Source organism: Saprospiraceae bacterium, from assembly GCA_016717265.1.
Classification (GTDB): Bacteria; Bacteroidota; Bacteroidia; order Chitinophagales; family Saprospiraceae; genus Vicinibacter.
Map to the genome: position 1 here is coordinate 3,942,501 of JADKFX010000001.1, position 57,671 is coordinate 4,000,171.

General features: G+C 34.2%; 39 protein-coding genes and 1 tRNA gene (2 of these 40 cut by a window edge). 17 read left to right on the forward strand and 23 right to left on the reverse strand.

The genetic code is table 11. The features are described from left to right. From IPO86_15435 to IPO86_15445, 3 genes are all read right to left on the reverse strand, one after another. Window positions 1–4 (reverse strand) — tRNA-Gln (locus IPO86_15435) (it extends 68 nt beyond the left edge of the window). 52 nt (window positions 5–56) lie between these two features. After that, on the reverse strand, window positions 57–602 hold the full coding sequence (locus IPO86_15440) for a hypoxanthine phosphoribosyltransferase (protein ID MBK9729499.1): 546 nt from the start codon (window positions 600–602) through the stop codon (window positions 57–59). Beyond that, complete coding sequence (locus IPO86_15445) at window positions 586–1,968, reverse strand: M28 family peptidase (protein ID MBK9729500.1); 1,383 nt, start codon at window positions 1,966–1,968, stop codon at window positions 586–588. The genes IPO86_15440 and IPO86_15445 overlap by 17 nt, the downstream gene beginning before the upstream one ends. Window positions 1,969–2,207: 239 nt before the next feature. Between IPO86_15445 and IPO86_15450 the strand changes: the two genes are divergently transcribed. The 3 genes from IPO86_15450 to IPO86_15460 all read left to right on the forward strand — a co-directional run bounded on the left by IPO86_15450 (window position 2,208) and on the right by IPO86_15460 (window position 7,130). Then, window positions 2,208–3,275, forward strand: coding sequence for a DUF3078 domain-containing protein (locus IPO86_15450; protein MBK9729501.1), 1,068 nt, complete (start codon window positions 2,208–2,210; stop codon window positions 3,273–3,275). A 139-nt stretch (window positions 3,276–3,414) separates the two neighbouring features. Then, a complete protein-coding gene (gene polA, locus IPO86_15455) occupies window positions 3,415–6,183 on the forward strand; it encodes a DNA polymerase I (GenBank protein ID MBK9729502.1) in 2,769 nt (922 codons plus the stop codon). A gap of 20 nt (window positions 6,184–6,203) precedes the next feature. After that, window positions 6,204–7,130: a UDP-3-O-(3-hydroxymyristoyl)glucosamine N-acyltransferase gene (locus tag IPO86_15460; protein ID MBK9729503.1), complete on the forward strand. Its 927-nt coding sequence runs from the start codon at window positions 6,204–6,206 to the stop codon at window positions 7,128–7,130. Between the two features lie 270 nt (window positions 7,131–7,400). Here the strand turns inward: IPO86_15460 and IPO86_15465 are convergent, their stop codons facing one another. Continuing rightward, window positions 7,401–8,378 (reverse strand): acyltransferase, encoded by a 978-nt coding sequence (locus IPO86_15465; GenBank protein MBK9729504.1) that lies wholly within the window; start codon window positions 8,376–8,378, stop codon window positions 7,401–7,403. A 74-nt stretch (window positions 8,379–8,452) separates the two neighbouring features. Between IPO86_15465 and IPO86_15470 the strand changes: the two genes are divergently transcribed. The 4 genes from IPO86_15470 to IPO86_15485 all read left to right on the forward strand — a co-directional run bounded on the left by IPO86_15470 (window position 8,453) and on the right by IPO86_15485 (window position 13,490). Next, complete coding sequence (locus tag IPO86_15470) at window positions 8,453–9,298, forward strand: esterase family protein (protein MBK9729505.1); 846 nt, start codon at window positions 8,453–8,455, stop codon at window positions 9,296–9,298. Window positions 9,299–9,441: 143 nt separating this feature from the next. Continuing rightward, entirely contained in the window at window positions 9,442–10,281 is an 840-nt protein-coding gene (locus IPO86_15475; GenBank protein ID MBK9729506.1) for a transketolase, read from the forward strand. A 250-nt stretch (window positions 10,282–10,531) separates the two neighbouring features. Next, window positions 10,532–11,482 carry a transketolase family protein gene (locus IPO86_15480; GenBank protein MBK9729507.1) on the forward strand — a complete coding sequence of 317 codons (951 nt, stop codon included), beginning with the start codon at window positions 10,532–10,534 and terminating at the stop codon, window positions 11,480–11,482. 214 nt (window positions 11,483–11,696) lie between these two features. Continuing rightward, entirely contained in the window at window positions 11,697–13,490 is a 1,794-nt protein-coding gene (locus tag IPO86_15485) for a CHRD domain-containing protein (protein ID MBK9729508.1), read from the forward strand. A 267-nt stretch (window positions 13,491–13,757) separates the two neighbouring features. Here IPO86_15485 and uvrA read toward each other — a convergent pair whose 3' ends face one another. The 3 genes from uvrA to mqnC form a co-directional block, all read right to left on the reverse strand. Further along, window positions 13,758–16,622 carry an excinuclease ABC subunit UvrA gene (gene uvrA, locus IPO86_15490; protein MBK9729509.1) on the reverse strand — a complete coding sequence of 955 codons (2,865 nt, stop codon included), beginning with the start codon at window positions 16,620–16,622 and terminating at the stop codon, window positions 13,758–13,760. Window positions 16,623–16,860: 238 nt separating this feature from the next. After that, window positions 16,861–17,676 carry a purine-nucleoside phosphorylase gene (locus tag IPO86_15495; GenBank protein MBK9729510.1) on the reverse strand — a complete coding sequence of 272 codons (816 nt, stop codon included), beginning with the start codon at window positions 17,674–17,676 and terminating at the stop codon, window positions 16,861–16,863. Between the two features lie 13 nt (window positions 17,677–17,689). Beyond that, a complete protein-coding gene (gene mqnC, locus IPO86_15500; GenBank protein MBK9729511.1) occupies window positions 17,690–18,832 on the reverse strand; it encodes a dehypoxanthine futalosine cyclase in 1,143 nt (380 codons plus the stop codon). 517 nt (window positions 18,833–19,349) lie between these two features. Between mqnC and IPO86_15505 the strand changes: the two genes are divergently transcribed. Continuing rightward, window positions 19,350–19,517, forward strand: coding sequence for a hypothetical protein (locus IPO86_15505; protein ID MBK9729512.1), 168 nt, complete (start codon window positions 19,350–19,352; stop codon window positions 19,515–19,517). 171 nt (window positions 19,518–19,688) lie between these two features. Here the strand turns inward: IPO86_15505 and IPO86_15510 are convergent, their stop codons facing one another. Beyond that, the gene (locus IPO86_15510; protein ID MBK9729513.1) at window positions 19,689–21,062 is read right to left on the reverse strand and encodes a T9SS type A sorting domain-containing protein; all 1,374 of its coding nucleotides are present in this window, start codon (window positions 21,060–21,062) and stop codon (window positions 19,689–19,691) included. Between the two features lie 922 nt (window positions 21,063–21,984). On the opposite strand from IPO86_15510, the gene IPO86_15515 reads away from it, so the two are divergent. From IPO86_15515 to IPO86_15530, 4 genes are all read left to right on the forward strand, one after another. Then, window positions 21,985–22,455, forward strand: coding sequence for a ribosome maturation factor RimP (locus IPO86_15515; protein MBK9729514.1), 471 nt, complete (start codon window positions 21,985–21,987; stop codon window positions 22,453–22,455). A 5-nt stretch (window positions 22,456–22,460) separates the two neighbouring features. Next, window positions 22,461–23,696 (forward strand): transcription termination/antitermination protein NusA, encoded by a 1,236-nt coding sequence (gene nusA, locus IPO86_15520; GenBank protein ID MBK9729515.1) that lies wholly within the window; start codon window positions 22,461–22,463, stop codon window positions 23,694–23,696. Window positions 23,697–23,732: 36 nt separating this feature from the next. After that, entirely contained in the window at window positions 23,733–26,474 is a 2,742-nt protein-coding gene (gene infB / locus IPO86_15525) for a translation initiation factor IF-2 (protein ID MBK9729516.1), read from the forward strand. 186 nt (window positions 26,475–26,660) lie between these two features. Then, on the forward strand, window positions 26,661–27,023 hold the full coding sequence (locus IPO86_15530; GenBank protein MBK9729517.1) for a hypothetical protein: 363 nt from the start codon (window positions 26,661–26,663) through the stop codon (window positions 27,021–27,023). A 357-nt stretch (window positions 27,024–27,380) separates the two neighbouring features. Here the strand turns inward: IPO86_15530 and IPO86_15535 are convergent, their stop codons facing one another. From IPO86_15535 to IPO86_15570, 8 genes are all read right to left on the reverse strand, one after another. Next, window positions 27,381–27,773 (reverse strand): hypothetical protein, encoded by a 393-nt coding sequence (locus IPO86_15535; protein MBK9729518.1) that lies wholly within the window; start codon window positions 27,771–27,773, stop codon window positions 27,381–27,383. 103 nt (window positions 27,774–27,876) lie between these two features. Next, window positions 27,877–29,520 carry a ribonuclease Y gene (gene rny / locus IPO86_15540; GenBank protein ID MBK9729519.1) on the reverse strand — a complete coding sequence of 548 codons (1,644 nt, stop codon included), beginning with the start codon at window positions 29,518–29,520 and terminating at the stop codon, window positions 27,877–27,879. 509 nt (window positions 29,521–30,029) lie between these two features. Then, window positions 30,030–31,385: a hypothetical protein gene (locus tag IPO86_15545; protein MBK9729520.1), complete on the reverse strand. Its 1,356-nt coding sequence runs from the start codon at window positions 31,383–31,385 to the stop codon at window positions 30,030–30,032. 275 nt (window positions 31,386–31,660) lie between these two features. Next, on the reverse strand, window positions 31,661–33,043 hold the full coding sequence (locus IPO86_15550) for a hypothetical protein (GenBank protein MBK9729521.1): 1,383 nt from the start codon (window positions 33,041–33,043) through the stop codon (window positions 31,661–31,663). A 29-nt stretch (window positions 33,044–33,072) separates the two neighbouring features. Then, on the reverse strand, window positions 33,073–33,570 hold the full coding sequence (locus IPO86_15555) for a hypothetical protein (GenBank protein MBK9729522.1): 498 nt from the start codon (window positions 33,568–33,570) through the stop codon (window positions 33,073–33,075). 116 nt (window positions 33,571–33,686) lie between these two features. Beyond that, the gene (locus tag IPO86_15560) at window positions 33,687–35,288 is read right to left on the reverse strand and encodes a thiol-activated cytolysin family protein (GenBank protein MBK9729523.1); all 1,602 of its coding nucleotides are present in this window, start codon (window positions 35,286–35,288) and stop codon (window positions 33,687–33,689) included. 170 nt (window positions 35,289–35,458) lie between these two features. Beyond that, complete coding sequence (locus IPO86_15565; GenBank protein MBK9729524.1) at window positions 35,459–37,024, reverse strand: lipase family protein; 1,566 nt, start codon at window positions 37,022–37,024, stop codon at window positions 35,459–35,461. Window positions 37,025–37,444: 420 nt separating this feature from the next. Continuing rightward, entirely contained in the window at window positions 37,445–38,467 is a 1,023-nt protein-coding gene (locus IPO86_15570; GenBank protein ID MBK9729525.1) for a hypothetical protein, read from the reverse strand. 304 nt (window positions 38,468–38,771) lie between these two features. Between IPO86_15570 and IPO86_15575 the strand changes: the two genes are divergently transcribed. Further along, entirely contained in the window at window positions 38,772–41,885 is a 3,114-nt protein-coding gene (locus IPO86_15575; GenBank protein ID MBK9729526.1) for a hypothetical protein, read from the forward strand. Window positions 41,886–41,906: 21 nt separating this feature from the next. Here the strand turns inward: IPO86_15575 and IPO86_15580 are convergent, their stop codons facing one another. The 6 genes from IPO86_15580 to IPO86_15605 form a co-directional block, all read right to left on the reverse strand. Beyond that, a complete protein-coding gene (locus IPO86_15580; GenBank protein MBK9729527.1) occupies window positions 41,907–42,539 on the reverse strand; it encodes a response regulator transcription factor in 633 nt (210 codons plus the stop codon). Between the two features lie 346 nt (window positions 42,540–42,885). Next, the gene (locus tag IPO86_15585) at window positions 42,886–43,758 is read right to left on the reverse strand and encodes a cation transporter (protein MBK9729528.1); all 873 of its coding nucleotides are present in this window, start codon (window positions 43,756–43,758) and stop codon (window positions 42,886–42,888) included. An 86-nt stretch (window positions 43,759–43,844) separates the two neighbouring features. Further along, window positions 43,845–46,286 carry a phenylalanine--tRNA ligase subunit beta gene (locus tag IPO86_15590; protein MBK9729529.1) on the reverse strand — a complete coding sequence of 814 codons (2,442 nt, stop codon included), beginning with the start codon at window positions 46,284–46,286 and terminating at the stop codon, window positions 43,845–43,847. 292 nt (window positions 46,287–46,578) lie between these two features. After that, on the reverse strand, window positions 46,579–46,962 hold the full coding sequence (locus tag IPO86_15595) for a GxxExxY protein (protein ID MBK9729530.1): 384 nt from the start codon (window positions 46,960–46,962) through the stop codon (window positions 46,579–46,581). Window positions 46,963–47,413: 451 nt separating this feature from the next. After that, on the reverse strand, window positions 47,414–48,253 hold the full coding sequence (locus IPO86_15600; protein MBK9729531.1) for an Omp28-related outer membrane protein: 840 nt from the start codon (window positions 48,251–48,253) through the stop codon (window positions 47,414–47,416). An 11-nt stretch (window positions 48,254–48,264) separates the two neighbouring features. Next, window positions 48,265–49,902 (reverse strand): hypothetical protein, encoded by a 1,638-nt coding sequence (locus tag IPO86_15605; protein ID MBK9729532.1) that lies wholly within the window; start codon window positions 49,900–49,902, stop codon window positions 48,265–48,267. Window positions 49,903–49,982: 80 nt separating this feature from the next. On the opposite strand from IPO86_15605, the gene IPO86_15610 reads away from it, so the two are divergent. The 4 genes from IPO86_15610 to IPO86_15625 all read left to right on the forward strand — a co-directional run bounded on the left by IPO86_15610 (window position 49,983) and on the right by IPO86_15625 (window position 55,668). Further along, window positions 49,983–50,474 carry a TlpA family protein disulfide reductase gene (locus tag IPO86_15610; GenBank protein MBK9729533.1) on the forward strand — a complete coding sequence of 164 codons (492 nt, stop codon included), beginning with the start codon at window positions 49,983–49,985 and terminating at the stop codon, window positions 50,472–50,474. Between the two features lie 304 nt (window positions 50,475–50,778). Beyond that, window positions 50,779–52,746: a DNA topoisomerase (ATP-hydrolyzing) subunit B gene (gyrB, locus tag IPO86_15615; GenBank protein MBK9729534.1), complete on the forward strand. Its 1,968-nt coding sequence runs from the start codon at window positions 50,779–50,781 to the stop codon at window positions 52,744–52,746. 299 nt (window positions 52,747–53,045) lie between these two features. Next, a complete protein-coding gene (locus IPO86_15620; protein MBK9729535.1) occupies window positions 53,046–54,605 on the forward strand; it encodes a glycine--tRNA ligase in 1,560 nt (519 codons plus the stop codon). A gap of 136 nt (window positions 54,606–54,741) precedes the next feature. After that, window positions 54,742–55,668, forward strand: coding sequence for a 5'-nucleotidase (locus IPO86_15625; protein MBK9729536.1), 927 nt, complete (start codon window positions 54,742–54,744; stop codon window positions 55,666–55,668). A gap of 70 nt (window positions 55,669–55,738) precedes the next feature. Here the strand turns inward: IPO86_15625 and IPO86_15630 are convergent, their stop codons facing one another. Further along, on the reverse strand, window positions 55,739–57,671 hold the 3' portion of the coding sequence (locus IPO86_15630) for a sodium-translocating pyrophosphatase (GenBank protein MBK9729537.1). It continues 311 nt past the right edge of the window; 1,933 of the gene's 2,244 nt are visible here — the last part of the coding sequence; the start codon falls outside the window, past its right edge; it ends in the stop codon at window positions 55,739–55,741.

A 57,671-nucleotide genomic window follows, 5' to 3' on the forward strand; every position in this document is an offset into this window, starting at 1 on the left:
GTCAGTTGGAAACGGACGCAAAAATAACGCGTTTTATGAAATTACTAAGAGTTTCTTTAGCTTTTTAATCGGTATATTCCAGAAAGTTGCCTCCCCTCTTCATTATAATCCATCCCAAAGCCAATAATAAACTCTGGACCAATTTCAAATCCAGTAAAATCAGGCTTTAGCTCATATTTTAATTGCGCGGGTTTTAATAATAAACTGGCTACATAAACCTTTTTAATATCGTTTTCTTCTAAAAATTTAATAAAAAGATTCAGGGTTAAACCAGTATCTATGATATCTTCTAATATTAAAAGCTCCTTTTGTTTTAATAAACTTATCCATTCCGATTCAAAATCCAATACACCCTTGGATTGCATCCCAATATAAGATTTAATACGCTGATAATGAATATTATAACTAAAATTAAATAAAGGAATAATGGCATTTGCAAACGCCTCAGCCCCTTCCATAATGATAATAATTTCTAGTTCTTTGCCTATGAATTGTCGATTGATAGCCTCTGCTAAGGCTGCGATTTTTTCATGAATCGTACCATTTGATAAAAATAACTCAAATTGCTTGTCAAGAACCTGAATATCAGTTTCCAAGTCCATATTTGTCAATTAAATATACTAAACTTGCCATCGCCGCAGATCCAAGTGCCAATTCCCTGGGGTGGACAGCTTGAATGCGGTCCTGTTCCGTATGATGGTAATCAAAATACCTTTGAGAATCCGGACTTAATCCTAATAATAGTCCTTTTTGACTCTTTAATTGGCCTACATCCGCACCAGAACCACCTTTGTCAAATTTAATATTATAAGGCCCAAGAACCTCCTCCCATTTAGATAAATTTTGAGTATATTTTAGGAGTACACTGCTGTCTGCATCAAAACCAAAACCTAAAGGCGTAAATCCACCAGCATCTGATTCAATTGCAGCCAAATGAAACTCCTTTTTCTCATTTGAAATCCTCGAATAGGTAGTTGCTCCAGCCAAACCATTTTCTTCATTTTGAAATAATACACACCGAATTGTCCGTTTTGGTTTATAATTCATTGCCTTTAATAAATGCAAAACTTCCATAGAATGGACACATCCTGCTCCATCATCATGAGCACCCCCTCCAACATCCCAGGAATCTAAATGACCTCCAACAAGAATGATCTCCTCTGGTCTTTCTGAACCTCTAATCTCCCCGATTACACTATAACTTTGCTTTTGTCCTCTCCATTCACAATTGGTCTTAATAAACAATTGTGTTTCTCCAGCCTTCATACAATTACTTAGAAGCACCGCATCATTTGTAGAAATTGCCACTGCTGGAATTGGCGTAACACCCTCCTCGAAAATAGTACTTCCTGTATGCGGTACATTGTCCATGCGTCCTGTCATAGAACGAATGACACAAGCCTTAGCACCAAATTTTGAGGCAATGTTTGCACCAAAAACCCGTTGATCAACAGCACCACCATATCCATAAAATGTTCTAAGATGCTTATTTTCAAACGGTCTGCTATAATAAACAATCTTTCCCTTTAAGGCCGAACCCAATTTACGGGCTTCTTCAAGACTTTGAACTTCAATCACAGTTCCCGATAAACCACCTTTTGGTGTAGCTCCTGAACCCCCTAATGCAAGGCAATTTAAGGCCCGGGTGCCTACTAAAGAATGATTAATTATAGCTATTTCTTCACGCGCTCCCCGATACCAATAATTTACCATACAAGCTTGTCTCCAAACGGTATCCGTTCCAATGGTATCCAATACTTGAGCCGTAAATTCTATTGCAGCCATGCTTTGCGGGGATCCTGCTATCCGACCACCGATCGTTTCTGATAAATACGTTAACCATTTATAGGATAATTGTTCAGTTAATGCCTTCTCATAAATATTTTTAACAAAAAAAATATCATCATCTGAATTCTGAGAATTCCCTTTACTTATAATAATACAAGTTCCTAAAATAGAACTAAGCATTAAATTCCGAAATCTAAAATATTGCATCGTAGAAACTTAAATTCGATTTAAGAAAATCGCATGATCAAATTAAAAAATATGCGTTTATTTGTACTGAATTTAACTAAAACAAGAACAAAATTAAGTTAATAATACTAGAATATGTCCTTAATTTTTGAATTCCATTGTGAATCCTAAAACAATGGCTTCAATCCTGCAAAACTTTTATTCAAATTACATTCATTAGAAAAAAAAATAATATGAAACAATTTATTTTTAAATTTTTACCAGCATTCATTTTTACAGTTTTTTTTATAAGCACTTCTGTATGCCAAACTTCGGAACAAAATGCAATGCAGGAAAAAGAAAGATTGGCTAAATTGGAAGCCACAATGAAAGCAGCATCTTCGAAATTTTGGACCTGTAATGCAGGTATCGGATTAGATCTGGGTCAGCTTTTAAATATTAATCCATATGTTGGTTCAGGTTCTAACCGCTTAGGAATCGGTGGTGCTTTAAATTATAAAGCAAACTATAAAAAAGAATTATTAACATGGAACAATGATATCCTTTTTAATCTTTCAACACAACGCATCGGAAGCGGAACTATAACGAATGGTTCTTCAGAAAAAGTACCGTTTGAAAAAGCGCTAGATCTTTTAAATCTGAACTCTAATATTGCATATAAGGTGAATGCAGAATCTGCTTGGGCCTATTCATTTGATTTTGGATTTAGATCACAACTCTTAAATTCATATATTGATTCTGCTTCGAATAAAATTTATTTAAAAGAACTAAAGGTTGGGAACTATAATACGACACTCGCATCGAAATTATTTTCACCAGCTTTAATCACCCTTGCTCCCGGAATGAAATATACTAAAGGAACTAAATTTTATGCGTTTCTTTCACCAGTTGCCGGACAAATATTAATAATTGCAGATCAAAATATAGCAAATCTAGGGATCCACGGTACGGCCTTAAAAGAAGGAAGTACAATAGAATTTGAAACTACCAAATTCTCATTCGGAGCATTAGCTAAAGCCGGGTATACAAGTGTCTATTACAAAAAATTAAATGCAAACACAGAACTTTCCTTGTATTCAGACTATCTGGACAAGCCTCAAAATATAGATGTGGTTTGGACGAATAATTTTGGTGTTGAAGTTTTTAAAGGATTTAATATTGGTCTCAAAGTAGATCTATATTATGATGACAATAAACTTAATAGCATTTCCGATTCGAAAGCGATAGGTGGAGTTCTTGGTCTCGGAAAAAGAGTCAATATTATTGAACAATTGTTATTGACTTATACCCGAAGTTTTTAATTCCACAAATTAACTTATACGAAAAACAGAATCAAGGACAACGAGTAATTTTAAAATTACCAGCTACTTCTCGAAGCTGCTAATTTTCTCTTGCTGTCACTCCAATCTTCTGCCTATCTTCACGGCTTGTTATACGCCTATGAAAAAATTGTTTTTATTGGATGGTCATGCCTTGGTTTACAGAGCTCACTACGCATTCATTACACGACCTTTAATTAACTCAAAAGGTCTCAATACCTCGGCTATTTCTGGATTTACAAGGACACTTTGGGATATCATTAGCAATGAAAAACCCAGTCATCTTGCGGTAGCTTTTGACCTTTCCGGACCTACCTTCAGGCATAAAGAATTTCCTGCATATAAAGCGAATCGGGAAGCTCAGCCGGAAGATATTACCCGAGCCTTTCCTTATATTGAAGAACTTATAAAAGCATTTAATATACCGATTATTACGGTCGAATCTTTTGAAGCAGATGATGTCATTGGCACGATTGCAAAACAAGCTGCACGAGAAGGATTTACCGTTTATATGGTGACACCAGACAAAGATTACGGCCAATTAGTAGAAGAACATATCAAAATGTATAAACCATCTCGTCAAGGAAATGGAGTCGATATCTTAGGGCCTAAAGAAATAACAGAATCCTGGGGCATTAAACGCGTCGACCAGGTAATCGATTTATTAGGATTGATGGGAGATGCGGTAGATAATATTCCAGGAATTCCAGGAGTTGGTGAAAAAACTGCTGTAAAATTATTGGATGAATACGATACTATTGAAAATTTAATCAAAAACAAAGATAAATTGGTTGGAAAATTAAAAGATAAGGTAACGGAACACTCCGACCTTGCTTTATTAAGTAAAAAATTGGCAACTATTGACATCCATGTACCCATACAATTTGATGAAAAAATATACAAGATTGAAGGATTTGATAAAATCAGACTTGCAGAATTATTTAAATTATTGGAGTTCCGATCACTCGCACAAAGTATTTTAGGCAACGATCAACAAGGTCAGCAAGGCAATTTATTTGGTGAACCAACTACCATTGAAAATGAAGAATCACCTAAAGAATATAAAATTGCAGATCATGATATTTCAAATACTAAACATCATTATGTATTAATCCAAACAGAAGCTGAAATTCAGGATTTAATTTCAAAACTTGAAAAAGCAGATCGGATTTCATTTGATACAGAAACTACAGGAATTGATGCAAACCAAGCTCAATTAGTGGGTATGTCGTTTTGCTTAAAACCAACAGAAGCATATTATGTGCCTATTTCAGAGAATCAGGAATATGCACTACAACAGGTCCAAAAATTCAAAACTATTTTTGAAGATTCAACAAAAAAATTTATAGGTCAGAATATTAAATATGATATGCTAATGATGAAATGGTATGGAATCAATCTTCCGGTTCCTTACTTTGACACCATGATTGCACATTATTTATTAGAACCGGATTTGCGACATAAATTAGACTATCTGGCAGAATCCTATTTGAATTATAAAATGGTCGCGATTGAAGAATTAATCGGCAAAAAAGGAAATAGCCAGGGTTCTATGCGTGATGTTCCTTTAGAAAAAATAAAAGAATATGCAGCTGAGGATGCAGATATGACTTTACAGATAAAAAGTATTCTAGAAAAAGAAATTAAAGAGCAGGAATTACATAAACTTATAACCGAAATTGAATTCCCTTTAGTCTCTGTTCTTTGTGATATGGAATATGAAGGAGTTCGAATAGATGGAAATTTTTTAAATGAATATAGCAAAGTATTGGAAGGCCATATCGCACAAGCAGAAAAACTAATTTATCAAAAAGCTGGAGTTCGCTTTAATATTGCGAGTCCGAAACAAGTTGGTGAAATATTATTTGAGCGATTAAAAATTCCCTACAAATGGAAAAAAACAAGTTCCAATCAATATTCAACAGATGAAGAAAAACTTACGGAACTGGCACCTGAAAATGAAATCGTAAATGATATTCTGGAACATCGGAAATTATCAAAACTGAAATCAACGTATGTTGATGCTTTACCCTTAATGATAAATCCTAAAACAGGTAGAGTACATAGTTCGTTTAATCAGGCAAGAGCTGCGACTGGTAGGTTGTCTTCAGAAAATCCAAATCTTCAAAATATCCCGATTAAAGATGAAGCCGGAAGAGAAATACGCAAAGCATTTATACCCAGAGATGCAGATCACATTTTAATATCTGCTGATTATTCTCAAATAGAATTGAGACTTATAGCAGAAATTGCACAAGAAGAAATGATGTTAGATGCATTTATCAAAGGACAGGATATTCATCGGGCAACGGCTGCAAAGGTTTATAATATTCCCTATGAAGAAGTAAATTCCGACCAGCGTAGAAATGCAAAAACAGTTAATTTTTCAATTCTGTATGGTGCAGGGTCAACCAATATTTCACGTCAATTAAATATTCCCCGTACAGAAGCTAAGGATTTAATTGATCAGTATTTTAAAACCTATATGGGTTTAAAATCCTATATGGCAAATGTGGTTGAAAATGCCCGGAGTAATGGTTATGTCAAAACGATGCTAGGAAGAAAACGCGTTTTACGCGATATTAATTCTAAAAATGGTTTGTCGCGCACCAATGCAGAACGTGTTGCTATTAATACACCCATTCAAGGAACTGCTGCAGATATGATTAAAATTGCAATGATCCATATTCATAAACGTTTTAAAGAAGAAAATTTACAAACTAAAATGATCTTACAAGTACACGATGAGTTGGTTTTTGATACTTTGAAATCTGAATTGGAACAGGTTAAGAAAATTATTGCTTACGAAATGAAACACGCCATTCCAAATATGAAAGTTCCTATTGAAGTAGGAATAGATTCTGGTGAAAACTGGTTGGAAGCACATTAATAAAAAATTGAATCTATCTTATGAAATTAAGTAAACCCATACATGTAAATGAATTAGCATCCCGGTTTGGAATGCAATTGGTTGGAAACAAAGATCAATGGATTTATGGTATTAATGAAATTCATAAAGTTGAAAACGGAGATCTTACTTTTGTAGATGCCGAAAAGTATTATAGCAAATCCATCAATTCTCAAGCTAGCATCATACTTATTAATAAAGAAGCGGAATGCCCGGAAGGTAAAACTTTACTAATAACAGATCAACCTTTCGAAGTATATAATCAATTAGTTTTAGAAGCACGACCCATCATTCCGCAATTTACATCGATTGCAGAGACCGCATATATTCATTCTTCCGCTACGATTGAATCCAATGTTGTAATTGGGCATCATGCGGTTATTGGTGCCCATGCTCACATACAAAGCAATTCTTGCATTGGTGAATTTACTGTTGTTGGAAATCATGTAAATATTCAATCTGGAGTAATTATTGGATCCGATGCTTTCTATTATAAAAAAACAAATGAAGGATTTAAAAAATGGCGCTCTGCAGGGCGCGTAATTATTCATGACCATGTAGATATTGGAGCTGGATGCACCATCAATAAAGGGGTCTCTGGGGATACCATCATTGGAGAAGGAACAAAAATAGATTGTCAGGTTCAAATCGGACATGGCGTAGTAATCGGCAAACATTGTTTGATCGCTTCTCAAGTAGGAATTGCAGGTAAAACTATTTTAGGAGATCATGTGGTTTTATATGGTCAGGTTGGTATCGCTCAAAATTTAATCATTGGTGATCGTGTAACGGTATTAGCGAAATCTGGAGTTGGCAAAAATTTAGAAACCGGTAAAACTTATTTTGGAATTCCTTGTGAAGAAGCTAGATTAAAATTGAAAGAAATGGCCGCACTTCGAATCCTGGCCGAAAAATTCCAAAAGAAATAAAATTCAAACATTCAGAATTTCTGGTTTAAAGTATTCTTTTTGAAAGTCATTATCTTTATTTAATTGCAATCCCAATTAAATTTAATGATACTACCACAGGATTTCAATTTTTTTATATTGAACTTTATTTCGGTAAAAATAAAATAGGAATCGAAAATGTAAATAATGTGCAAAAACAAAGTCACACGCTATGTTTTAGCATAGATTCAAATTTATTACAATCGCAAATTATAATTTTATCTTCTTCGTTACAAACGGAAAAATGGATATTCAATTCACTGGATTTCCTCCAAGTTTCCTCGCCAATCGATGACTTGGTTTTTCAATAACCCAATAAAAAAGTGCGGATCCCAAAATAGCGCCTAAAATGCCAAAGCCAATAAATAATATCCTATTTCCATCAGGATATACATGGGTTAAACCATCAATCAAAGACCAGCCTACTTGAATATGTATTAAATAATATGAATAAGATATTTTTCCCAGATAAACTAAAGGTTTGATCATATATTGAAAAAAATATATAAATATTGATCCACCAACAACTGCAGATAAATGATAGATATCAAAACACCAGTACGTTAATAAAAAAGCGAATAGCAGTCCAATTAGAAGTTCTTTGTTACGAATGCTATCAATATGTGCATTAAACAATAATATACCAATTACGAAATGACATCCGAAATAAAAAACGGTATGTTCCCAATTTAGCCACCTCCCTAAACAAAAAAGCAGTAATACAAAAATACTGATTTTATAATTTTTAAATATCAGTAGCGGAAAAATCAAAGCGATTAATAGATAATATTGTATTTCAATAGCAAGGCTCCAATAAATACCTTTCAACCAGGGTTTGTCTAAAAAATCATTGATATGCAGAATATGATAAAATAAATCCTTCCAATCAAATACAATTACTTTATCTCTATAGTGAATTGAAAAACTTGCCAGATAATCAATAAAAAAGATTAAAGCAATACTTAACCAATAAGGAGGTTCAATCCGGGCAAGTCGTTTGAGCATAAAACGGCCAGCATCCCGAAATTGGTAATTGCTCTTATACATCGTATAAGGAATCACAAATCCGCTGATTACAAAAAAGATTTCAACACCTAAATAACCTCTGGAAAATATAAATCGCAATGGATGCTCCTGTGGCAAGAAACCCTCCGTAAAGTGATATAGACATACAAGCAAAGCAACCAGGCCCCGCAGCATATCAATAGAATAGAGATGCTTTTTCTGCATTTAAGACTCCAAAAGTAAATAATGATATCTAAATCATACGATGTGTTTATTTTTACTCTTGTTTAATACTCCTGATGTACACACTTAAGAAACATTTTTTAAAGATTGGCTTACTCCTTTCTATCGTATATGTTAAGCTATTTGCAGTCGGAATAGATACGATCTCCATACCCAGTAGTTGTATGCATAAATCATTTCCTGCACTTCTTGTTTTACCCGATTCTTATTATGTCTCTACTAGAAGATATCCAGTACTCTATTTGCTGCATGGTCATAGCAGTGGGCCAAGCTCCTGGTATCTTGTAATTCCAAATTTAAAAAAATGGGCCGATAGTTTACAAATGATATTAGTATGTCCTGATGGAGATTATGACAGTTGGTATCTCGATAGCCCTGTTTTGAAAACCAGGAAATTTGAAACTTATTTCACAAAAGAGATAGTTGCTTTTATGGATACAAGGTATCGTACAATTGCAAATCGAAAATCGAGAGGAATTAGTGGTATCAGCATGGGAGGACATGGTGCATTTTATCTTGGATTGAAACATCCAGATATTTATGGTGTAATTGGCAGTAGCAGTGGTGGATTAGATTTATTACCATTCGATAAAGAATGGAATCTGCAGTCCTTATTAGGAGATATTAAAAGAAATAAAGAGCAATGGAAAAAATTCAGTTGCTTATATTTATTAGATTCGATTAAAAAAACAGATCAAAATTTGTGGATAGATTGTGGATATTCTGATTTTTTCTTGGAAGTAAATCGTGCCTTTCATAAAAAACTTTTGGAAAAGAACATAGAGCATGCTTATTTAGAAAGTCCAGGAGGGCATGAATTAGCATATTGGAAGAAAAGTTATATTAATCAATTTCACTTTTTTAGACAACACCTTTCTGTTTCAAGGTTGAATTCTCATTAATTACTGCAAACGCCTCATTTAAAGCTATAAACAAAATATTTAGATCTCCAGGATCGTATATTTTAAGCAGGGCAACAAATAATAAAATTCTTTAAAGTGATCTCAAAGAATTTCCATTAGATTATCTACTTTTGCGCTCAGTTATGAACCTACAAGAATTGAAACGGGTTGCATCCCAGTTGCGCAGGGATATTATTCGTCAAACTTCCCAATGTGCCAGCGGTCATCCGGGAGCTTCTCTCGGTTGTGCAGATTTTCTGACAGCACTTTATTTTCAGGTATTAAATAAGAAAATACCATTTTCAATGGAAGGTAAAGAAGAAGACATTTTTTTCTTGTCAAATGGTCATATATCACCAGTCTTTTATGCAGCATTAGCGCGTTGTGGATATTTTCCAGTCGAAGAATTGAATACCTTTCGAAGAATAAATTCCAGATTACAAGGTCATCCAACAACACATGATCATTTACCTGGTGTTCGTATTGCATCCGGTTCCTTAGGACAAGGTGTCAGTGCTGCATTAGGAGCCGCTCTCGGAAAACGACTCGACAAAGATCCTGGATTCGTATATGTTTTAACTGGGGATGGCGAATTGCAAGAAGGACAAATCTGGGAAGCTTTAATGGCTGCAGCTCATTATAAAATTGATAATCTAATAGTAACCGTCGATTGGAATGGTCAACAAATCGATGGACCCAATGATAAGGTAATGGCCTTAGGAGATTTGCCTGCCAAATGGGCAAGTTTTGGCTGGGAAGTGCTCCAAATGAACGGAAATATAATGGAAGAAGTTCTTGAAACTTTAGCTTTAGCAAAATCAAAAACCGGCCATGGTAAACCGATTGTAATTCTTATGAAAACGATTATGGGTTTTGGCGTTGATTTTATGATGGGTACCCATAAATGGCATGGCGTAGCCCCAAATGCAGAACAAACAGTAACAGCACTTGCCCAATTGGAAGAAACGCTTGGAGACTTTTAAATTGGAAGCTTATGAAGATTCCAGGCATCGTTTGCAAACCTAAAATGGCTGATCATTGGATGCACATAACAGGCCTTTTTTGTTTGAAATTATCATCGGTGATAAAATTGTAAAATGCAATGATTTATAAATAATTAATCTTTAAAGGAGTTTCATGAAACCGAAAAATTAACCTCCTGTATTTCTGAATTTATATAAACAAACAACGAACTACTCCTTAAACCGAATCACAAATAAACTATCATTTAAAATGTCCTGGGATCAATATCAATCAACAAAAAAAGTAGCAACCCGAAATGGCTTTGGAGAAGGTTTTTTGGAAGCAGGTAGAAAAAATCATGAGGTCGTAGGCTTATGTGCCGATTTAATTGGTTCATTAAAAATGGATGCTTTTCAAAAAGAATTTCCAGATCGTTTTTTTCAAACAGGGGTGGCAGAAGCAAATATGATTGGAATGGCCGCTGGACTTGCAATTGTCGGCAAAATACCATATACAGGAACCTTTGCAAATTTTAGTACGGGTCGTGTGTATGACCAGATTCGTCAATCGGTGGCATACTCAGATAAAAATGTTAAAATTTGTGCCTCCCATGCTGGTGTAACATTAGGTGAAGATGGCGCTACCCATCAAATTTTGGAAGACATCGGACTCATGAAAATGCTTCCTGGCATGACCGTAATTAATCCAGCAGATGCCGCACAAACAAAAGCTGCAGCAATGGCTATTGCCGATTGGAAAGGTCCCGTTTATTTGCGTTTTGGAAGGCCAGATTGGCCTGTATTTTTAGAAAACATGCCATTTGAAATTGGCAAAGCATTGACCTTAAAAGAAGGTAAAGATGTAAGTATTTTTGCAACGGGACATCTATTATGGCAAGCATTGGAAGCAGTTCGAATTTTAGAAACTGAAGGCATCGATTGCGAACTAATAAACATTCATACTATAAAACCAATTGATCAGGATGCAATTTTAAAATCAGTTCGTAAAACAAATCGCGTAGTCAGTTGTGAGGAACATCAACGAAATGGTGGTTTGGGTGATTCTATAGCTCAAATTCTGGTACAACACCATCCTTGTCGCCAGGAATATGTGGCGGTGAATGATTCTTTTGGTGAATCTGGTAAGCCTCTTGAGCTGTTAGATAAATATGGTTTAAGTGTAATGAATGTTGTCAATGCTATTAAAAAGGTGCTTGTCTGATACCATTTTTTTAATTCATTTAGTAACATTAAATTTCTTGTTTTCCTCTTAGTTCAATTGAATATTACTGAATTTTAGTTAAATTTTCACATTTCTTTTGTTTCTGTGAACAATTAAATAGTATATATTTGTTTACTATTTGACCCAGGATTATTTCCGATCAAGCGATTCATTCTACTTTGAATATTTATTTTTAACTTATAACAAGATGTTTATGAAAAAAATCTTTACGTACTCTACGTTCCTTTTACTTATGGCGCTTTTTAGCTTTACCCAAACAGGGTATGCAGAAAATGGTCAATTAATGTTTGTTGCTACCATGTCGGCAGGCGATGAAGTACCACCAGTAAGAAGTGATGCATTAGGTTTAATGACCTTTTTAATCTCTGAAGATCGAACAGAAATGTTTGTTCATGGTGCTTTTTCAAATTTGACAGGCACGGTTGGAGGTTGCCATATTCACCTCGGTGGTTCTGATACTACAGGTCCTGTCTATATTGATTTAAGCTCCCTAATTGTTGGCAAACGAATTAAAGGTGCTGTAAAAATTCCTGCTGGTTTTTTCCCATTAGCGATGTTGTCTGAACTGTATGTAAATGTTCATACTAGTGTATTCCCAAATGGAGAAATCAGAGGTCAGTTGAATTGGAAAGCAGAACTTATTTTTCCTGCAATATTAGCTGGAAATAATGAAGTACCACCCGTAACTACCAATGGTTTAGGGGTAGGAACCTTTCGATTCTCTCAGAATTTAACAAGATTGCAATATGAAATTTTACCAACTGGGCTTTCGGGTCCGGCTACAGCAGCACATATCCACCAAGGACCTACTGGAGCTAATGGACCTGTAATTGCGGATTTAAATGCAGGGCCTTTTATAACTGGCACCATCGAAGATCCAATAATCGTAGAAGATGTTTTATTTTCAATTTTCTTCACCGGTGCATATGTTAATATTCATACAGCTGCCAATCCAGGTGGTGAAATTAGAGGACAACTCGTGTATGAAGCACTTGTAAATGGTAGTGGTATTATGAATGGTGATCAGGAAACTCCTCCAGTTACGACTTCTGCCAGAGGTTATGGATATGCATCTTTACAATATCCTAATTTAGATACCATTTTTTATGTTGTTCATTTTGAAGGAGTAGCAGCTACTGCGGCTCATATTCATCTTGGACCTGCCGGACAAAGTGGACCTGTATTAACTGCACTAACACCATCAAACACTCCAAATTTATATTTTGGCAGAGCTCGAGTAAGTCCTGATAATGTAACTGCTTTCCTGAAAGATGAACTCTATTTTAATATTCACAGTTCTGCAAATCCAGGGGGAGAAATCAGAGGTCAAATACAAAGTAACATCATGAAATCATTTGCTTTTGACTTGTGTGGTGATCAGGAAATTCCAGTTAAAAATGTAAATGCATATGGTGCAGCTTATGTTGCAATCAATAAAGCAAATACAGAATTAGATTATGGAATGCTCGTAAATGATTTAAATGGAGATGCAACATCCGCTCATATTCACGATGGTGCATTCGGTGTAAATGGACCAGTTGCTGTGGTGTTGGATTTACCAAATACATTCGCTACAAATGTAATTCCGATTACCGGTGGCATTGTTGCAAAACTTGAAAAAGATGGTGCTTATTTTAATGTACACACTCCGGCAAATCCAGCGGGAGAAGTAAGAGGACAAATAAGAAGAGTTCTTTCTTGTATTATAAATACTGGAAATCAGGAAAGTGCTATTCGTGAAATTACATTAAGCAATACCATCACAAATCATTCCTTAAATTTAGAAGCAGATCTTGATAAAAATATAAATGCAACGATTTATGTCACTGATATTTCAGGAAAACAAATAATGCATTGGACTACGAATTTCAATTCAGGCATTAATAAACAAAGCTATAATGTTGAAAAACTATCCAGTGGTTTTTATTTATTGAATATAATTGAAGAAAACAATTCAATTAAATCATTAAAATTTGTAAAACAATAAAATTAAGTTTTTCATAATTAATTATTTTTGGAAACCACCCCATAGAAATATTGGGGTGGTTTTTTTATTACACAATAAATAATTTAATTAATTTGATTTTTTAGAGCTGATTTCAATCTTCCAGTTTAATTTTTTAACCAGAATAATTTCAACTCCAATAAAATTAACATTAGCGAATTTAAATTTGATTCCTGTTTTAATAAATGAATATGTCACCGAAATTATTGTAAACTTAAAGGGTTACTATTTGATGGATATATTTTTAGTTCAATTTAATTTGGTGAAACTCATTTCTCCTATTTCTGTCTTTAAAAACTGACCGGTATAACTTTCCTTTACTTTTGTAAGTTGTTCTGGGGTGCCAAAGGCTACTATGTTTCCTCCATGTTTACCGCCATCAGGTCCGAGATCCAAAATATAATCTGCTACTTTGATAACATCCAGGTTATGCTCAATTACCATTACTGTATTACCCCGATCAACTAGCTTTTGAAGCACTGCTATTAAATGTTGGATATCTTCAAAATGCAAACCGGTAGTAGGCTCATCCAAAATGTAAAGCGTTTTGCCAGTATCTTTTTTTGAAAGCTCTTCCGCTAATTTTACACGTTGTGCTTCTCCTCCAGATAATGTGGTTGCCTGCTGGCCAAGCGTAATATAGGTCAATCCAACATCACATAAGGTTTTTAGCTTGCGATATATATTCGGGATGTTTTCAAAAAATGTACTTGCTTCTTCTACGGTCATATCTAAAACATCTCCAATAGATTTTCCTTTAAATAATATCTCTAGTGTTTCCCTGTTGTATCTTTTCCCATTGCAGGATTCACAATGCACATAAACATCGGGCAAAAAATTCATTTCAATAAGCTTCATTCCACCGCCTTCACATACTTCACATCGACCTCCTTTTACATTAAATGAAAAACGTCCGGGTTTATATCCACGAATTTTTGATTCCGGCAATCCGGTAAACAAATTCCGGATTTCAGTAAATACGCCTGTGTATGTTGCCGGATTGGAGCGCGGTGTTCGACCTATAGGATCCTGATCAATTTCGATTACTTTATCCAAATGATCTAAACCTTCCATTTTTTCATAAGCTAATGGTCGTTGCAAGCTATTATAAAAATATTCGCGGAGAACAGGATATAAAGTTTCATTTATCAAACTTGATTTACCACTTCCCGAAACTCCGGTTATGCATAAAAATGTTCCGAGTGGAAATTTAATACTTAGATTTTTTAAATTATGTCCGGTGGCTCCATAAATAAGTAGAAAGTTGCCATTTCCCTTTCTTCTTACTTTTGGAATCTCAATATTCTTTCTACCAGATAAATAATCTGCAGTTAAAGATTGTTCATTCAAAAAACTTGCAGGATCTCCTTGTGCTACTAGTACACCACCATGAATTCCTGCACCAGGACCTAAATCAATAATATAATCAGATGCCATCATGATGTCTTTATCATGCTCCACGACAATTACTGTATTTCCTATATTTGTTAATTCCCGCAACGATTTAATTAAACGATGATTATCGCGTTGATGCAAGCCTATAGAAGGTTCGTCTAAAATATAAGTAATCCCAGTTAATTGCGAACCTATTTGAGTGGCGAGTCGGGTGCGTTGTGATTCACCGCCAGATAAACTTATGGCTGTTCTATTTAAACTTAAGTAATCCAAACCTACATACATTAAAAATCCAACTCGTGCGCGCAACTCCTTTAATATATCTTTACCAATTATTTTTTGTCGTTCTGTTAATCTAGGTTCCACTTCCAAGAGCCAATGATTCAAATCCACAATATCCATATTCGCGAGCTCTGCAATATTCTTTTCATCAATTCGAAAATATAAACTTTCTTTTTTTAATCGGGTTCCACCACAAACTTCGCAATCTGAAATAGTCATAAAGTCTTCTGCGAATTGCCGGATTTTTTCTGAAGTCGTTTCTCTATACCATCTTTTTAGCATATTAATGAGTCCTTCACTTGCTAAATGATAATTTCCTTCAAACCAAACATTTGCTGTTGGAGCAGGATAGGAATCATCACCTCCATATAAAATAGTATCCATAGCTTTTTTAGGAATCTTCTTTATAGGAACTGCAAAATTAAATTTATGGCGATCTGCAATTTGCTTTAACTGTTTAAATAAATAATTATCCCGCACTTCACCTAAGGGAACAATACCAGACTCATTGATCGTTTTTTCATCATCTGGAATCACTTGTTTTAAATCCACCGCATGCACGGATCCCAATCCTTTACATTCCGGACAAGCGCCATATGGTGAATTAAATGAAAACGAATTTGGAGAGGGTTCATCATATGACATACCCGATTCAGTATCCATCAATCGCTTACTAAATGGTACTATTTTATTTTCGTCTTGCAATAAAATAAACAAGACATCTTGTCCGATTTTTAATGCAGTTTGTATACTATACGTGAGTCGTTCAATTTTCTCAGGTAAAACTTGGATACGATCTATTAATACTTCAATGTCATGAATTTTAAAACGATCCACTTGCAGTGCAGGTTTTAACTCTGTTATTTCACCATCAATACGAACTTTATTAAAACCTTGCTTTCGAATTTGGTCAAACAATTCCCGATAATGTCCTTTTCGGGAACGTACCAAAGGGGCTAAGATGCTAATGTTTTTTGAATGATATTGTTTTTGTATCAACTCCAACATTTGCTCTTCAGAATATCGAACCATCTTTCTGCCACTCACATGCGAATATGCCTCTGCAGATCGGGCATATAATAATCGCAATAAATCATAGATTTCGGTAATGGTACCAACGGTTGATCTGGGATTCCAACCGGTTGTTTTTTGCTCAATTGAAATCACCGGACTTAATCCATCGATTTTTTCCACTTGAGGCCTTTCAATATTACCTATAAACTGCCGGGCATAATGAGAAAACGTCTCCATATATCGGCGTTGACCTTCCGCAAAAATAGTATCAAATGCAAGCGACGATTTTCCGCTACCAGAGATTCCTGTGATTACAGTTAATTGATTTCTAGGTATTTTTAAAGAGATGTTTTTTAAGTTATGCTCCGCGGCTCCAACAACCTCAATATAATCCAGATCTTTATATATGTCCTTAATTTCCATAGTAACCGGCAAAGATAACGGAAAAGATCAAAGAGATTGTAGCCTTATGTAAAGAGATTTAAATTTAGAATATACTTTAATTTTTGCACTAAAATGGATTGCATTACAAGGTCAAATTAAGAGTAGGCAAATATTCAGGAATTCTATAAATTTAAAAATCAAATCAATCTGCCCCAGATAAAATTTCTCAAAATCTATTTTAATTTATTAATAAAATTATGAAAACGATTCTCCTTACTTAAATCATTTTCTCAAGTACACTAAAAAGTTTGTCAGATGATTTATGAATGACTTCAATTACAGATTCCATAGTTGTTTTTGTAAAACTGGAAGATTCTGGTGTAGAATTGGTCACTACAGCAACTGCCATAATTTCCATTTCACATTGGTGGGCAACAATAACTTCCGGTACGGTTGACATGCCAACGATATCAGCCCCGAGTATTCGAATCATACGATATTCTGCAGGCGTTTCTAAACTTGGACCTTGCAATCCAAAATAAATCCCTTTATGAAACGTAATTTTTAATTCATCACAAACTTGCTTTGCCTTTTCTAATAAAGCTTTATTGTAAACATCCGACATATCCGGAAAACGAACCCCAAGCCTGTGATCATATAATCCTCGTAAAGGATTTTGAGGGTGAAAATTAATATGGTCTTCAATAAATACAATTTCTCCCGCCTGGTATAAAGGATTAACGGTACCTGATGCATTTGTAATCCATAATTTTTTGACTCCCAAAAATTTTAATACCCGAATTGGAAAGGTAATTTCTTGTGCAGTATAACCTTCATAATAATGTAAGCGTCCGGAGAGAATTAAAATTAATTTACCATTCCATTTTGCCAATATTAATTTACCAACATGACTTTCAACAGTTGTTGGTAGAAAATATGGGATTACTTTAAATGAAATTTCCTTAATAATTTCAATTCGGTCTAATAAAGTTCCAAGTCCGGTTCCTAGAATGATAGCGTGATCTGGAATGGCCTCTATTTTTTTTGAAATAAAATTAGCTGCTTGCTCAATTTGTTGATACAATTCTGACATGTTAATTTATAATTTAATCTACCAACATTTTATGATGATCTAATTGTTGGTCAATAATTTCTGCCGGAATCGAAATATGTTCGTATTGTTGATTCCGCAATTGAGCTATAAATCCTGCATCCCGAATTGCTTTTTGAATACCACTACTTGTAAAGCGATGTGAAGCCCCTGCAGCAGAAACTACATTCTCTTCTATCATGATACTTCCAAAATCGTTGGCTCCACCATGTAAACAAATTTGAGCTGTTTGCTTGCCAATTGTTAACCAGGAAGCCTGAATATTGGTGATATTTGGCAACATAATTCTTGACACTGCTAACATGCGGATGTATTCATCAGCAGTACATTCGTTATAAGCTCTTTTCAAACGCTGCAAAAGGGTTCCTTCATCTTGAAAAGGCCAGGGTATAAAAGCTATAAATCCTTTAGCAGAGGATGGTTTTTCAGATTGAACTTGTCTGATTGCAACTAAATGCTCCATCCTTTCCAGATTTGTTTCTACATGTCCAAACATCATTGTTGCTGATGTAGTCAAATTCAATTGATGGGCAGCGCGCATTATATCTAACCATTCTTGGGCTCCACATTTTCCTTTACTAACTAATCTGCGGACCCGATCGGATAATATTTCGGCACCAGCACCAGGAAGAGAATCTAAACCTGAATCTATAAGTGCTTTTAATACTTCCGTATGTGTTGATTTCTCAAGTTTTGTTATATGTGCCACTTCCGGAGGACCCAATGCATGCAATTTCAGACGAGGATATAAGGATTTTAATTCCCTGAATAAATTACAATAAAAATCTAATCCTAAATCTGGGTGATGACCTCCTTGTAATAGCAACTGTTCACCCCCAAATCGGAAGGTTTCTTCTATTTTCTGTTTGTATTCTTCGATGCCTGTTATGTAAGATTCCGGGTGTCCGGGGGGGCGGTAAAAATTACAAAATTTACAATTCGCAACACAGACATTGGTTGTATTAGAGTTTCGGTCAATGATCCAGGTAACGATATTTCCGGGGACTTTGATTTGCCGAATCTGATTGGCTACATACATCAATTCTGCGGTTCCGGCATGTTCAAACAACCATAAACCTTCTTCAGCAGTTAAGAACTCCAGTCGCAAGGCTTGATTAAGCAAATTATTTATATCCAATGTTGAATCGAATTTAATGCGGTCAAATATAAATAAACAAGAAGGTTTGGTAGATTGTTTTTAAACTTGGCAAATCTATAATAGAATTTATTTTGTACAATCGACTCGAAAACAAGAACCAGAATCCCAAAAAAGAGCCAATAATCCACTCCTTAAATAATTAACAAACCCTAGCTCGTTTGAATGTCGGCTGTGAGTGTCTTGGTATTCCTTACCATTCTTAATACACTGGTTGAGTAATATTCTTTAACAATTAAAACCAGTTTATAATGAACAACTCAAATGGCTCAAGCCAAACACCATTTCTACTGCAAGTAGTGGAAGTACAAGTTAGGTACCGGAATAAAACACCTTATGCCGAACGACAGAAGATTAATGGTTCTGCTGATGCTGAAAAAATATTTCGTGCTAATTGGGGAGACAACATGGAGATGGTTGAGGAATTCAATTTATTGTTCCTTACATGATCGAATCATATCAAAGGATTCTTAAGACGTATCCCTTGAACTCTTGGTATATGAATCAACTGGATGATGATATTAAAAGTGCAGTGCTTGGAAATGCCGGAACTGTTAGGTCCTTTAGAATCGGAACAGAAGACGCAATGTATGACGGCACGTTTCCGCCAATAGGCGGATGGAGCACGACAATGCTACAAGTGAGGAAACAGTGTGAACTGCTATAAATTAATTCAATCAAAATGCATCCGGAATTTGATGTTGAAGATTTAATTAATCTTCTCAACCAGAAAATATATTTAAAGTTAATGATTGACAGAAAGCCAAGTTGGCTGTTTAGCGCCAACTCAATAAAATTTAATTTAAAGTCTAAACTTTGGTTTATATATATAAGACTATTATTCTTTTATGAACTTATCAATCCAATAATTCCCATCTTGATCAATTATTTGAATAATAAACATACCTGGTTGTAAGTCTGGAATTGGGATTTTGATTTCTTCTTGGATTGAATTATATTGTTGAGTAAAACAAACTTTACCGTTAAGATCAATCAAACGCAATCTAATTGGTAAATTAATTTTCCTTTTGAGATCGTGAACAAATAATATCGAACTAGCAGGATTTGGATACACCATTATTTCTGAATCTTTAAATTTATATTCATCCTCAACTGCCGTATTAAGTGGAATTGAGATAGTGCTATCACATGGATATGGATCATCAACTCTATAATGTGGAAAATTTGTTGTAGCATGACTGTTTCGTGTCGGAAGTTTTAATCCTCGATTAATTAACATGCATTCTTTCCCTTTGAGATTTGGTTTTGTTATGACATGTAAATATTGATTTCCACCACCTGCAGTAATATACATTCTGCAGTCAGGGCCTAAGGCCATTTGCATAAAAGTAGCCGGATAAGGTGCAAAAAAATTATCAAAAATACCCACCGTGTCGATTGCTTTTGAACTATCTTGTTCCAGAAGATCAACCTGAATTACTTCAGTAGGATTGGATACATAAACAAATCTTGAATTTGGTGAGAATCCACATCCTCCTGTAGAATTCTGAGGGAATGTAATATTATAAAGTCTATAATTTGATAATTCACCGTTGACTCTATTAAAATCAAAAACTTGTAAACCATTAAGCATACTATAAAAAGCATAACGTTTACCATCAGGAGAAAATACACCTTGAGCACCACCAGAACCGGCCGAAATATGATTTAATCCTATTTTCTGTTTTAGTATTTTTTCTACACCAATATTAGAATATAAAAAGGTATAGAATTCATTGGTATAATTCCGGGCTGTTACTACCCACCATTTGGAAGTATCACTACTTTGTATTGCAGTTAGACCACCACCATATAAAGTATCATATAAAATAATTTTATTTTTTGAAGTTACAATATTGTTTTTAATGTCAACCTTAGTTTCATAGATAGATTTTAAAAAAACCTTTAATCCGTTGCCAATTGTATCAAGAATTGTATGTAGAAATACTAGAGAATCTTTTTGTGTAGAAAAATTAATGAAAATTCCCGCTTGAGGAATCGGCTGATATTTAGGACAATTAATACCCCAAATTCGTCCATACCCAATAGAATCCCCATTAGGTATTATCTCACCAAAAGCATCAGCAACAAAACAGCCATTAGACATATACAAAAGCTGACCATCTGTATCTGAGAAACTATTAGACTGATAATTAAATTCAAATTCCCGTGCTTGTGTATAAAAACTAATCTGCTTATTCGCAAAAGACATTATTACGCCGCCAAAAAGTCTGGAACTGTCAGGAATGCCAGTGCCATATCCAAATAACTAATTATAATCATAATGTTTTTGGGCTTGCAATTCTAATGAAAACCCAAAAAGTAAAATGATAAAATATTTAAATTTTATTTTTGTACGAAAACTTTTGTGGTCCATTTAGTAGAAGATTGCTTGTAATGATAAATAAATTTTCAATCATTCTTAGAAGATATTTTTACTTGAATCAAACCATTACACTTTTGAATCTTTTCTATTGTCTTTATACCAGGTATCTTTTCATCTAATTCAATTGAACTTGAATGATAAAATTGTAGTCCTAAAAATTGATAGCCTCATTTAAGGGGAAATAGCCAAGAAAAACAATGCTTATTCTATTAGAATTTGGGGTTGGCTATTTCAGAAGATATTCCCAATCTAAAATAGTATCCAAGCCTACAAGTTATAGTTTAGCAAGAATCCTTTTAGATAATCCTTGCTTAATTCAATCTTTAGGAGGTTGACAGATTTTGGTAGCTTTTTCTTCTATCTAACAGGCTTTTTAGCCCTTAAACAGCATTTGATAACTATGCAACGAACCCTTCAGGCTTGAATTTAATAATAAGCTAAAATATTCTTAAGATCAACCCAGTCAATTTGTATAATTTGAGGTTTTTATTAACAAATCCCCACATTACCATGCTAATCCAAGCATTTATTGAGGTCTAATTGTCTACTATTTTCTATAAACTAAAAAATAAAATCACGAGTCAATATTAAATTTCAGCAATAAGTCCGTAGGAATTGCCTTTTTAGGGCTAAATAGAGGGCTAAATTGAAAATTTGGGGCTTTTGAATTCAATTATGTACTATATTTGCACAACTTTCTAAAGGAGGGGACGGAAGTTCCCTCTTTTTGTTTTAAGCATATTGGGCCATGTATACAGAAGAAATTCAAAATTTATTGGCTAAAAAATTCGAGGAAGAAGGCTTTCAGGATTGTTTTTTGGTATCTATTGAGCAAAACAAGAAAAATATCCAGGTCTTTTTAGATGCCGATAGTGGCATTAATTTTGAAAAATGCCAAAAAATAAGTCGCTATTTAGAGGCTATTTTTGACGAAAAAGCCTGGTTTGGAGAAGAATATGTTTTGGAAGTTTCCTCCCCGGGAATAAGTAGACCACTTGTATTTCCCAGGCAATTTCGAAAAAATATAGGACGAGAGTTGCAGGTCAAATTGCCAGATGGAACAGAATTTTCAGGAAATATCTTGGATGCTAATGACCAAATAGTGACCATTAGCCGGGAAGAAATCCGTAAGGAAGGTAAGAAAAAAATTCGGGAAACGATTGAAACTCAATTACCTTATAATACGATTAAAGAAGCTAAAATTGTTATAAAAATTTAAGCAAGATGAAACTTGTAGAAACTTTTGCCGAGTTTAAGGCCGGAAAAAATATCGACCGCCCTACCATGATGAGGGTATTGGAAGACGTATTTCGTTCCTTAATCCGAAAAAAATATGGGTCTGATGAAAACTTTAATGTAATTGTCAATACTCAAAAGGGAGACCTTGAAATCTGGCGTATTCGTAAGATTGTTCCAGATGGTGAGGTAACCGATGATTTAAAAGAAATTGCGATTTCTGAAGCCCTTTCTATTGATGAAGATTATGAAGTTGGCTTGGAATGTTACGAACAACTTGAACTAGATGATTTTGGAAGAAGAGCAATTATGGCTGCCCGACAAACCTTAGTTTCAAGAGTCATGGAACTTGAAAAGGATGATGTTTATAAGAGATATAGTGAACGGGAAGGTGAAATGGTCATTGGAGAAGTGAATCAAGTACTTAAAAAAGAATTTTTAATCATTGATGATGCGACTAACAACGAATTAATTTTACCTAAAACAGAAACTATAAAAGGAGATCATTTCAGAAAAGGGGATATCGTTCGATCTGTTATTAAAAAGGTAGAATTAAAAAATAGTTTACCCATGATTACGCTTTCAAGAACAGATAGCAATTTCTTACAGCGATTAATGGAACAAGAAGTACCAGAAATTGAAGATGGATTGATTGTGATTCGCAAAATTGTGCGAATACCAGGAGAACGTGCAAAAGTCGCTGTTGAATCTTTCGATGATCGTATTGATCCTGTTGGAGCCTGTGTAGGTATGAAAGGAAGTAGAATTCACGGTATTGTTCGAGAATTGAGAAATGAAAATATTGACATTGTAAATTTTACAAATAATCAAACATTATATATTCAACGTTCATTGACACCTGCAAAAATCAGCAGTATTGAATTGGACGATGCAACAAAGAAAGCAAATGTTTATTTAAAAGCGGATCAGCTTTCTTTAGCCATTGGAAAAGGGGGTGCAAATATTAAATTAGCATCTAAGTTAACAGGTTATGAAATTGATGTTTACAGAGATCAGGAAGAAGGTGAAATTGATGATGTGGATCTTGATGAATTTAATGATGAAATTGAAGATTGGGTAATTGAAGCATTCAAAAAAATTGGATGTGATACAGCTCGAAGCGTATTAAACTTAAGTGTAGAAGAATTGGTGCGCAGAACAGACTTGGAAGAAGAAACGGTGCAGGATGTTGTAAGAATATTAGAAGAAGAATTTAAAGATTGATTTTAATAAGAGGAGTATTCCTCGCAATTGTATTGAATGAAGTTATTAGTAAAAGTAGCAACGGAATTAAATGTCGGTCTCTCTACCGTCGTTGAACATTTGCAGAAGAAAGGTTTTGAATTAGAAAACAAGCCAACTGCAAAAGTTACAGACGAAATGTATGCAGAGCTGGTTAAAGAATTTCAAGGCTCGATCAAGGAAAAAGAACAAGCGGACCAACTTCAAAAAGTGGTTACCGTAGTTGCGCCCCCAAAAGAAAAACCAAAAATTAATTTATTTGGGGAACCTGCAATTGCAACTCCTGTTGTCCCTGTTTCTCCTCCGGCAGTAACACCTGCACCTCCTGTAGAACCGGTTGAAACAATCATAAAAGAAAAACCAGAACCAAAAGAAGAAACAGTAATTACAGCTAAAGTTGATGAAGAGCAAAAGCCTAAAATCAAAGTTGTTGGAAAAATTGATCTGGATCAACCAGAAACTAAAACTAAGCGGAAACCTAAAAAGGAAGAAGAATTACCGCCAGTTGTTGTCGAAAAGAAACCAATCGTGGTTGCAAAACCGGTAGAAGAAATAGTAGAAGAAGAAATTACCAGAATTGAAGCGCCGCAATTAAAGGGATTGAAAATATTAGGTAAAATTGATACCAATAAATTTAAAGACCCTGTAAAGAAAAAAGAGGAACCAAAAAAAGCTCCCATTCCTGCTAATGCTCCAACTCCAGCTAAAACAGCAGCTGAAATTGAAGCAGACAAAAAGAAACGTAAACGCAAACGTAAAAAAGTTAATCCTACTGAATTCCAACCAGACGATCGGAATCAAAGAAGTTTCAGACGCCCAGAAGACGCTGTAAAAGAAGTTACAAAGAAAGAAATAGAAGACCAGATTAAAGCGACTATGGCGCGCTTAAATATGGGAGGTAAAAATAAGCGGCAGAAAATTCGGAGAGATAAGCGGGAAGTAATGCGTGAGAAGGAAGAATTAAAACAATCTACAGAAGATAAATCCGTCATTCAATTAACAGAATTTGTTACCGTTTCGGAATTGGCAAGTTTAATGGATATTCCGGTTACAGATGTAATCATGACCTGTCTGAATATGGGTATTATTGTATCCATTAACCAACGATTAGATGCAGAAGTTATTGAAATTCTTTCTGAAGAATTCGGACATAAAATTGAATTCATTAGTGCTGAAGAAATTAATGAAGATGAAGAAGTTGTTGATGATGATCCGGATGAATTAGAAGATCGCGCTCCAATTGTGACGGTGATGGGCCATGTTGATCATGGTAAAACATCCTTATTGGATTATATCCGGAAAGCAAACGTTGCTTCTGGTGAAGCAGGCGGTATTACACAGCATATTGGTGCCTATGAAGTCCTCGTGGGCAAGGATCAAAAGCGAATTACATTTTTAGATACACCCGGTCACGAAGCGTTTACTGCAATGCGTGCGCGGGGTGCAAAAGTGACAGACGTAGCAGTAATTATTATTGCTGCAGATGATCGTATCATGCCACAAACAAAAGAAGCAATCAGTCATGCTCAAGCTGCTAATGTTCCAATGGTATTTGCAATTAATAAAGTGGATAAAGCCGGAGCAGATGCAGAGCGAATCAAAAATGAATTATCACAAATGAACCTTTTGGTAGAAGATTGGGGTGGCAAATACCAATCCCAGGATATTTCTGCAAAAACAGGACAGGGAATCGAACAATTATTAGAAAAAATATTATTAGAAGCGGAAGTATTAAATCTGAAAGCAAATCCTAACAAGATGGCTATAGGAACTGTAATTGAAGCTTCACTAGATAAAGGCCGGGGTTATGTAACCAAATTATTGGTACAAAATGGCACCCTTCATAATGGGGATATTATACTTGCTGGAGATTATGCCGGTAAAGTAAAAGCGATGTTTAATGAACGTGGTTTAAAACTAAAAGAAGCGGGCCCTTCGGTACCGGTTTTAGTATTAGGTCTGCAAGGTGCTCCTACCGCAGGTGAGAAATTTAAAGGAATGGTGGAAGAAGCGGAAGCCAGACTACTTGCCAGTAAACGTTCTCAAATTAATCGCGAGCAAGCAAATCGAGCTTCTAAGCGAATTTCCCTGGATGAAGTAGGACGTCGTTTAGCTCTTGGTAACTTCAAAGAATTGAAATTGATCGTAAAAGGTGATGTGGATGGTTCGGTTGAAGCATTATCTGATAGTTTGATTAAATTATCTGTTGAATCTATAAAAGTAAGCGTCATCCATAAAGCTGTTGGACAGATCGTTGAATCTGATATTCTTCTAGCCTCTGCTTCCGATGCAATTATTATCGGCTTCCAGGTGAGACCCTCAACAAGTGCCCGTCAATTGGCTGAAAAGGAAGGAGTAGAAATTAAATTATATTCTATCATCTATGAAGCAATCGACGAAATCAAAGCTGCCATGGAAGGCATGCTGGAGCCTACAAAAGTAGAAAAAATTGTTGCTCAGGTTGAGGTTCGTGAAGTATTCAAGATTTCTAAAATTGGAACGATTGCAGGTGGTATTGTTATAGATGGTAAGATTAGTCGAAACAATCCAATACGGGTTATCCGAAATGGTATTGTTGTATATCCAAACCGAGAAGGTGCCATGGCTGAATTAGCTTCTTTAAAACGTTTTAAAGATGATGTGAAAGATGTTAAAGAAAATATGGAATGTGGAATTTCAATAAAAAACTTTAATGACATCAAAGTAGGCGACATTATCGAGGCGGTAGAAATCGTTGAAGTAAAACAAAAATTGGCATAGTCATTTTAAATTTTAGTCATTTTTTTTACTTAATTTTTGTAAGGTAATTTAATATTCCTTTGGAAAGTTTTAAGGCTCATTTTAAGTAATACTCTTTTACTACGTACGTTTATAACGATTAAAGCAATAAATGAAATTATTATTTATTCCTTTAAATATTTTTAATTTAGAAAAATTCAGCATTCTATGAAATCTTTCTATTTACTTTTATTGCTAATAGGCATAAGCTGTACTCCAAAATATAAACCTTATAAAATTACAATTGAAGCAGATTATGTTGAAGTTCAATTCGGTCGATTAATGTCTAAAAATCTTTTAGATTCAATAAGTACGGTATTAATCAGCAAAGGAATTAAATTATCATTTCCAGTAGTCCAATATGACGGAGATAAATTATCTAAACTTGAATTTGTCATCGACGATGGCGAACATATGGGTACAGCATCTACTCATTTTTTAAATAAAGGAAAATCATTTGGTTTTAAAGTTGACCGCAGAGCACAGGCAAAATCCAAATTGGTAGTGGGTGAATTTAAAAATAATGAGTAAAAAATTGAGTTCTTAAAAGGACTCTTAGAATCTAATGGTTTCTGCATAATCAGAAATTATATCTATTAAAATAAGTTTCAACGATCATTCAGGAACGTAAAATTAGAATTAATGAAAAGGAACAAAAAGTTTCCAATAATAAATTTAATGGGTCAGCTCAAAAAGCTGGGAAGCAAGAAATATCTTTTCTTTTAATCATCGGATAACCGTTCGAAATACAGCGCGTGACAAGTATTTTAATAAAATAAGCTAAGGTCACAAAAATGTTTAGGCTCATTTTTTTGGAAGAAAAAAAAATTAGCAAAGGAATAGAAATCAATTTATTGTTATTCCTTAAATCCATATAAAAACGGGAATTCAAGTATCTGATTGTAAAGGCTTCATTTTCCAATGATGATAAACCGTCAGAACGCCAATAACTATAAAAGGAATCGTTGAAATAAAAATCTTAAAATTCAGACTGATGATACCAACAACAGACATAAAAACTAATAAAATTCCAATTCCACCAATTCCAATAAATGTTAATATTCTACCTGGTTGCTTTTGAAAAAGGGTAAATAAAAGTATCAGTTGTCCAATTAATGGAAGAATTGTAAATGGATGAATTACAGAACCTGGTGCACTGAAAATTTTTGAAACAATTTCAGCTTCCATTTGAAATAAAAAAACTTTCTGGTCCTTTCCCCATTCCAAATAACCTATCATTGAAGAAACTATCAAAAGAAGGTTTAAGATTTTACCTTTCATTTTGCAAATTTAGATTATTGCTTTATCAGAAGACATTGATAATTCTGCATGTATAATAACGGCCCTGAATTTTATTCAATAAATAATTCCAATTAAATCATTTCTACCTTGCAAATGCAGTAGCTCGTTTTTCTCTAATCACCGTTACTTTCACTTGACCCGGATATTGCATTTCGTCTTGAATTTTCTGGGAGATCATAAATGCCAAATCATCTGCATATTGATCCGTAACCTTTTCACTTTCAACAATTACCCGAAGTTCACGACCTGCTTGTAAAGCATATGCTTTTTGCACACCTTCATAGGTCATAGCCAGTTCTTCAAGTTCTGTAATCCGTTTTAGGTAGCTTTCCAGGATTTCTCTACGGGCACCTGGTCTAGCGCCAGAAATGGCATCACAAGCTTGTACGATTGGAGAAATAATATTATTCATTTCTATTTCATCATGATGGGCTCCAACAGCATTGATGATGATTGGATTTTCATTGTATTTCTCACATAACTTCATTCCAAATAAAGCATGTGATAATTCAGATTCCTCTTCTGCTACTTTTCCAATGTCATGAAGTAAACCAGCACGTTTAGCCAATTTCACTTGTTTAGGATTGAGGCCTAATTCAGCTGCCATAACGGCACAAAGATTAGCTGTTTCGGAAGAGTGTTTTAATAGATTTTGTCCATAAGAAGAACGGAAACGCATCCGTCCTACCATTTTAACAAGATATGGATCTAAGCCATGAATGTCAAGATCGATAATGGTCCGTTCCCCGATTTCTACAATTTGCTCGTCGAGTTGTTTTTTAACTTTAGCCACTACTTCTTCAATACGCGCTGGATGAATTCGACCATCTGCAACTAAACGTTTTAAAGAGAGTCGTGCAATCTCTCTGCGGATAGGATCAAAGCTTGAAATTACGATTGCTTCAGGGGTATCATCTACAACGATTTCAGCACCTGTAGCTGCTTCGAGGGCTCTGATATTTCTACCTTCGCGACCGATGATTTGTCCTTTAATATCGTCACTTTCAAGATTAAATACAGAAACAGAGTTTTCAATAGTGTACTCAGCGCACATCCTTTGAATTGTTTGGATAACTATTTTCTTAGCTTCCTTATTTGCATTTGTTTTTGCGTTCTCTATAACTTCCCGTTCAATAATTAAGGCGTCATTAGTAGCTTTTGCTTTTACAGCTTGCAGCAAATGTTCTTTTGCTTCAGATTCACTCATCCGAGCGATATTTTCCAATTCTTTAATCCGCTTTTCATTTGCAGATTCCAGTTCTTCTTTTTTCTTATTGACAATTTTTAATTGGAGATCCAGATTTTCCCGAAGTGTTTTTACTTCCCCTTCCCGATTTTCGATGTCTTGTGTTTTGGTTTGAATTTCTTTTTCGAGCGCCAAAGTTTTCAATTCCCTTTCTTTAAGTTCGACAGATTGGGTAGTTTTATAACTTTCAAAATCGGATTTCAGTCTGGCAAAGTTGTCTCTGGATTCCTGAATTTTCTGTTGTTTAATGGTCTCATTTTTTTGTTCAGCTTTAGAAACAATTTTCTCCGCTTTCATTTCAGCTTCTGAGATCATTCTTTGTGAACTAACTCTGGCTTTTTCAATTTCCAGGTCACTGATGCGGTTAATTTCTTCTAATTTCCGTTGGTTAGATCGTCTTAAGATAGCGTAAACGATAAAATAACCGACGCCCATACCGGCCATTAGGCCGCCAATAATTGCTACGAGTATATCTTGCATTTGTTAAAAAAATTTAGCAGGTCCTGCCTGGAAGAAGAGGTGTATTTTGTCTGACATGAAGCTCCTTGAGCCTTTTTGAGGACTCTTAGGTTTTCTGGGTACCGATAGGCAAAAACAGATTTAACATGCGTTACAAAACTATATGATTTAAAGAGGAATCCTCTAAAACGTCCCTATTTCCAATCGCCACATATTCTCCGGCTAATCGTAAATTAATACGATACAGACCTTTATATATTAAAAATAAAAATTATATATCCATTGGAATCACGCTGCGTTAAGCATAGAACCCAACAATTGCAAATATAAAAAAAAATTTAGAATTTTTTATGATTTTGGAGAGGTCAATTAGCTAGTATAAACCAATCCAAACTGGAATACTAATAAAATACTCATAAATTGAGATGAAGAAATCTTAAGAATCGAAACCTAAAATTTAAAATCAATATCACGTAGAACGAATAAGCGAAGCTAACAAGCATAAAACACCAAACTGCTAAAATTGACCCTTAATTCTTAGTAAACCAATTTCCAAACAAGTCTCTCATTTTGTTGTTGTTTTCATAAAAATTAAACAACTCATTTCGTTCTCCCATTCTCAACATCAAAGAATTGGCCGAGATATCGTTCAGTATAAAATACACTCCCTTTTCATATTTCCCATAAGCATCTAAGGATTCATATGTTCCATCTAACCTAAAAAGATAGGCGTTTTCAGATGTAATTGAAGCATTGCCAAGTCCTCCATAACTTGAAATTGTTTTCCCTCCAGTCCACTTCCCTATAATTCTTTGATCAATCCATCTTGAACTCTGATCGCTATACCTCGGACTCCTATTCGTTAATTCGATATCGGTTCCATCATAAGCCATCATGAGACCTCCCTCATGTATTCTAACTGATATATAGTGTTTTTGATTTGGGGTACCTGTTTCCTCCCAACCAGTTAGCAATTTATGTCTATCATGGCAACAATGTCCTAATTTTTGAATACCAGCCTTGGTTTTAATTTGATACTCAAACTGATCTATCTTTGTTATCGTTAAGGCACCTATCCCTGCATCTTTGCCATTCAAATACGTTTGGAAAACGCCAATAAAAGGATCTACATTAGAATTGATAGCTGGTAAAACTTTGGGTTTTAAATCTGATGGAATTTCGCGATTCAAAACAACTGATTTTCCATTGCCTCTGAAAATTAATCCATTAGCATTTGCTTCAATAGTAATGTCAAGTCCTGAATCTTTTAAGCTAATTATTTGCCCTTTTTTATATACCTTCTCAGGCCCCATTCCATTAAAAGAAAACAAATATCCATTTCCTTCATCTTTGGCAATAGAAATGTTTATTGGTACATTTTGCTCGCCAAAACCTGAAAAATTTCCCACAAAAGGATCTGTATTTTTTTCAATTTCCTTATTTTCTGATGAAGCGCTGACATTATTGTTTTCATTTACCGGTACATCGTTTAGATCTACAGACTCACCCGTAAATTCAATATTTTGATTATTCATTGACAAAAGAAGTCTCCCATTTGAAGTTTGAATAGAAAAATCAATACCTTCAGATTTCCCTTCAAGAATGCCATTTTGTAGTGTCGCAAAATCTGGTCCTAAGCCATTTACATAGATCTCATATTTTGTTGAATTAGTCTTACGAATAATCAATTCATATTCTTGGCCATTAAGTTGTCCTTTAAATGTTCCGATATATGGATCCGGCTGATCATTGGTATTGGGCATTATGGAATCGATCGTACTTAACATATTAGATTTCCCAATAGCTGCATTGGTCAAACAACTCACATTAATAGAAATTAAAATGAAGAATACAATCGAATGAATTTGAAAATTTATTACAAACATATTTATAATTTTAAAAACAAGTATCTTGTTGGTTAATTAATAGCTAAAGAATTGAATGACAAAAGTTCACCAACACTTTCAAATTTGCGACAACCATAAATGACTCATTACTATTTATATTCCCATCCTTATGTTCGTAATGAGCCAATTGATAATTATTACCATAGATGTTTTACTTTAAAAAGTATGATATATATTGGCTAAACCTAACAGCAAAGAACTAAATACTAAAAAAATATCCGAAGTAAAAAAATCTTGACAGCAAAATTAAAAATTTACATTTTCTCATAGATTATTCCATCAAGTTTCATACTTTGATTATTATTAAATAATTCATATACCAATTGTGTGCCGCCAATGTTTATAATATTTTTACTGTCGGTGATCCAAAGTATGAAGTAACCACCTTTAATTAAATCGCCATCGTTAACAGAACTCCAACCTGGTCCGCTCATGGCGCTTGAACTTTTGAATTCGTAGGTCCCATTTGCTCTAAACAAATATATCTTTTCATGAATGCTTGAACCACCGCCATATCCACTATTATAAGTTTTCGATCCATTCCACTTACCAATGATTCTTTGATCAATTTGCCTTGAACTCTGATCTGAATACACAGGCGTAGCATTAGTAAGCTCAATGTCAGTTCCAGAAATACATAGTATTAGTCCATTGTTCTGAATCCTTACACTCACCACACTCTTATTAGCATCATCCAGCATACCAACCATTTGATTGCCTTCTTTTCGCATTTTAATTGTTCCCTTATCATCTGATAATTTATAAGAATTATCTCCTGCTGCTTTTATGGTAACTCTACCCATTCCAAAAGCTTTACCATTTCTATAGGCATTATATGTACCTTCAAATTTTACAGGACTCGTATTTTTAGGGGCAGTGGTTACTTTCGGATTTACTCCATCACGATTCAAGCGTATGGATTTTCCGTTGCCTTTAAAAATTAATCCATTAGCATCTGCTTCAAAGCTAAAAGTTACACCACTTTCAGATAGTAATAAAATACCACCAGATTTTTCAGCTCGATTCGGACCTATTCCATTAAATGTTAATAAATATTCTTGTTCAGCATTTTTTGAAATAATTACTTTAATAGCAATATTATTTTCTCCATACCCTGAAAATGTACCAATTAATGGATCTATTTTATTCTCAATTATTTTATCAGATTTCTTTAAATTTTCAATTACTTCATTCGAAGGACTGTTTGTTTGATTATCCTGCACTTTACCTTCTCTAACAAATACCGAACTTTGATCAAACATAGATAAGACGATATTGCTGCCAGACAAACTAATAGTAAAATCGAATCCATCCGCCGTTCCGATTAATACATCCTTACTTTTATTTGCTATATCCGGTCCTTGTTCATTGACATAAATCTCATAATTTCCAGAAGTGGATTTTCTAATTTCAAGAACAAATTGTAGGCCATTAATTTCTCCAATAAATCTCCCTATAAAAGGATCCGAAATCATTTCGACATTTGAACTTAAGTATCCTGAAATACTTGATTGCGATTTAATTTGACCTGGAAGAGTACTACTTGAATCATGGCTCATTACGTCAACAAACTGAAAAACCAAAAGAAAAAATAATAATTTTGTTTTTGAGTTTGATAAAAATAAATTTATTCTCATATTTTATTTTAAAAAGCTAAAATCAAAAATTAATCTGCTTGAAATTTAAAACTTACGCATGGCGCTATTACTAAATCATTCAATGCTACAGGAAAAACAGCACAACCATTTGCCCCACATTTTTCTTCGAAAAATCCATAAACTTGAATGCTACCGATCACTTGTGGGAATACAAATACAGCACCAGTATTTTGTTTTACCTTGAAGAAAACATCTGCCACAATGGAAAGTCCGTAGTTAGTATTATTACTCAATTTCAAATTTTCAACTTCAATAAATGATTCAGTACCTTTCGCCTTACTTTCAATGATAGTATCCACAATTACAGAATTCGTAATCAAATTATAAAGTTTGACTTTAAAGTTTCCAATTGCGGGCACTTTTATTCCTAATTGTTTTACTATTCCGCTTTGCAATGGAGTAAATTTAAATCCATATTCCCAAACGTTAGCTGCTTTTTCTACGGTATCAATGGTAATATTAGAAGATTTTAAAAAGGAGAAGAAGGGTTCTTGGATAATACTCATATCCTCACTACATTTGAAAAATACCAATAGGAAAACTATATATAAACAGATATTCTTCATAATAATTTCTATTTTGGTCAATGGAAAATGAATTCAAAAATCTATATTAAAAACTTTTAATCTACTCTGTCTACATAAATAACCAATTTTTGTGTTCCATTTGCTTCTTGAACAGTAAATGCGAAACCTGGACCAATATGCTCGTAATTAGGCTCACTATATCTGTCACTTTTAGGCTTGTACAGCGAAGATAATGGTAGATAAAATCGTTCATGTGAAAATCCATCATCAACTGATCCATCGCGATCTTTTAAATGAATTCCAATAATGAGTGATTTTGTACTCAAATAATTGGTTGAAGCCTTAAATTTAATTTTAAATCGCTTCGAACTTCCTTTTGCATCATATCTCGCGCCAACACCTTCAGCTATTTCAACAGCTTGATGTCTTTTTTTCTCCCAAACAGTAACGTAGTCTGTATTTGGTATATCAGTATCAAAGTTTATTTTGCCAAAAATATCGAGACTTGATTCGACTTCAGCCTCTAAAACTGCAATTCCTATAACTTGTAGTGTCATCGATATATCGGCGTCAGGGGGAATTATAGTGCAATCTCTTTTATTAAAGGTCATTGTCGTTTTTAATTTCATAATCTGACCACTTTTTAAAGACCTAATTACAAATGCAATAGGAACAACAGGACTTGTTGCTGAAAATTCTTCTTTAATACCAAAAAGTACTTTTTTAAAATCCTCTATTGTTGCTGCATTTGTTTGGAAATTCTCTGAAACACCTCGTAAAAGAATCTTAACACTTGATGAAGAAATCATGTGATTTAGCCTTGATTCTAATCCTGCTTCAATGGTTGTTCCTCCCACACTGAATGCCGCTGACATTAATGCATTAATAGAATCATGTGTCAATTCGGAAGTCACTTCGATTAAGGCAAAAGATCCATATTTTACAGCAGAAACAATACCTCCATCTTCTGATACATCTTCAGGATTTAAATTTGTAATAGTAGAGATATCACTATCAATACCAACAGTGTAGGCTGCTCTAAATAACTTGTAAACAATTGTGTTTTTGGTTCTTATATTCGATGTGGAAGCGGTAGCTGAGATATTTAGTGCCATACCAGGAATCATGACTCCTGCTTTAGCTTCTAAGAAAAACTGATTTATTTCATAAGCACGAATTTCTTCTGAACCAATATCTAGGCTACCAAAATTATTAGGTCCCCAATTTCTTTTTATTCTGTTTATAGCATTAACCACATTCCCCCTTGTAATATCGGTACCTTGTATTGTTTCATTAATGTTATTCGCAGATGTTCCAGCTGCATTTAAGGAAATTGAGATGTTATTTCTACTAGTAAAATCAGTAAAATTAGTGTAACTACCATCATCGATAGAAGAAATATCTATTAATCGTCCAGGCCAAAATTCTACACCATCTGGATTTAATATATTTGCTTCATTGAATCCAGCTTCCAAAAACATTGGTGTTACAGTGCAAATTACGTTATCTTCTCGATCATTTATTGATTCACCATCAGTTCTTGATATTTGTTCACTAATTCCATCATCAGGTAAAACTGTTCTTGTCAACGTTCCAATCCTTTTTGTGTATTTCGATTGTGTTAGGGGTCTTAAATTTGCTCTTGTACTCATGGTGTGACGAATTGAACTCAATGGAAGTGTTCTTGAAATATTCATCTTTAATATTTTTGGTTTAACATATTGTGAGCTCCCTATAGAATAGGTTGAAAGGGTAATCAATATGATTAAGAGATTATTTAAGTGTTGAATGATAAAATTACGTAAGATTAAAGTGTTTTGTTTCATATCAGAATTTCTTAATAGTTTATAAATATTTATATTTATTTTCAATTACAAGAGTTATTTCCACATCCCTCATCTCCCATATTTGCTGATGGTCTACAAGGTGCTGAAGGAACTTTAGATTTCTCATTAATTGTTAATACATCATAAGCACAACGTACATACCAAGCTGGTTGATGATCGCAGAATTTAGGAATATAAGGGCCATCGTCAACAATACGCCTTTCCCTATAATTATATTTGTAATTTTCTTTTCCTTCTTTTGAGTACCAGTTTCTTTGGCCAGATTTTACATAACCAATTTTTATTGCATCGACAAGCCAACCTATAACCGGAACGTTTTCTAGATTCTCTGTTACGGCTTCAGTACCCATGAACAATGAAGTTATAAAATCATCTCTATATTCAAATCTTTGAACAATGCCCTTAGGCCATCCCATTAGTTTAGGCTGATTTACCATATCAGCAAATTTTTGATTGCCAACAAATGGTGGCCCTCCATATAAATAACAATGAACTTTAGATTTTATAACGATATTACTATTTAAGAGATTAAAAGCATATAATTCAGCTAACCCCCCTCCTAAACTATGACCAGTAACCCACAAAGTTTTACTTTTAGATTTGTTATTTTCTTCAATAAATTCATCAATTTTACTTTTTATAGTTCCCAAAGAATTCCACATGCCAAAGTGAATGCTAGATCCTCTGAACAATGGAGCCTCGAATAATGTAATATTTAGGTTTGTTCCAAACCACTCACCCCACTCCCATTCAAGCCCACCTGCTTGTCCTCTGCTAACTCTGTCTGTGCCCCTAAATGCAACAATTATAAACTTTGATGTGGAAATAAGCATACACTCAGGATCTATTCCATATCCAGGTGATTTTGCAATAAATTTAAATACAGGCAAGGACTCTTCCCATTTTTCATAATTTTCAATATATTTATTATAAATATTTTCTATTTCTAATTCAATGAGTTTAAGCTTAACAATAAATTGCACTTCACTTTTGTAATTCGAAAGATAAAGGATTGAATCTGGTCTAATATCATTATTATTAATATGCAAGTATTTTGAATTTCCGTTTATAGCGGTTAATTTAGCTCTAAGCTTGGCTTTTTCTCTTTCAATTTCATTTTTTAAAGATATATATAGTTTTAGCTTATCCTTGCTATTATGTAAACTTTTAATGTAATTAATTTTATAAGAATAATTATATTTAAAATAATCAATATCATTATTTTCTAGTTTTTCTTTGCCTTCATATTTTATATCTATTGTTGAAGGCATAAGTGGGGGTATATCACAAAACATATGTAAAAATCTATATTTAAAAGCTTGAGAAAACTCCAAATTAGAATATTGAGTGATTGCTGAACTATTATTTGAATCGCTTAAATTTTTCGCTAATCTTTCAGGATACATCAGCCAAGTTATGTATGATAGAAGATATGCATTAATATTGTTCTTACCAAAATCATCTTCGGAGAAATTTGAAAAAGCATTTATTTCATTTTGTCTAGCATTAAGATTATAATCATAACTTTGCGCATATAAAACGTTGTTTCCAAAAAATAAAATAAATAAAAAATAAATTTTATACATAATAGTAAATTTTAGTCATACTAACTTACTCATCCTGCAAATTTTCATTGCCTTTAAAATATTTTACTCTAATGAGTTTCTACCTATATTAATAGCAACACCAGAATCAATTAAACTATATATTTAGTATTGCCAAATTTTAATATCTCTGTCAAAACGTAATCACAAATCATCACAAACCAGCTCACTTTTACTTATAATTTTTAAGCTACCCCAATTATTCCTAACAATATTTAATTTTATTAATACTAAATTATTGTAAGCTTACTTTTAAAATGTAAAGACAAATGTGAATTATTTTAACTTTTAAATAATTCCATCAAAATATTGCTTTTGTATTTGTCCAATAATAACAAATAGTTCTACTAAATTCAAAAAATTTATAAATTAAGATTTAGGCATCTTGAATGAAATTTTTTTTTAATAAACCTTCTTTAGCAACTTATTTCCTAAAATCAATTTCTCCTCACCTGCAAAATTTGAAAATTCATACTCAATTTGCTGTCCATTTATAATTAGAATTCCACCATTTGCGTTCAAATTACTAACTGAAAAAGTCGCCGTTTCAACCGGATCTGATGTTGCCCCTCCTGACCAGCCATTACCGCCAGCTGAATAGGAATATTGGTATTGCATACTACCGTCTGAATTGAACCTATAAGTTTGTTGCGAGGAACTTCCACTTCTTGCAGTAGAACCGCTCCAGCTACCCAATAATCGTTGATCGATTTGTCCATTCCCAGAATTCGATTGACTTGCTGTGAGGGCTTGCCTATTTGTCAGCAAAAAATCAACTCCTTGCAGATTTAAAACTAAGTTCTGACCATTTCGTTGAATAGTAAAAGGAGTTCCTGAACTGGTACCTTTCAATTGATCTCCATTTTTTTGTGCAAGGTCTTCTCCTTGTCCAGTTGTCAATTTGTAATTATTACCTCCGGTATGTTTTATAGAAACTTTACCTAAGTTTTGTCCATTAGCGACCATATCATAAGTTCCAATAAATTGATCATTTTCAGTTTGGTATTGTTGTGAACTATTTTGATGTTCGTTTTGATTCTCCCTTTCTAGTATGACATTTTTTCCGTTTCCAGTTAATAGTAAGCCTTCACCATTTGGTTCTAGAGCAAATGATACACCAGCTCCATGCATCTTAATTATACTGCCTGTTTTTTTGATTCTATCAGGACCTTGCCCATTAAAATAGAAATTATACTCTTCAGCCGAAGCATCACTAATTTGTATTGTAACTGAATTATTTTCGATACTTCCTTTAAAGGTTCCAATAAATGGATCCGCGTGAACTAAATTACGCATACTTGAATTGATTAAATTGCCTTTATCATTAGAAGCTGGATATGAGTTGCTGTTTTGGCAGCTAACATTGGTACCTATTAAAAAAATAACACAGTATCCTACATTCGGAATTTTTATTAATCTACTCATTAGTCACTGAATTTCTAATAATACTCATAACAATCTTTCGCATTTCAAAGGTCTGGATATATAATGCTTCCATCAATACGACTTTAGTCGTATATTATTATGACTCCATTTGGAGTCAATATTTATTCTAATTGAATTGGCTAATACTTGCATATTCAACAGGCCAATATTCCCTCAATAGTTGAATTCACTATTTTGCAATTAAATAATCAATTTATGTTATTATATTTAGGCGATGATTTTTAATCACAATTGTTTTCTTAGGCTTAGAACAGAAAATATAGCTGACAATAAATTTTTTAAATTGAAATATTGCCTGGCTTTCTTTATTCTATATTTAAAGGTTGCTATTACAACATTATATAGTCAGCACACGCAAATCGGATTTACAAATTATACGTATGACAATTTTGGATTTCGTACTGGCACTGTGATATCAGTTTATAAAGATCCTAAAGGATATATTTGGTTTTGCACATTAGGCGGCCTCGACCGGTGGGACGGCACAAATCTCAAACATTATCCTTATGATCGCTTCAATACCCATGCAATGCCTGAGGCTTTGCATGGAAATATTATTATGGATAAGTTAGGCAACTATTGGATTAACAATCATTCGTGTTTGTCGATGATGGATCCTAAGCTGCCAATAGATTCCTGTATTACACGATTTCTTCGCTCACCAAATAATCCAAATACACCAATATTGACTGGACTTACCGGAGCAAAGTTTGAAATGGATGATAAAGGAAACATCTGGTTACCATGGAATAGCAAACAAGGATTTCTAAAAATCAATCCAAATAAAAGGCATATTGATTTTTACCAAATTGATGATGAAAACAAAACTGGCAAGTTGGCAATATCTACAGTTTATCCTGATGTGATCAACAAAAAGATGTGGGTGGTTTCTACAAATCTTGGTTTTTGTAGTATTGAAACTGAGAATAATAAAATCGAACATTTTGAAAATGACCTCAAGTCTGAGCTTATGTGTCTTTGGAATGAAAGTGAAGACATTTTAAAACGTACTGCGTTTTTCTGGTCAAGAGATGGTTTTTTTTGGTGCCTGGCTAACAATAAACCGTTTACAAAATTTGATCTTAACGCTCGCAAAGCATATTTCTATGAACTTCAAAATACTATGTATCCGGGTCATCCTGAAAAAGAGCAAGAATTTTACTACCAGGATCTTCGTGGCAATTATTGGTTTACCTCTGCGGATCATGGCTTGTTATTTCTTGATGCTCAGAAAATGCAAATCTCATTACTTACTTCACAAGATAAAGGTGGATTTCCTCTAGGTGGAAAAATGTTCAGCTACCTGACAGGAGATGATGAAGGCAATGTTTGGATTAGTATGCGAAATGCAGGGGTAAGTAAATTCAACTATAGTATAAAGAAAAATTATCTTATTTTTCCATTAGGACCAAATGATACCACAAAGAATAAAAAATACATTCAAAATATTACAGTGGATGATTTCGGTAATGAGTATTTGAGAACAAATACCGGATTTTTTATCAAACCAATGGATTCTTCATATTTTATTAAAGTGAATGGATTACCGGAAGGTGGATTCTTTTTTCAGGTGGATAATGGAGAACATTGGTTTGCATGTGAACAAGGTTTTTTTATTTTAAAAACCAATCCTGTTGGAATTGAAAAATATCCTATTATTCCAAATGAAGAATCTTTAAAGATATTTGGACAAAGCTCTTGCAATCATTATCAATGTGAGAATGGAAATCCTATATTTTGGATTTCAGAGTCAAAGACAGGTCTATATAAGTATTATATTGAAAAAGGAACCATTGAATTTATCAGTTGCGACACCTTGATTTATGGAGGAGAATTCAATACTTTGCCTAACATGATTCGTCGGGATTCAAAGAATAACTTGTGGATGAGGTTAGTAAATGGTCTAGGTAGATATAATATTGACAAAAAAGAATGGAGTAAGTGGATGTATGATCCTGAAGATCCAACTTATCTTGCGATTCCCCAATTGCGGACAATTATGGTCGATAAATCAGATAGAGTTTGGTTTGCTTCGATTGAAGGAGGTGCCGGATGGTTTGATGGAGAACGTTTTCATCATGCATCGAGAACTGTTCCAGGAATTATACCGAGATGTTTTGATGTTATTCAAGGAAAAAATAACACGGTTTGGTTTTCGAATAATGCAAATGTAGTTAATTATGATGCTAGGACTGGACGATATAAAATATATGATTGTTTAGGTGGAGCACAACGGCTAACTCTAAAAAATGATAGCACCTTGATATTGGGAAATATTGAACCCTTAACTTATGTAGCAATCGAAGATTTGTATCTTCAGAAGAATAAACCAAAAACTATTATATCAGAATTCAGAGTATTGGAAAAAGATTGTTCAGCGCTGTTGTCTCAAGATGATATAGAATTACCCTACTTTAAAAACGCCTTATCATTCGCGTTTGGAACACTAGATTTTTCAAGATCTAAAGGATACCGGTTTTCATGGAAGCTAGAAGGAGCTGATAATGATTGGGTGGCGCCTTCAGATAATAGGTCAGCTGTTTCGTACTCCACTTTGATACCCGGAACTTATACGTTTTTAGTAAAGTCGACAAGTCCGGAAGGTATTATGAATAATGATCCGGCAAAATTCTCTTTCAGAATTCTTCCACCATGGTGGCAGACCTGGTGGTTCAGGACTTTGATATTGATTGCAGCAATTATGATTGTTTATTGGATGTTTCGGTTACGTACACAAAAGCTATTAGCGATACAAAGAATCGAAATTGAAAAAACATTGGCACTCGAAGGAGAGCGCTCACGTATATCCAGAGACATGCATGATGATTTAGGCTCCGGATTATCTGCAATTCATTTATTATCCAATTACCTTAAAGAAAATTCAGCTATCAAATATCCTGAATTCAGTACAGAAGTAGAAAAAATTTTAAAATCAAGTGCAGAACTCAATCAACGCATCCGTGAAATTATATGGACGATTAATTCTAAAGATGATAGTCTCAATTCAATGGTATTGTTTATCAGAAGATATTGCAATGAACTCAATGAAAAAATAAAAACCAGAATCGATGTATTTTCTCAGGATCCGGTTCCGGAGATTCTATTAACAGGCGAACAGCGCAAACAAATTTTTCTTTGCGTTAAAGAAGCAATCAACAATGCATTAAAACACGGTAAGGCTTCTGAGATAAGTGTTTATATTAATTCTGAACCAGACAAAAACATATCCATCCGTATACAAGATAATGGAATTGGTTTTAATTCTGATCAATCAAGTGTTATGGGTAATGGGAATGGACTAAATAATATAAAACAACGAATGGCTGATATTAAGGGAACTATGGAAGTAAACAGTGATAACAATGGAACACAATTGAAACTCAATTTTAATATTTGAATATTTTTAAAATCCAAAACTTCACCTTCCAAAATACTTATTCAAAGCCTCCACCCTGGTATTCACCTGCAGCTTTGTATAAATATTCGTAATATGTGTTTTGACTGTCTTATAACTAATAAATAATTCGTTTGCTACCTCTTTTTCTAGCTTTCCTTTTGATATTAGTTCAATAACTTCTTTTTCTCTGGAGGTAAGCAAAGAAGCATTTAAAGGATTTATATGGTTCTCATGGCTAAATGTTAAAGCTATTTTCCTGGCAATAGATGGACTCATGGGTGCGCCACCTTCATGCAGATCTTGAATCGCATTGATTATTTTTTCTGGCTTGTCTGATTTTAATACATAACCAAGAGCACCGGCTGACAAGGCATCAAATACTTTTTGATGCTCATCAAAAATGGTCAATATCAAAAATTGAGTATCCGGCAATTCCGGTTTTAAACGTGTGATGCATTCGATGCCATTCATCTTTTTTAAGCCCAGATCAATATCAACTAATACTATATCTGGCTTGAGTTTGGGTAGCTCCTTAAGTGCGTCCTCCCCATTCAAATAGATGGATACCACTTCAATAACATTTTTTGCATTAAGCACTACACGTAAAGTTTCGCAAAGAAACTTATCATTCTCTATTATACTTACTCGAATCATTCCAAACTACGAACCTTTGCTATTTAAACTTAAAGATATTGCAATAATATTCTAAAATTTATAGGACTTTAGTTGTATTTATGTGATTCCTGATTTAGACGACAAATTTGGGAATTTGAATTAAAACGCATCATCGCGAAGCTCGCCATAGTTTCATTAAATCGCTGATGAGTCCATATCAATTAAGCAAATTTAGCTTTTGTAACTCGGCTTGCGCGTTAATAATCAATTCCAGCATTGAGCTCTGAGTGTTTCCAAAGTGCTCCATTGTATCCCAAAATTAATTATAAACTTTGTAAGTATCCTTCACCGTATCTGATTTTCATTCAGATTATTGTAATTCAACTCAGACATCTGGCTCTACATGGATCAATACATCCTTAATATGTGGAATTTCTTGCTGAAGGTGGGCTTTTAATTCATGTGCTATACGATGCCCTTCATGGACTGTTAATTGACCGTCTACAATAATATGTAAATCGATTAAAAAATTACTACCATGTTTCCGGACTAAACACTTCTCAGTACCGAGAATTCCAGGTATAGCCTTCGAACTATTACGAATTTCAAGGATCAGGTCGTCATATAGGTGCTCATCCATAATCTCACTCAATGCCGGTCTGAAAATTAAATAACTATTGTATAATATTATAAATGAGGCAAATAATGCCGCCCAATCATCTGCAGATTCATATCCCTTTCCTAAAATAATTGCAATGCTAATACCAATAAATGCCGCAAGAGAAGTGATTGCGTCACTGCGATGATGCCAGGCATCTGCCTTTAAAGAACTACTTTTAATATTTATAGTCCGCTTGGTAATAATTCGAAATAATAATTCCTTTCCTAAAATAACAACTGCCAGAAATATTAAAGTAAAACTTTTAGGGATTTCATGTGGTGTTTGAATATTCTTAATACTTGTAAGGGCAATCCATACTGCTGAAGTTACTAAAAATGCTACTACGATAAATGTTATTAGTGGTTCCAATCTACCATGACCATATGGATGATTTTTATCCGGTGGTCGATGTGCATACTTGATTCCAAATAAAACAAGTACCGAAGAAAAAATATCTCCTGTAGATTCAATTGCATCTGCAATCAAAGCATATGAATTACCAAAATAACCAACTACCCACTTTAAAGCGGCTAAACATAAATTGGAAAGTATACTAATCCAACTTACTTGAATTGCTATTTCAGTATTTGATTTCATCAACAGTTTATATGAAATAAATAATGTTGTATCATAGTAAATAAATAGTGCAATTTAGAATACAAGAGAGGAATAAAACAATCCTCTTATTTTCTTATGAATGCGCCAACTTCCTTTTCATAGACTTTAATTAATCCATTCATCAGTTGCTCCATCTCCTCGCTGCTCATTTGGCGATCCAGACTTTCAAAAGTAAAGCTAAGTGCATATGATTTCTTATTTGCACCAATTTGGTCCGCATTTTCGTAAACATCAAACAATTGAAGCTCTTTTAGAAGGTCACCAGTTTGCCGAACTGCAATTTCTTTGAGAACTTGAAATTCCACTTTTTTATCTATTACTAATGCGAGGTCTCTTTTAACCTGGGGAAACTTACTAAATTCTTTGAATGGCATTCGCTCCGTTGGAATAGCACTAAAAATTAATTCCAAATCAAATTCAGCAAACCAAACCTCTTTTTTCAAATCAAATAATGAGCTTAATTTCTTCGAAAGTTTACCGGCCTTTATAACTATATTATTATTTAATAAATATTGAACACCAAATTCAAAAATAACATCCGACTTAATTTCAGTTAAGGAAAATTGATTTATGTTTAATACGCTTACAATACCATCAACAATTGACTTTAATTTAAAAAAATCCTGGGTCGCAGGTTTTGGATTGGACCAATGTGTTTGGGTTTGAAATCCTGTCAACCAAATTCCTAATTTTTCCTTCTCCAGAATTTGTCCATTGCTTACAATATATTCTCTCCCCATTTCATAAATTCCTAAATCAGATTGTTGTCTGTTCGAATTAAATTGAATTGCTTCCAAGCCACCAATACAAATAGAAGGCTTCATGGCATCAAGATGTACATTGGAGGTATTGTGAATATAAACTAAATCTTTCGCTTTCCAGGCATCCGATTGCAAACAAATATCAGATTTTACGAATGACAAACTCATGATTTCATGCAATGAATTTGAAGTTAACCATGCTGCAATTTGCTTTCGCAATAAATAATTCGATGCAATATGTTGTTGAAATGAAATTTGAATTTTTCCAGGTATTGGAATTTTATCAAATCCATAAACTCTGCTAATTTCTTCAACTAAATCGGCTGCACGTTTTACATCCGGTTTATTTGTAGGAACAGACACCATAAGATTCCCATTTTGCAAATCTTGCAACTCCATATCTAATGCAAACAGCACTTGCTTTATTTCTTCTGTGTTAATACTTAGTCCCGATAGTTGTATGGCGTTTTCAATATTTAAATTAATTTCAGATGGATTAATGGGATTTGGATATAAATCAATTAAAGGAAAATCTATATTAGCATCCCCAATTTGCTTTAATAAATACACTGTACGTTTCAATGCAAAAATAGTAATATTTGGATCACTCCCCTTTTCGAAACATTTAGCAGATTGTGTTCTCAATACATGCGACATGCTACTTTTTCGAACAGCGGAAGCATTAAAATGTGCAGATTCAATAAATATTTTTGTAGTAGCATCACTCACACCAGATCCAATTCCGCCAAAAACACCAGCTAGACAAAGTGGTTGATCAGATCCATCGCAAATCATTAAATCTGAACCCATCAATTTGCGATCTACTCCATCTAAGGTTTTAAAAGTTTTACCGGATTCTAATGTTTTAACTTTTATTAAATGCCCTTTTATGTGGTCATAATCAAATGCATGCAATGGTTGGCCCATTTCATACATAATAAAATTAGTTACATCGACTACGTTATTAATAGGATTTAACCCCATACTTCGGATAGCTTTTTTCAACCATACAGGAGATTCCTGAACTTTAATTCCAGAAATACAAATTCCACTATATCTTGGGCATAAATTAGTATCTTCTACTTCCACTTCTATTTTCATTTTCGAAGTAGAATTAATTAAATCTGCCACGTCCAGTTCGATTAATTTTTTGTTTGGATCCTTGTGAACTCTGTACCATGCAAGTAAATCCTTTGCGACTCCTAAATGACTTGTTGCATCTGCTCGATTTGGAGTCAATCCTATTTCAAAAATAATATCTGAGCTTAAATTCAAATATTCACTGGCTTGAGTTCCAGGTACTGCATCAGGATTCAGAATTAAAAGTCCATCATGATTTGCACTGATCCCTAATTCATCTTCAGCACACAACATTCCATCAGAAGCTTCTCCACGTATTTTTCCTTTTTTTATTGTAAACGATTCACCTGAAAAAGGATATAAAGTTGTTCCTTCCGTTGCTAAAAAAACTTTTTGACCTGCAGCAACATTCGGCGCACCGCAAACTACTTGAAGCAATTCCCCGGCACCAGTATTTACTTTTGTAAGATGCAAGCGATCTGCTCCGGGATGTTTCCAACATTCAACAACTTCGGCTACGATAACTCCCTTTAACCCTCCTTTAATTTCTTCTTCAATTTCCAGGCTTTCCACTTCAAGACCTAAAGAAGTAAGAATATTTGAAATTTCTTCTGGAGTTTCAGATATGTCAATATAGTTCCTTAGCCAGTTTAATGAAATTCTCATAAATTTATATTAAAGCGCGAAGTTAAGGATTATTAAGTGAATCTAAAATCAATCATCTTAATAAAAGTCCAAGATTAGCTACATTGATTATACGCTGAGAATAAATTAGCATCCAATCCAACGAGCATTTTTAGGTTTCGATATGACAACTGCCATCGGCCATTTAATTTTGCGAATTTTGCGATATTTCTCCGTGTCTTTGGGATTATTAAATTGAGTTTTCCATGTGATTCAAAGTTTTACAAACCGTCCAACACGATAAAGCAACAAATTAAACACACTTCAAAATTAGTTAATTGTCTAATTTAAATACTATTCTTTTAATCCCATATTTTATTAAAGTAACATTAAAATTAATTAACAATCCTAATTTACATTTTGAAAGTTTTAGATACGTTAGCACTTGTGCAGCATGAATATCATGCCAGCCTTCGATTGCCTTTATTTCAATAATAACTTTGTCATTAATTAAAAAATCAACTCGATATGCAATATTCATTTTAATAGAATTGTAAATAACTGGCAGGGGCATCTGCCTGTTTATTTTTAAACCGGATAATGAAAACTCATAATTTAAACACTCTTCATACACACTTTCCAACAACCCAGGACCCAAAGTTTTATGGACTTTATAAGCACAATCAACAGCAATTTTGGATATTTCATTTTCATTCATAAAATTTGAATTTCCAGATAACAAATAATGAAATTCAAAGATAAAATAGAATATAGCCTTCCAACCAGAATTGAAAACACTTTTTATTGAATCAAGGTACTTATTTATTGAAACCCTTTAATTTGAAAACTAAAAAGGTTTATTAGAATTCGAATTGAACTTCCCCAAACCATTTCCTCTTCGCGATCTTCCCAAATCTCTTTCCTCTTCGCGATCTTCCCATAACTATTTCCACTTTGCGCTCTTCCCCCAACTCTATCCTCTTTGCGAACTTCCAACCTACTCTATCCACTTTGCGCTCTTCCACCAACCATATCCACTTTGCGATCTTCCCCCAATCATATCCACTTTGCGATCTTCCCCCAACTCTATCCTCTTTGCGATCTTCCAACCTACTCTATCCTCTTTGCGCTCTCCGCGTTCCTCCCTTCGCGTCTTTGCGATTTTTGAATTATTTCACTTTGGTTTCCGCAGCTTGAAGAATATACTTTTCATTTTCATCTAAAGAAACATAAGCAAATACATCACAATGGATTGGATTCCATAAGATGGAATCTTGAGGTAGCACAAAACTATATTCCTTTTCAAATAGTTCGCCTACAGAAATACTACTTGCAATTTTATCGCCAGCTATAGAAGTGATCATTTTTCGAAGTGCATGATTATGTTCAAAATCTACCAACTTTCCGGAGTTATCCAATTGGTCTGCAATGATTTCAGATTCTGTAATTCCACAATGCAAATGAATAGATTTTGAGATTGCTAACAAACCTTTTACACTTAATTTTACTTTTAATTCTCGCGTTGCATCATTAAATTCACTTGCAATTTTCAATTCTACTTGTGGATCTTTCTTTAATTCAGTTTCAACAAATGTTCTCCAGGTATCCGGAGTTCCAAAGCGATAAGTTTGTCCTGAAACATCATAAAATCGATTAAAAGCAGCTTCCGGTTTTGCAAACCAACTACCTAAAAAATCTTCAATTAATTGGGCATCTGGAGTTCTTAAATCGGCTTGTCCTTTGGTAGCTGGTTGTGCTAAAAATTTTGAATGTACTGCGATCACAATTACATTGTTGGGATACAAATCTTGAATTAATTTTGATTGAATAATTCCTGGTGGACAATTAACACAGGATGCACCGGTAAATTCTTCAATGACGACTACTCGTTTTGAAGTTGTTGGGTTATTATTTGGAAGATTTATTGTTTGTTCCCAATCCGCACAAGAAAAAAATCCGGAAAGAAAAAAAACAAGAATTGCAAATTTAATTTGATATATTGATTTCATAATTTTTTGAATTAAAAGGTGCTTGTTATGCTTGCGCGAATTCCACTGAATGCAGGTTCTAATCTGCAAATACCTCCAGAGCAAATAATGCCTTCAATTTGTTTCGTATAACGCAAGGCAAATCGATTAGATCCCTTTGAAAAAACAAGGCCAGCTGATGGATAATTCAAAGCTGTTTTCCCTTTTGTAGGTTTGGTATTATACATATCTGATACTTCAATTAACCAATGGGGTGCAAAACCCAATTCTGCCAAGCCATAAATCCAGCTTCCAATATCTTCCTTATTATCCATATATTGAGTTTCTATGCGAAGGGACGTTTTACGATTAAATTTATATAGAAATTCTGCAAACGGTGTAAAGGTTTCTACATCTGGTTCGTCAATATGACTATAATACAATTCCTGATTAAATACCTGTCTTTGAATTCCTCCTGTAAGTTGCCATTTATCTTCATTTTTATAAATTACTTCCAAATAAATTTCATTGTAAAATTTAGTTTTAAAATCTTTATCTCGAATGTTAGAATAATTTACTGAAAAAAACCAATTTTCACCAAGACCATATTTAAGATCTGCTTGAAAAGCCATTTCATCTAAAAACTGTGTAGCCGGATAATATATTGCGGTAAGTCTATAGGTATTAATTTTTGCCATCGGTGGTATAAAATTTACCAATCCTTTGTTCAAGGTAAGCAAAGGTTCAGATCTAAAACTAAATCCTTCTGTACGTTTTGCTTCTAAAGTTAAGCCAAATTGATTTTTTGTATAGCTTAAACTTGTATAGAGGACGCTTCCTTTTTTTGAAACCAACTTTCCTAAGGTCGATTGTCCTAGCGGTAATTGTCGGATTGCATTCGGATCGTAATATATATCCTTTGGTTTAAAGGCAGCTTCAACATACCAGCTTATATCTTTCCAACTAAGATTATTAAATACCGTAAAAGCATTGCTATTATAATATGGTTCAAACTGGTCTTCTTTTTCATAAGATCCGACGATTGAGGTAATTTGTGTCACAAGTTCTTCACCGAGTGTGCGATTTACAAAACCGAAACCGGGTGCTATACTCCAACTACTTGAATCCGTTGGCTTATAAAAACCATTTAAAGCGATTCCTTTTAGAATGGAATTATAAGATTCAAACAAATTCCTTTGTTTTCCTGTAAATCCTCTAATGGCCCAATTATTATTAAATTTATATCTTCCGGAAACCCCAATAAGCGCATTATCAATGAGCTGTGCACGCTCTTCATACGCGCGATAGATAATCCCACTGCCAATTTGGTCATAGATATAACCTGCCTGGACTTCAAAATGATCGGTTTCCTTTTGGATATACCATTTTCCGATACCATATTCGGTATATGAACTTACCGGATTTAATAAATTGGAATTATTAAATGCATCAAATCTGATTCCACCTGAAAAACCCTGATAGGAAGCGTTTAGATCCAACCAGGATTCAGAACCAAATAATTGGTGGTCATATTGCGGGATGTTAAATGCACCTATTTGACTGTCGCGAATAAATAAATTGGCATTTGTTTGAAATCCACCACCCAATAATAAGGTTTCCTGAGCTTTTAAATTAGTGAATATCAATAAGATAGCATGTAATAATACAATCTTAAGTTTCTGGTTAATCATTCGTTAAAAGATTTATGATGGTATAAAGTAACGGATTATTTTAAAGAATTTTACGTTGTTAATTAAATTAAAACCTACAAATGAAAATTTTTCAATTTACAGTCCTTTTAGCGAGTCTTTTTCTTTTATCTTTTACAATGGGAGATAAGAAATTTCCGACTGCTAATTTAAAATCCTTGGATGGCAAATCGGTCAATTTGAATGCTAGTTTCGCCAAAAATAAATTAACTGTTATTAGTTTTTGGGCTACCTGGTGCTCTCCTTGCAAAAAAGAATTAGATGCAATTCACCATCTTTATCCAGAATGGAAGAAACTCGGAATTGAAGTGGTGGCTATTACCATTGATGATGCGCAAGCATTAAATAAAGTAAAACCATTAGCTTCTCAAAAAGCGTGGCAATTCACCATACTTTCTGATCAAAACAAAGATATGCTTCGCAACTTAAACTTTCAATCTATTCCACAAACATTTGTTGTAGATGCTACCGGCACGATCCTTTATACACACAATGGTTATACACCAGGAGACGAATATGAGTTGGAGAAAAAATTGAAATCTTTTTTGAAATAAAAATTCAATTCTTTAAAAGTCATTTTCTAATCTAAAAACAAAAAACCCTCTTTAATTCATTTGGAATAAGAGAGGGTTTTTTGTTTGATTACTTTTCCATTGTTAATCCCAATGGCAAATTCGACAGTTTTACCCACCTTTAAATCTGCTTAAATTCAAAGGAAAAGCAGAAGGTAATTTGAATTCTAAAATAGACCTAAGCATAACTATTTTATTTATTTGAAATATCTTCATTATTAACAAATTAGCTCAGTTTTTATCGACCTGAATTAGTATCTTTGTCCACCATTTTTAAAAGCAAATTATGATAGAAAAAGGCGGAGATTACAGTGCATCGAGTATTCAAGCTCTGGAAGGTTTAGAAGCCGTAAGAAGAAGACCTGGGATGTATATCGGAAGTACTGATATAAAAGGATTACATCATTTGGTTTGGGAGGTTGTTGATAACTCCATCGACGAGCATTTGGCAGGGCATTGTACCCATATATTAGTCAATATTTTACCTGATAATTCAATTAAAGTAGAAGATAACGGTCGGGGTATTCCGGTCGATCTGCATGAAAAACTGCAAAAATCTGCATTAGAAGTAGTGATGACGGTACTTCATGCGGGTGGAAAATTCGATAAAGACTCTTATAAAGTTTCTGGTGGTTTACATGGGGTAGGTGTTTCTTGTGTAAACGCCTTATCGTCTTATGTTAGGGCTGAAGTACGCAGAGAAGGAAAGGTTTATATGCAGGAATATGAACGCGGGAAACCTTTGGGCGATGTAAAGCAAATCGGCGAATCCCAATCCCGAGGTACAACTATCATTTTTAAACCAGATTCTGAAATTTTTGAAACTTTAGAATATCATTATGAAATCCTGGCCCAAAGATTACGGGAGTTATCATATCTTAATAGTGGTCTAACAATTTATTTAAAGGATGAACGAGAAGGACATCTCAAAGAAGAAACCTTCTTTTCTGAAGGCGGACTACAAGAATTTGTTAGATTCCTAGATCAAGGCAGAACGCCGATTTCAGATTCCGTGATTCATGTAACTGGAAAAGAAGAAAATATAGAAGTTGAAGTTGCTATGCAATACAATTCCGGTTTCCAGGAAAATGTATTAGCGTATGTTAATAATATTTATACCCGTGATGGCGGTACGCATGTCAGTGGATTTCGTAGAGCGCTTGCCCGTGTTTTTAAACAATACGGGGATCAAACGGGTATGTTTACAAAGTTAAAAATGGAAATTAGTGGTGAGGATTTCAGGGAAGGTTTAACGGGTGTTATATCCGTTAAAGTCCCAGAACCACAGTTTAAAGGACAAACAAAAGGAGAACTTGGTAACTCTGAAGTAGTAGGTGTGGTATCAAGAATTGTAGGGGATGCCTTATTAGCTTTTTTAGAACAAAATCCTCGGGAAGCTCGAAAGATTGTAGATAAAGTAATTCTTGCTGCAACGGCTCGTCATGCTGCACGGAAAGCCCGTGAAATGGTCCAACGCAAAAATATATTAACAGGAAGTGGCTTACCTGGTAAACTTGCAGATTGCTCTTCTCGCTCAGCAGAAGAATCTGAATTATTTTTAGTCGAGGGAGATTCTGCAGGTGGAACCGCAAAACAAGGTCGTAATCGTCAATTTCAAGCAATCCTTCCATTACGTGGAAAAATTCTCAATGTTGAAAAAGCCTTAGAATATAAAATTTATGAAAATGAAGAAATCAAGAATATGTTTACAGCAATGGGTGTGCATATTTTTGAAGATGAAGATGGAAATCGAAGATTAAATACGGATAAGTTACGCTATCACAAGATTATTATCATGTGCGACGCCGACGTTGATGGAAGTCATATCACGACTTTAATACTTACTTTTTTCATTCGTTATATGAAAGAGATTATTGACAAAGGTCATTTATATATTGCCAGACCACCTTTATATTTAGTTAAAAAAGGAAAAGAATCAAAATACGCCTGGACTGAAGAAGAACGCGCACTTTTTACTGCCGAATTAGGAAAAGGGAAAGAAGATAGTGTGCATTTACAACGCTATAAAGGTCTTGGAGAAATGAATGCCGAACAACTTTGGGAAACTACTATGGATCCAGCAAGGCGAATTCTTAAACAGGTGTTTATTGAAGATCTTGGTTCTGCACAACCCAGAGTTACCGAAGAAGGGTTTGTCTACAATGATCTCTTTGAAATTCTTATGGGCGATGATGTTCCTCCTCGTAGAAAATTCATTGAAGATCATGCAGTTTATGCCAACATTGACATTTAATAAGTACCATTTGACTGTGTTTTTTTGTTCCTTCAAACAAGGGAAAGGTATTCCTAAAAAGAATGTAACGGATTCATAGATCGACCACTTTGGAAAAATTAAAAAACAATGGTGGTGAAATTATACTTAAAATAATATTCAGGCGATTTTAAATGAAGTATCTATTCATAAATAATAATATCAATTCGCAAAATAGATAATATTCAAAACCTTAATTAATTTTAAGTAATAAATAAATAAAAAGATTATTATTCAATTAATATACCGTTCGAAAATAATATATCAATTTTACAGTTTTAATTTTTAATTTACCACAAGTGGAAGATTTATTTAAAAAACTTACCTCACATTGTAAAGAATATGGTTTTATTTATCCATCTTCAGAAATTTATGATGGACTAAGCGCCGTTTATGATTATGCACCAAATGGTGTAGAGTTAAAAAATAATATTAAAAGTTATTGGTGGAAAAGTATGGTGCAAATGCATCAGAATATAGTAGGTCTTGATTCCGCCATTTTCATGCATCCTAAAATCTGGAAAGCCTCAGGCCATGTGGATGCGTTTAATGATCCATTAATTGATAATAAAGATTCTAAAAAGCGATTCCGTGCTGACCAATTGATTGAAGATTTTATGGATAAATTGGAAGCAAAAATTACGAAAGAAGTTGAAAAAGCAAAAGCTCGTTTTGGAGAAAGTTTTGATGAAACTTTATATAGGCAAACGAATCCAAGAGTGGTCGAATATAAAACAAAACAAGAACAGATAAATAAAAGACTTACAGAGGCTATGTCTGCAAATGATATGGCTGAATTAAAAAAAATCATTGAAGATTGTGAAATTGTAGATCCTGATTCTGGATCCAGAAATTGGACCGAGGTGAGACAATTTAATTTAATGTTTAATACGCAATTGGGAAATATTGCTGGTGAAGAAGGAAAACTATATCTTAGACCTGAAACAGCTCAAGGGATATTTGTAAATTTTTTAAATGTTCAAAAAACAACCCGACAAAAAATACCTTTCGGAATTGCACAAATTGGAAAAGCATTCCGAAACGAAATTGTAGCCCGCCAGTTTATTTTTCGGATGCGGGAATTCGAACAAATGGAGATGCAATTTTTTGTAAAACCAGGAGAAGAAATGCAATGGTATGAATACTGGAAAGAATACAGAATAAAGTGGCATCTGGCCTTAGGTACTCCTGCATCAAAATTAAGATTCCATGAACATGAAAATCTTGCACATTATGCAAATGCTGCAGTAGATATTCAGTTTGATTTTCCATTCGGATTTAAAGAATTAGAAGGAATCCACTCAAGAACAGACTTTGACTTAAGGAGTCACCAGGAAATGTCTGGAAAAAAATTGCAGTACTTTGATCCAGAGTCTAATGAAAATTATATTCCTTATGTAGTTGAAACTTCCATTGGTTGCGACAGAATGTTTTTAGCATTGTTGAGTAATGCATATCAAGAAGAAGAAGTACCAGATGCAGAAGGAGAGGCATCGACTCGCATTGTTTTAAAATTACATCCTGCATTGGCGCCTGTAAAATGTGCCATCTTACCTTTAGTAAAAAACAAACCTGAGTTAGTTGAAAAAGCGAAAATGATTTTTGATGATTTAAAATTATCATTTTTATGTCAGTATGATGATAAAGATGCCATCGGAAGAAGATATCGCCGACAAGATGCAATCGGCACACCTTGTTGTATTACCATTGATTTTGATACCCTGAATGATAATACGGTTACCATACGGGATCGGGATAGTTTAAAACAAGAACGGATTCCAATTTCTGCAATAGAAGAAATAATCAACCAAAAAATCTCTTGGAAAAATTTATTGACTTAATTACAAATTTCGATTTCATGGTATCTTCCTAAATGAAAAATTCAATACCCATAAAATCCTCTGGATTCACAAAACGTTTTTTAATAAAACAAGATTTATTTTTTCATTCTGAAACTTGAAATAAAATTATTCATTTATGTCTATAGACCTTTCAGAAATCTTAGTAATCGGAGTAAGCACCAGGGCATTATTTGATTTAGAAAAAGAAAACCAAGTTTTTGAAATAGAGGGAATTGAAGGGTATCGCAAATATCAACTTGAAAATGAAGATCAAACTTTAAAACCGGGAACAGCATTTTATCTGATTCAAAGTTTATTAGAATTAAATAAACAAGCTAACAAAAGAATTGTAGAAGTTATCGTGATGTCCAGGAATAGTCCTGAAACCGGAGTTCGTATCTTAAATACGCTCAAAAAATTTGAACTTGATATATCCAGAGTTGCCTTATCAGGTGGCGAACCTCTATCCCCTTACATTGATGCTTTTAGTTTAGATTTATTTTTATCTAAAGATGAACACGATGTGCAATCTGTAATCGATTCGAAAACCTGTGCAGCTGCTTATATTTATGCTCCACCAAAAGCTTTCAATCCAATTGATAATCGCGTTAAAATTGCTTTTGATGCAGATGCTGTTTTGTTTTCTGAAGAATCAGAACTTCGATATAAAACAGAAGGAATTGATGCATTTCAACAATATGAAGAAGAACATGAAAATGATCCATTAAAAGAAGGACCTTTTGCAAAACTTTTAATCAAATTATCAAAAATTCAAGAACATCTCCCAACAAGGATCGAACTATCACCACTCCGCATCGCAATCGTCACAGCAAGAAATGCACCTTCTCATATGAGAGTGATTAAGACGCTTCGAAAATGGGGTGTCTATGTAGATGAAGCCTATTTTCTTGGAGGTCTGGATAAGGATAAAGTATTAGATGCATATGGAGCTCATATATTCTTCGATGACCAGGAAACGCATTTAGAAAAAGCTAGTAAAGTAGTTCCTTCTGGAAAAGTTCCCTATCAAAGTGATTCGCTACTGCATAAAATTAAGAAATAAAAAATATAAATTAGATGTCAATGCTCAATCCTTCATATCAAAAATAAAGCATTTACAGAGATTCCAATTTTTACTTAATTTCCTGATTTGGTTGCTGAATTTGTTCAATTTTTGGTGCTTGCTTTTGAGAAACCTGATATTGCTCTCCTAATATAGGGGCAATTACCAGACCTACTAAACAAGTAAGTTTAATTAAAATATTCATAGAAGGACCTGAAGTATCTTTGAATGGATCTCCAACGGTATCCCCAATTACAGCAGCTTTATGCGGTTCTGAACCTTTATGGTAAATCTGACCATCTATTGTAACACCAGATTCAAATGATTTTTTAGCATTATCCCAAGATCCTCCGGCATTATTTTGAAAAATTGCCCAAACAACCCCACTTACACAAACTCCAGCCATATAGGCACCAAGCGCTTCTGGACCCATTACAAAACCTATAATTACTGGCGTTATCAAAGTAATTGCACCTGGTAAAATCATTTCATGAAGTGCTGCTTTCGTAGAAATTGCAACACAACGCGCATAATCTGGTTTGCCAGTACCTTCCATAATTCCTGGAATTTCCCTAAACTGACGACGGACTTCATTAACCATATCCATCGCTGCTTTGCCTACAGAACTCATAGCAAGTGCAGAAAAAACAACAGGTATCATTCCACCAACAAATAATGCAGCGAGTACATCCGCTTTAAAAATGTTTATCCCATTAATGCCTGTAAAGGTGACATAAGCTGCAAATAAACCAAGTGCCGTAAGGGCAGCAGATGCAATTGCAAATCCTTTCCCAATGGCTGCGGTTGTATTGCCAACAGAATCCAGAATATCCGTACGCATACGAACTTCTTTCGGCAATTCTGCCATTTCTGCAATTCCACCCGCATTATCCGAAATTGGACCAAAAGCATCAATGGCTAATTGCATAGCTGTAGTTGCCATCATTGCACTTGCAGCAATCGCCACTCCATAAAATCCTGCAAGCGTATAACTTGCCCAAATTGCTAAAGCAAATATCAAAACAGGACCCGCTGTACTCAACATCCCATTACTTAATCCACCAATTATATTTGTACCAGCTCCGGTTCCAGATTTTTGGACAATCGCATTTACAGGTCCTCGTCCTAATCCAGTATAATATTCAGTCATATATGAAATGGCAGCACCGACCACTAAGCCTATTAAAACATCATAGAATACATTCATCGAGGATATCTCTTTTATGCCCATCCCAAAGAAATTCATTTGTAATGTTGCAGGCAATAACCATTGAATACAGAAATAAGCAGCTACTGCAGTCAAAGCTATAGAAACCCAGTTGCCCATATTCAAAGCATTTTGGACCTGTTGTTCCTTTGCATCTTCAGATTTAATGCTTACAAAAAAAGTACCTATTATTGAAAAGATTAATCCTATACATGCTAAGAAAATCGGCAATAAAATTGGCCCTAATCCTCGAAAAGCATCCATCGAGCTAATATCGCCACCCATATCGCGAATCACATAATTACCTAATACCATGGAAGCCAGGACAGTAGCTACATAGGAACCAAATAAATCGGCACCCATACCAGCAACATCCCCAACATTATCTCCAACATTATCAGCAATTGTAGCCGGATTCCTTGGATCATCTTCTGGAATCCCTTTTTCTACTTTTCCAACAAGGTCAGCTCCAACATCTGCTGCTTTTGTATAAATTCCTCCACCTACCCGTGCAAAAAGAGCAATGGATTCAGCACCTAATGAAAATCCAGCAAGTATTTCCAAAATTACAGTCATAGAATGACTCGCATCATATTGTATTCCTTTAATGGTTGAAGCACCCCATACTCCACCCATAAATGAGTAAAATAAAACGGCAAATAATATACTCAAACCTAAAACTGCTAAACTCGCTACACCTAGACCCATCACAGTGCCACCTCTAAAAGACACATGGAGTGCCTTTACAATGGAGGTTCTGGCTGCTTGTGTAGTCCTTACGTTTGCTAAAGTAGCC

Coding starts and splice junctions, on each gene's coding strand:
- IPO86_15440 (MBK9729499.1), bottom strand. CDS start 602: ATGGACTTGGAAACTGATATTCAGGTTCTTGACAAGCAATTTGAGTTA.
- IPO86_15445 (MBK9729500.1), bottom strand. CDS start 1,968: ATGCTTAGTTCTATTTTAGGAACTTGTATTATTATAAGTAAAGGGAAT.
- IPO86_15450 (MBK9729501.1), top strand. CDS start 2,208: ATGAAACAATTTATTTTTAAATTTTTACCAGCATTCATTTTTACAGTT.
- polA (MBK9729502.1), top strand. CDS start 3,415: ATGAAAAAATTGTTTTTATTGGATGGTCATGCCTTGGTTTACAGAGCT.
- IPO86_15460 (MBK9729503.1), top strand. CDS start 6,204: ATGAAATTAAGTAAACCCATACATGTAAATGAATTAGCATCCCGGTTT.
- IPO86_15465 (MBK9729504.1), bottom strand. CDS start 8,378: ATGCAGAAAAAGCATCTCTATTCTATTGATATGCTGCGGGGCCTGGTT.
- IPO86_15470 (MBK9729505.1), top strand. CDS start 8,453: ATGTACACACTTAAGAAACATTTTTTAAAGATTGGCTTACTCCTTTCT.
- IPO86_15475 (MBK9729506.1), top strand. CDS start 9,442: ATGAACCTACAAGAATTGAAACGGGTTGCATCCCAGTTGCGCAGGGAT.
- IPO86_15480 (MBK9729507.1), top strand. CDS start 10,532: ATGTCCTGGGATCAATATCAATCAACAAAAAAAGTAGCAACCCGAAAT.
- IPO86_15485 (MBK9729508.1), top strand. CDS start 11,697: ATGAAAAAAATCTTTACGTACTCTACGTTCCTTTTACTTATGGCGCTT.
- uvrA (MBK9729509.1), bottom strand. CDS start 16,622: ATGGAAATTAAGGACATATATAAAGATCTGGATTATATTGAGGTTGTT.
- IPO86_15495 (MBK9729510.1), bottom strand. CDS start 17,676: ATGTCAGAATTGTATCAACAAATTGAGCAAGCAGCTAATTTTATTTCA.
- IPO86_15505 (MBK9729512.1), top strand. CDS start 19,350: ATGAATCAACTGGATGATGATATTAAAAGTGCAGTGCTTGGAAATGCC.
- IPO86_15510 (MBK9729513.1), bottom strand. CDS start 21,062: ATGTCTTTTGCGAATAAGCAGATTAGTTTTTATACACAAGCACGGGAA.
- IPO86_15515 (MBK9729514.1), top strand. CDS start 21,985: ATGTATACAGAAGAAATTCAAAATTTATTGGCTAAAAAATTCGAGGAA.
- nusA (MBK9729515.1), top strand. CDS start 22,461: ATGAAACTTGTAGAAACTTTTGCCGAGTTTAAGGCCGGAAAAAATATC.
- infB (MBK9729516.1), top strand. CDS start 23,733: ATGAAGTTATTAGTAAAAGTAGCAACGGAATTAAATGTCGGTCTCTCT.
- IPO86_15530 (MBK9729517.1), top strand. CDS start 26,661: ATGAAATCTTTCTATTTACTTTTATTGCTAATAGGCATAAGCTGTACT.
- IPO86_15535 (MBK9729518.1), bottom strand. CDS start 27,773: ATGAAAGGTAAAATCTTAAACCTTCTTTTGATAGTTTCTTCAATGATA.
- rny (MBK9729519.1), bottom strand. CDS start 29,520: ATGCAAGATATACTCGTAGCAATTATTGGCGGCCTAATGGCCGGTATG.
- IPO86_15545 (MBK9729520.1), bottom strand. CDS start 31,385: ATGTTTGTAATAAATTTTCAAATTCATTCGATTGTATTCTTCATTTTA.
- IPO86_15550 (MBK9729521.1), bottom strand. CDS start 33,043: ATGAGAATAAATTTATTTTTATCAAACTCAAAAACAAAATTATTATTT.
- IPO86_15555 (MBK9729522.1), bottom strand. CDS start 33,570: ATGAGTATTATCCAAGAACCCTTCTTCTCCTTTTTAAAATCTTCTAAT.
- IPO86_15560 (MBK9729523.1), bottom strand. CDS start 35,288: ATGAATATTTCAAGAACACTTCCATTGAGTTCAATTCGTCACACCATG.
- IPO86_15565 (MBK9729524.1), bottom strand. CDS start 37,024: ATGTATAAAATTTATTTTTTATTTATTTTATTTTTTGGAAACAACGTT.
- IPO86_15570 (MBK9729525.1), bottom strand. CDS start 38,467: ATGAGTAGATTAATAAAAATTCCGAATGTAGGATACTGTGTTATTTTT.
- IPO86_15580 (MBK9729527.1), bottom strand. CDS start 42,539: ATGATTCGAGTAAGTATAATAGAGAATGATAAGTTTCTTTGCGAAACT.
- IPO86_15585 (MBK9729528.1), bottom strand. CDS start 43,758: ATGAAATCAAATACTGAAATAGCAATTCAAGTAAGTTGGATTAGTATA.
- IPO86_15590 (MBK9729529.1), bottom strand. CDS start 46,286: ATGAGAATTTCATTAAACTGGCTAAGGAACTATATTGACATATCTGAA.
- IPO86_15595 (MBK9729530.1), bottom strand. CDS start 46,962: ATGAATGAAAATGAAATATCCAAAATTGCTGTTGATTGTGCTTATAAA.
- IPO86_15600 (MBK9729531.1), bottom strand. CDS start 48,253: ATGAAATCAATATATCAAATTAAATTTGCAATTCTTGTTTTTTTTCTT.
- IPO86_15605 (MBK9729532.1), bottom strand. CDS start 49,902: ATGATTAACCAGAAACTTAAGATTGTATTATTACATGCTATCTTATTG.
- IPO86_15610 (MBK9729533.1), top strand. CDS start 49,983: ATGAAAATTTTTCAATTTACAGTCCTTTTAGCGAGTCTTTTTCTTTTA.
- gyrB (MBK9729534.1), top strand. CDS start 50,779: ATGATAGAAAAAGGCGGAGATTACAGTGCATCGAGTATTCAAGCTCTG.
- IPO86_15625 (MBK9729536.1), top strand. CDS start 54,742: ATGTCTATAGACCTTTCAGAAATCTTAGTAATCGGAGTAAGCACCAGG.